The sequence below is a fragment of the Nocardia fusca NBRC 14340 genome, assembly GCF_001618425.1.
Taxonomy (GTDB): domain Bacteria; phylum Actinomycetota; class Actinomycetes; order Mycobacteriales; family Mycobacteriaceae; genus Nocardia; species Nocardia fusca.
Genome location: NZ_BDCU01000023.1, coordinates 1 through 57,671 on the forward strand (window position 1 = coordinate 1; position 57,671 = coordinate 57,671).

The 57,671-nt window shown below is 68.7% G+C and carries 40 protein-coding genes and 1 tRNA gene; 30 read left to right on the forward strand and 11 right to left on the reverse strand.

Going from position 1 to position 57,671, the window contains the following annotated elements:
- Positions 1-291: hypothetical protein (locus tag NF4_RS14145; protein WP_198165335.1), on the reverse strand; the 291-nt coding region annotated here is incomplete at its 3' end.
- A gap of 152 nt (positions 292-443) precedes the next feature.
- On the opposite strand from NF4_RS14145, the gene NF4_RS14150 reads away from it, so the two are divergent.
- From NF4_RS14150 to NF4_RS14165, 4 genes are all read left to right on the forward strand, one after another.
- Positions 444-1,622 (forward strand): helix-turn-helix domain-containing protein, encoded by a 1,179-nt coding sequence (locus NF4_RS14150; protein ID WP_063127828.1) that lies wholly within the window; start codon positions 444-446, stop codon positions 1,620-1,622.
- 172 nt (positions 1,623-1,794) lie between these two features.
- Entirely contained in the window at positions 1,795-2,955 is a 1,161-nt protein-coding gene (locus NF4_RS14155; protein ID WP_063127829.1) for a helix-turn-helix domain-containing protein, read from the forward strand.
- Between the two features lie 125 nt (positions 2,956-3,080).
- Positions 3,081-3,332 (forward strand): ribbon-helix-helix protein, CopG family, encoded by a 252-nt coding sequence (locus NF4_RS14160; protein ID WP_063127830.1) that lies wholly within the window; start codon positions 3,081-3,083, stop codon positions 3,330-3,332.
- Complete coding sequence (locus tag NF4_RS14165) at positions 3,329-3,763, forward strand: type II toxin-antitoxin system VapC family toxin (protein WP_063127831.1); 435 nt, start codon at positions 3,329-3,331, stop codon at positions 3,761-3,763. Before NF4_RS14160 ends, NF4_RS14165 begins: the two co-directional genes overlap by 4 nt.
- Positions 3,764-3,816: 53 nt before the next feature.
- On the opposite strand, the gene NF4_RS14170 is transcribed toward NF4_RS14165, so the two are convergent.
- The gene (locus NF4_RS14170) at positions 3,817-4,119 is read right to left on the reverse strand and encodes a DDE-type integrase/transposase/recombinase (RefSeq protein WP_063127832.1); all 303 of its coding nucleotides are present in this window, start codon (positions 4,117-4,119) and stop codon (positions 3,817-3,819) included.
- 592 nt (positions 4,120-4,711) lie between these two features.
- Here NF4_RS14170 and NF4_RS38620 point away from each other — a divergent pair.
- The 3 genes from NF4_RS38620 (at position 4,712) to NF4_RS14185 (ending at position 6,397) form a co-directional block, all read left to right on the forward strand.
- Positions 4,712-5,077 carry a hypothetical protein gene (locus tag NF4_RS38620; RefSeq protein ID WP_369690934.1) on the forward strand — a complete coding sequence of 122 codons (366 nt, stop codon included), beginning with the start codon at positions 4,712-4,714 and terminating at the stop codon, positions 5,075-5,077.
- Positions 5,078-5,274: 197 nt separating this feature from the next.
- On the forward strand, positions 5,275-5,895 hold the full coding sequence (locus NF4_RS14180; RefSeq protein ID WP_232330464.1) for a hemerythrin domain-containing protein: 621 nt from the start codon (positions 5,275-5,277) through the stop codon (positions 5,893-5,895).
- Between the two features lie 46 nt (positions 5,896-5,941).
- The gene (locus NF4_RS14185) at positions 5,942-6,397 is read left to right on the forward strand and encodes an SRPBCC family protein (RefSeq protein ID WP_063127833.1); all 456 of its coding nucleotides are present in this window, start codon (positions 5,942-5,944) and stop codon (positions 6,395-6,397) included.
- A gap of 43 nt (positions 6,398-6,440) precedes the next feature.
- On the opposite strand, the gene NF4_RS14190 is transcribed toward NF4_RS14185, so the two are convergent.
- Both NF4_RS14190 and NF4_RS14195 read right to left on the reverse strand, forming a co-directional pair.
- Entirely contained in the window at positions 6,441-7,502 is a 1,062-nt protein-coding gene (locus NF4_RS14190; RefSeq protein ID WP_063127834.1) for an NAD-dependent epimerase/dehydratase family protein, read from the reverse strand.
- 52 nt (positions 7,503-7,554) lie between these two features.
- Positions 7,555-8,007: a hypothetical protein gene (locus NF4_RS14195; protein WP_063127835.1), complete on the reverse strand. Its 453-nt coding sequence runs from the start codon at positions 8,005-8,007 to the stop codon at positions 7,555-7,557.
- Positions 8,008-8,581: 574 nt separating this feature from the next.
- On the opposite strand from NF4_RS14195, the gene NF4_RS14200 reads away from it, so the two are divergent.
- The 11 genes from NF4_RS14200 (at position 8,582) to NF4_RS14245 (ending at position 18,312) form a co-directional block, all read left to right on the forward strand.
- The gene (locus NF4_RS14200; RefSeq protein WP_063814583.1) at positions 8,582-9,904 is read left to right on the forward strand and encodes a glycosyltransferase; all 1,323 of its coding nucleotides are present in this window, start codon (positions 8,582-8,584) and stop codon (positions 9,902-9,904) included.
- A 48-nt stretch (positions 9,905-9,952) separates the two neighbouring features.
- Positions 9,953-10,078 carry a hypothetical protein gene (locus tag NF4_RS39790; protein ID WP_269749597.1) on the forward strand — a complete coding sequence of 42 codons (126 nt, stop codon included), beginning with the start codon at positions 9,953-9,955 and terminating at the stop codon, positions 10,076-10,078.
- Between the two features lie 12 nt (positions 10,079-10,090).
- The gene (locus NF4_RS14205; protein WP_063127836.1) at positions 10,091-10,492 is read left to right on the forward strand and encodes a polyprenyl synthetase family protein; all 402 of its coding nucleotides are present in this window, start codon (positions 10,091-10,093) and stop codon (positions 10,490-10,492) included.
- Between the two features lie 12 nt (positions 10,493-10,504).
- The gene (gene crtI, locus NF4_RS14210; RefSeq protein WP_063127837.1) at positions 10,505-12,034 is read left to right on the forward strand and encodes a phytoene desaturase family protein; all 1,530 of its coding nucleotides are present in this window, start codon (positions 10,505-10,507) and stop codon (positions 12,032-12,034) included.
- Complete coding sequence (locus tag NF4_RS14215; RefSeq protein WP_063127947.1) at positions 12,031-13,005, forward strand: phytoene/squalene synthase family protein; 975 nt, start codon at positions 12,031-12,033, stop codon at positions 13,003-13,005. Before crtI ends, NF4_RS14215 begins: the two co-directional genes overlap by 4 nt.
- Positions 13,006-13,013: 8 nt before the next feature.
- The gene (locus NF4_RS14220) at positions 13,014-13,364 is read left to right on the forward strand and encodes a lycopene cyclase domain-containing protein (RefSeq protein WP_063127838.1); all 351 of its coding nucleotides are present in this window, start codon (positions 13,014-13,016) and stop codon (positions 13,362-13,364) included.
- Positions 13,361-13,693, forward strand: coding sequence for a lycopene cyclase domain-containing protein (locus tag NF4_RS14225; RefSeq protein WP_063127839.1), 333 nt, complete (start codon positions 13,361-13,363; stop codon positions 13,691-13,693). Before NF4_RS14220 ends, NF4_RS14225 begins: the two co-directional genes overlap by 4 nt.
- Positions 13,690-15,276 (forward strand): FAD-dependent oxidoreductase, encoded by a 1,587-nt coding sequence (locus NF4_RS14230; RefSeq protein WP_063127840.1) that lies wholly within the window; start codon positions 13,690-13,692, stop codon positions 15,274-15,276. The genes NF4_RS14225 and NF4_RS14230 overlap by 4 nt, the downstream gene beginning before the upstream one ends.
- Positions 15,273-16,283, forward strand: a complete 1,011-nt coding sequence (locus tag NF4_RS14235; RefSeq protein ID WP_063127841.1) for a Rieske (2Fe-2S) protein — start codon at positions 15,273-15,275, stop codon at positions 16,281-16,283. Before NF4_RS14230 ends, NF4_RS14235 begins: the two co-directional genes overlap by 4 nt.
- A 196-nt stretch (positions 16,284-16,479) precedes the next feature.
- Positions 16,480-16,722 carry a Mur ligase family protein gene (locus NF4_RS14240; RefSeq protein ID WP_063127842.1) on the forward strand — a complete coding sequence of 81 codons (243 nt, stop codon included), beginning with the start codon at positions 16,480-16,482 and terminating at the stop codon, positions 16,720-16,722.
- Positions 16,723-16,809: 87 nt separating this feature from the next.
- Positions 16,810-18,312, forward strand: coding sequence for an SDR family oxidoreductase (locus NF4_RS14245; RefSeq protein WP_198165339.1), 1,503 nt, complete (start codon positions 16,810-16,812; stop codon positions 18,310-18,312).
- Positions 18,313-18,623: 311 nt separating this feature from the next.
- Here the strand turns inward: NF4_RS14245 and NF4_RS14250 are convergent.
- Both NF4_RS14250 and NF4_RS14255 read right to left on the reverse strand, forming a co-directional pair.
- A tRNA-Arg gene (locus NF4_RS14250) sits at positions 18,624-18,696 on the reverse strand.
- Positions 18,697-18,772: 76 nt separating this feature from the next.
- Positions 18,773-20,233, reverse strand: a complete 1,461-nt coding sequence (locus NF4_RS14255) for a flavin-containing monooxygenase (protein WP_063127843.1) — start codon at positions 20,231-20,233, stop codon at positions 18,773-18,775.
- Positions 20,234-20,803: 570 nt separating this feature from the next.
- On the opposite strand from NF4_RS14255, the gene NF4_RS14260 reads away from it, so the two are divergent.
- On the forward strand, positions 20,804-22,441 hold the full coding sequence (locus tag NF4_RS14260; protein ID WP_063127844.1) for a long-chain fatty acid--CoA ligase: 1,638 nt from the start codon (positions 20,804-20,806) through the stop codon (positions 22,439-22,441).
- Between the two features lie 88 nt (positions 22,442-22,529).
- Here the strand turns inward: NF4_RS14260 and NF4_RS14265 are convergent, their stop codons facing one another.
- The gene (locus NF4_RS14265; RefSeq protein WP_063127949.1) at positions 22,530-22,922 is read right to left on the reverse strand and encodes an SCO5389 family protein; all 393 of its coding nucleotides are present in this window, start codon (positions 22,920-22,922) and stop codon (positions 22,530-22,532) included.
- A 515-nt stretch (positions 22,923-23,437) separates the two neighbouring features.
- Between NF4_RS14265 and NF4_RS14270 the strand changes: the two genes are divergently transcribed.
- The 5 genes from NF4_RS14270 to NF4_RS14290 all read left to right on the forward strand — a co-directional run bounded on the left by NF4_RS14270 (position 23,438) and on the right by NF4_RS14290 (position 46,613).
- Positions 23,438-24,268: a M23 family metallopeptidase gene (locus NF4_RS14270; protein ID WP_063127845.1), complete on the forward strand. Its 831-nt coding sequence runs from the start codon at positions 23,438-23,440 to the stop codon at positions 24,266-24,268.
- A 74-nt stretch (positions 24,269-24,342) separates the two neighbouring features.
- Complete coding sequence (locus NF4_RS14275; RefSeq protein ID WP_063127950.1) at positions 24,343-25,326, forward strand: LuxR C-terminal-related transcriptional regulator; 984 nt, start codon at positions 24,343-24,345, stop codon at positions 25,324-25,326.
- Positions 25,327-25,579: 253 nt separating this feature from the next.
- A complete protein-coding gene (locus NF4_RS14280) occupies positions 25,580-35,797 on the forward strand; it encodes a non-ribosomal peptide synthetase (RefSeq protein WP_063127846.1) in 10,218 nt (3,405 codons plus the stop codon).
- 287 nt (positions 35,798-36,084) lie between these two features.
- Entirely contained in the window at positions 36,085-45,294 is a 9,210-nt protein-coding gene (locus tag NF4_RS14285; protein WP_084533123.1) for an AMP-binding protein, read from the forward strand.
- Between the two features lie 296 nt (positions 45,295-45,590).
- Positions 45,591-46,613 carry an alpha/beta hydrolase gene (locus tag NF4_RS14290; RefSeq protein WP_063127848.1) on the forward strand — a complete coding sequence of 341 codons (1,023 nt, stop codon included), beginning with the start codon at positions 45,591-45,593 and terminating at the stop codon, positions 46,611-46,613.
- 72 nt (positions 46,614-46,685) lie between these two features.
- Here NF4_RS14290 and NF4_RS14295 read toward each other — a convergent pair whose 3' ends face one another.
- Positions 46,686-47,495, reverse strand: coding sequence for an enoyl-CoA hydratase-related protein (locus NF4_RS14295; RefSeq protein ID WP_063127849.1), 810 nt, complete (start codon positions 47,493-47,495; stop codon positions 46,686-46,688).
- Positions 47,496-47,629: 134 nt separating this feature from the next.
- Between NF4_RS14295 and NF4_RS14300 the strand changes: the two genes are divergently transcribed.
- From NF4_RS14300 to NF4_RS14310, 3 genes are all read left to right on the forward strand, one after another.
- Complete coding sequence (locus tag NF4_RS14300; RefSeq protein ID WP_084533132.1) at positions 47,630-48,871, forward strand: TetR/AcrR family transcriptional regulator; 1,242 nt, start codon at positions 47,630-47,632, stop codon at positions 48,869-48,871.
- Between the two features lie 150 nt (positions 48,872-49,021).
- Positions 49,022-50,401 (forward strand): serine hydrolase domain-containing protein, encoded by a 1,380-nt coding sequence (locus NF4_RS14305; RefSeq protein ID WP_063127850.1) that lies wholly within the window; start codon positions 49,022-49,024, stop codon positions 50,399-50,401.
- 30 nt (positions 50,402-50,431) lie between these two features.
- On the forward strand, positions 50,432-51,154 hold the full coding sequence (locus NF4_RS14310; protein WP_063127851.1) for a MerR family transcriptional regulator: 723 nt from the start codon (positions 50,432-50,434) through the stop codon (positions 51,152-51,154).
- 138 nt (positions 51,155-51,292) lie between these two features.
- Here NF4_RS14310 and NF4_RS14315 read toward each other — a convergent pair whose 3' ends face one another.
- On the reverse strand, positions 51,293-52,810 hold the full coding sequence (locus NF4_RS14315) for an aldehyde dehydrogenase family protein (protein WP_084533124.1): 1,518 nt from the start codon (positions 52,808-52,810) through the stop codon (positions 51,293-51,295).
- Positions 52,811-53,076: 266 nt separating this feature from the next.
- Here NF4_RS14315 and NF4_RS14320 point away from each other — a divergent pair, with 266 nt between their 5' ends.
- The 3 genes from NF4_RS14320 to NF4_RS14330 are packed head-to-tail and all read left to right on the forward strand — an operon-like array spanning position 53,077 to position 55,882.
- Positions 53,077-54,201 carry an ATP-binding cassette domain-containing protein gene (locus NF4_RS14320; protein ID WP_084533125.1) on the forward strand — a complete coding sequence of 375 codons (1,125 nt, stop codon included), beginning with the start codon at positions 53,077-53,079 and terminating at the stop codon, positions 54,199-54,201.
- The gene (locus NF4_RS14325) at positions 54,198-55,013 is read left to right on the forward strand and encodes an ABC transporter permease (RefSeq protein WP_063127852.1); all 816 of its coding nucleotides are present in this window, start codon (positions 54,198-54,200) and stop codon (positions 55,011-55,013) included. The genes NF4_RS14320 and NF4_RS14325 overlap by 4 nt, the downstream gene beginning before the upstream one ends.
- Positions 55,010-55,882 carry an ABC transporter permease gene (locus NF4_RS14330; protein ID WP_063127853.1) on the forward strand — a complete coding sequence of 291 codons (873 nt, stop codon included), beginning with the start codon at positions 55,010-55,012 and terminating at the stop codon, positions 55,880-55,882. Before NF4_RS14325 ends, NF4_RS14330 begins: the two co-directional genes overlap by 4 nt.
- A 10-nt stretch (positions 55,883-55,892) precedes the next feature.
- Here the strand turns inward: NF4_RS14330 and NF4_RS14335 are convergent, their stop codons facing one another.
- Positions 55,893-57,095 (reverse strand): lycopene cyclase family protein, encoded by a 1,203-nt coding sequence (locus NF4_RS14335; RefSeq protein WP_063127954.1) that lies wholly within the window; start codon positions 57,093-57,095, stop codon positions 55,893-55,895.
- 42 nt (positions 57,096-57,137) lie between these two features.
- Complete coding sequence (locus NF4_RS14340; RefSeq protein ID WP_063127854.1) at positions 57,138-57,617, reverse strand: hotdog fold domain-containing protein; 480 nt, start codon at positions 57,615-57,617, stop codon at positions 57,138-57,140.
- Positions 57,618-57,671: the final 54 nt, after the last annotated feature.

The following is a 57,671-nucleotide window of genomic DNA, read 5'->3' on the forward strand; positions in this document are numbered from 1 at the left end:
CTCGACCACCGGCCACCGGTACCCGCGCGGATAGTGGCACATCGGGGTGACCAGCGCGGCCAGGTCGGTGACGATATGACGCACCGAATCGGCGTGCTCGAACGTCGGCACGACGACCGCGCGCACATTGTGCTCGATGATCGCCGAGGCGACGATCAGCCCGGAGGCCAGCGGCGCGGTATCGAGCCGCACCGTCCACACCACCCGGTACCCGTGCCGCTCGGCGAGCCGATGCAGATCGACTCCACCGCCGTAGATATCTCGCCGAACCAACCCCAGCGCCCTGTCCACACGCACCCCTTCCCGTCCCTTGGTATGCACTCGCCGTCGGGGCGGCTTCACCCGACGGCGAGGCGTGCCAGCAACTTTCGTGCGCGACAGGACCGCAGAAGGACAGGTAGGGGACAGGAGACAGCTCGGGGAAATCGATCTACCCTCGCTGCATGGAGGGCCATATCGGGAAGAGCGTCGCCGCCGAGCGAAAGCTCGCCGGGTTGAGCCAGGTGGGTTTGGCGAATCGGGCCGGTTATTCGCTGTCGATGGTGAAGGCGGTCGAACAGGGGCGGGAGGCGGCGTCGGCCGGTTTCGTGGCGGCGGTCGCAAAGGCGATGGGTGTCGATCCGGACCGATTGCAGGGCACTCCGTATGTGGAGACGCTGGCCGAAGACGGCCCGGTGTCCGGCCTCGAAGAGTTGCGATCGTTGCTCGCCGAGGGCAGCCATATTCGTCCTGAGCAACCGCCGGATCGACCGGTACTGCTCGCCGGCCTCGCCGCGGTCGAGAAGGCCATGCGCACCGACCGGACGCGCCACGCGCTGTCCCTTTTGCCTTCACTGATCAGGCAGTTGCACGGCGCAATCGAATCGTCCGGTGGGGAACACGACAGAGCGGAGGTGTACTCCCTGCTCTGCTCGGCATATGTTGCGGCAGAAGGCGCCTGTGTCCGTCTGGGCTATGCCGCCCTGACCGCCCTCGTCCTCGACCGCCTCGACCAGGCCGCCGCACACACCGGCAGCCCGGCATTCACCGTGCGCGCCCTGATGAAACGATCACGGCTGCTGATGTCGTGCGACTCGACCGATGCCGCGATGTCACTCGTCGGGCGTGGCCTCGACCTCGTGCCGGGCGATACGGAATCCGAACGAGTGCTGCGCGGCTACAGCCATCTGCGTGGTGCGATCGTGGCAGCGCGCGGCCGTCGGCTCGATCTCGCCCGTGAGCACATCGGACAGGCGAGTGCCATCGCCGCACCGATGCGTCACGAGAGCCGCCTGTACACAACCGACTTCGGTCCGGGGAACGTCGCCGTGCACGCGTGTGCGATCGAACTCGAGGCAGGCGACCCGGGTAAAGCAGCTCATGACGGCGCCGCTCTCCGCCTACCTCCGGATATGGCCGCGCCCCGAGCGGGTCACCACTGGCAGGACAATGCCCGGGCCTGGCTGATGGCCGGGAAACCGGACAAGGCGCTGGCCGCCCTGAACAAGGCCCGGGCAACCGCACCGCAGCAGACGAGGCTGCACCCGGCGGTGCGTGAGACGGTCCACGGGATAGCGGCTGCCCAGCGTCGGCAGAGCGAGAGCCTTGTCGGGTTCGCTTCCTGGCTGGGGGCGTCGCTCTGAAAAACGGTTTGGCGCTGTTCTTCGGGCTGCGTTGTTCGGCGGATCACGCTCATCGCCGAAATGCTCGACGAACCAGTGCCTTCCGCAGCTGAAGGGACAGAGTAGGGACAGGACTACCGGGTCGGCTGTGAGCTCGGCGGACAGCTGTACGATCCGTCCTTACTCTCGAAGTATGAGCGAGAACGTGGGCCAGCGGATCGCGGCGGAACGCAAGATCGCGGGTCTCAGCCAACAGACACTTGCCACCCGCTCGGCATACAGCCTCAGCATGATCAAAGCGGTGGAGCAAGGGCGAGAACCGGCGTCCGCCGGCTTCATCTCCGCAATCGCGCGCGCCCTGCGAGTGACACCGGAACACTTGACCGGGGCACCCTACGACGACGGCAAACCGCTGTCGGATGCGGTGAACGAACTATCGGCGCTGCTCGCCGAAGGACGTTACGCGCGAGGTGTCGACCCAGGCCCGGTCGCGCAACTCGAAGCGGATCTCACTGCGGCTCAGCAGCTCTATCGAAGCGACCGAACCCGTCAAGCAATCGAAGTAATACCCGGGATCATCCGCCGGGCGCACGGAGCGGTCAGAGATCTCACCAGTGACGCGCAAGCCCATGCGTACACACTTCTCACCTCGGCGTATGTGCTGGGCGAGTGGTGCGTCCGGCGCACCGGTCATCTCCTGCTCGCACTACCCGCACTGGACCTGGCCGATACGTACGCACCGTTGGCGGACGACGCCCACTGGGGCGCGTTATCGGTGTTGGCCCGGGCCCGGGTCCTCACGCACTACGCGGAATCAGTGGTCGCGGAGCAGCTCATCGATACCGCGATCGCAGCGGCAGACGAAACCGCGGCAGGCCTCGTGATCGGGGGCTACTCCCATCTGGCGGCGGCCGTCAACGAAGCCCGGAAACTGAACTACACGAACGCGATGAACCATATCGACGCGGCAGCCGATATCGCGCGACGAACCGGCGAAACCGATTCGTATATGACCGCTTTCGGCCCGCTCAACGTGCGGATCCACAGGCACGCGATCGAACTCGAAGCCGGCGACCCGCACCGTGCCGCACGGGAAGGCGCACAGCTCACCGCCGTGGCCGGAGCTCCGCCGACCCGCCTGGGCCATCACTGGCAGGACAATGCCAGGGCATGGTTGATGTCCGGGAAGCCGGATAAAGCCCTGATCGCGCTCAATCGGGCCCGCGTCGCCGCCCCGCAGCAGACGCGCCTGCATCCCGCGGTCCGGGAAACTCTGCACGGTATCGCTGGGGCTCAGCGTCGGCAGAGCGAGAGCCTTGTCGGGTTCGCATCCTGGCTGGGTGCCTCCTTCTGACCGGCATTCCGATCGGACAGGGGCTCGGTTGTCGAGGGCGATCTCCTCGGGCCACGCAGTGAAGGGCCGCGAGCAGGTGATATGTTGCGCTCGCCACCATGTTATGGTGGGGGTACCATAACCTTATGGGTCTGAAGAAGACGACAGTCATGGTCGACGAGGCCGACCTCGAACTGGTGAAGAAGGCCGCGGCACGCGAAGGGCGGCCGGAATCCGAATACTTTCGTGAAGCTTTTCATCTGGCCGCGATACGCACTCGCCGATGGGATGAGGAGTGGGATATCCCCGTACTCGACTACGGGCATGCGGTGTCGCCGGATGAAATCGATAGCACTGTGCGAGAAGCGATCACCGACACCGAATCCGATGCTGGATGATCGTGATCGGCGACACCTCGGGGCTGGTCGCCGCTTTCAACTCCGCGGATCCCGAGCACGTCTGCGCGCGCGCAGCGCTGCAGCAGGCGGCGCTGACCATCGTCTCTCCCCTCGTGTTGCTCGAAGTCGAACACATCACCACCCGAAATCTCAATCGTCGCGCCGCATATGCGGTGAATGATTGGATATTGGCGCAAGAGCGCACCGGACGCATCGAAGTGCCCACGGTCTCGGCGGACTTGTTGCGGGTCGCACGCAGGGTGCAGAACAGATACCTGGCCTTGCGCCTGGATCTCACAGACGCCACCAATGTTTCATTGGCGGAACGATACGAAACCGTGGCGATATTGACACTCGACCGACGTGATTTCCGCGCAATCAGCCCGCTCACCGGTGATGCCGCGTTCCGCCTGTTGCCCGATGATCTCTAGTCGGTAACGCTTATTCTCCCGTTGTGGCGCGGTGTGTAGGGCCTGGTCTTCTGTTACCGAAACTTGTTGCCAACGATCCGCCCGAAGTCGCTGGAGCGGTAACACGCGCCGTTATCGGTCACCGCGCGATTGATATGGGTGATGCCGTGGGCGGCGAACCAGATCTTCGCGCGGGCCAGGAATGCCGTAGCAGTCGCCACCTTCTCGTTGCTGAGGGGCTCGGTGTAGAAGAGCCGGGAGTAGCCGTGGGCTGCTGAGGGCAGGTAGATGTACCGGCGCTTCGCACCGGCTGATTTGGCGCGACCGACGGCCTTGGCCTGGTCGCTGTTGCGGCTATGGAGGCGCCAGCCCGCCACCGTTGTGGATCCGGCCGACCTTCGCACGTCAAGGTGGACCATGTGCTCCGGCCGGCGGGCGGTGATCTTGCCTAGCTTGCGGTTGTTGTCACCGCCTGAGTCGATGACCGACGTCTGCCGAAGCCGAGTCCGGTCAGATGCCGAGTCACTGCTCGGCGGCTGACCTCGCAGCTCAGGGCGGCAAGCTCGCCGGTTATGCGTCCGTCAGGGTGTCCGACGTGCGCGATCGGGTCGATTCGCCACAGGGCGTGATGGCTGGGCCGCTTCTTGCCCCATCAAGGGTGCTCGCGAGCTCATACCCTCCTTACGCGACACCGTCCACACCGGACAAGAGGTGAGATGAGTGAGCTCTTCAAAGTTCGGCAGTTTGTCACGAGGTGAGTGGGTGAAGCACCGAAATGACCATGCATCGAGTTCTGCGAAGAGTCGAGCGGGCGGGAGTGGCGGATCGGCTGGCCGCGGCGCTTTCCGCCGTGGCCGAGCATTTCCAGGGCGCGGCCGCATCGGGGAGTGGTTGCGGGGCTCGTGGCTGGGACATCCGGTGTACCCGCTATTGGTCACGGTGCCCATCGGAGCGTGGTCGGGCGCTGCTGTGTTTCGCCTGGCCGGTCGCTACGGTTCGGCGCACCGTCTGGTTCTTCTCGGTTTGTCCGCTGCAGTGCCCACCCTCGTCACCGGTCTGGCCGAGGTGCGCGGACTCGATACACCGCAGCAGCGCGTGGCGGTGGTTCACGCGTCGGCAAACACGGTGGGCAGTGCGTTGTTCCTGGGCGCTTGCCTGCGTAGAGCCAACGAACGTCACGCCACGATCCTCGGTGCGCTGGGGCTGGTAGCGGTCGGTGTCGGCGGTGCCCTGGGCGGTCATCTGTCCTACGCGCTCGGCGCGGGTGTATATCGGTGGCAGACGGGGCGTCGACCGGCCCTTCCGGTATTCACCCGCCAGATCTCGTACCGATGACGGAACCACGCAGAGACCGTTGAGCGCGGACCCAGGAGCCGGCCGGCAGAGGCGCGCAGAAGTGGCATGTGGACGCGCTTGTTCTCCCGTTCTCGGGGTAGGCGCTCACCGGCGCCCCGACGAGGAGGTGCGCGGACAGTGCGATCGATCGCCGACCGAAGCGAAACGGAATTAGGTGGGCCCCACACAGTGTGCTGGTGCGGCAACGTCGCGATCACCAGCATCTCGAAACACTGCTGAGGCGCGTCGCCGCAGGCACGGGCACCGATCGCCAGGACGCCCTGACAGCGCTGTGCCGGCTGGTGTTCCCCCATGCCTTCGCCGAGGAGGCGGTGCTGTGGCCGCTACTGCGCCGCGTACTGTCCGACGGCGACGAAATGACCCTGCGGGTGGAGCAGGAGCATCAACGGATCAACGAACTGTTCACCGAGCTGGAAACTTTCGATCCGAACGATGTGGAACACCATCGACTGTTCGAACAGATAGCAGTGCTGCTGCGCGAAGACGTCCGCGATGAAGAGGACGTTCTGCTGCCGAGACTTCAGGAAGCTGTCTCTCCCGAGTTACTGCGCCGGGCCGGCTGGGCATGGTGGACCGTGCGGGTCACCGCTCCGACCCGGGCGCACCCGGTCGTGGCGCGCCGCCCGCCGGGTAATGCACTGGCGGCGCTGCCGCTCTCACCGATCGATCGTTTCCGGGACCGCCTCGACCGCGCCAAACAGGAACCGGCGGTGCTGAGCGCTTCAACTACCGCGGCTGTTTGCGATTCACGCGGCGGGGTAAAGGCGTTACCGGCCGCTCTTGGGCAGAGGGGATGATCGCGCCCCGAACCGACCGCATCCAGGGCCGACGATCGGAGAAACGATGGTTGCCGAACCGAGCGTGCGTATTCCACTACCTGCCGAGGACATCTTTGCGATTTTCGCCGACGGCTGGCTTTATGCGTTGTGGGTTGTCGGCACCACCCATATCCGAGAGGTCGATGCCGATTGGCCGAGCGCTGGTACTCGTATCTACCACAGCGTCGGCGGGTGGCCGCTGGCCCGGCACGACACCACCGTCGTTCTCGCGGTGGACGCGCCACACCGGCTCGAACTCAAGGCCCGGCTGTGGCCGCTGGGTGCGGCCCGCATAGTGCTGAGCCTTGTCGAACTCCGGCCGGATCTCACCGAGGTGCGTATTGCCGAGCGCGTCTGCGAAGGGCCCGGCCGCATATTGCCGTCCGGATTCCAGGATCGCGTGCTCGCTCCACGCAATCAAGAATCATTACGGCGTCTCGCGGCATTGGCCGTCGGCCGGGCGGTTACCGGCTTCACCTGACACCGCCGATTTCCGGACCTGACACGGCGACAGCGGGCCGAGTTCAATCCAGCGGGTTCTGACTCTGATGAGTCGGCCGCCCGAACCGAACCCGAGGACGGGCGGGTGCCAGGGGATCGCTGGGCCCGGATCGGCCGCCGCGCATCGTCTTCGCGAGCTCGTCGCAAGCCGCGACGGCGTCGCAGCGCGGCACCCACCCGAGCTCGCGGCGGGCTTTTCCCGAGTCGACGAGGCAGGCGCGGTCGGCCAGGTCGAGCCAGGCCGGGTGCAGAGGTAGCAGGCCGAGTCGCCAGCCCGCCGCGGCCCCTGCTGCCAGGACCGTGCGGGAAACCGGCGCGCGGAAACCGCCGAACGTCTCCGCGAGCATTCGCGCCGACATGGTGGGGTCAGCGGCCAGGTTGAACGCTCCCGCGGCGCGCTGCTCGAGAATGGCCTGGAGGGCTGAGGCGACATCGTCGGCATGGACAAGCTGCAAGCGAAGGTGCTTCCACAGCGGGACGGGTGTCCAGCGTCGGCCGATCAGCGACCGCGGCAGCAGTGAGCCGAACAACCAGCCGCTCAACTCCGCCGCCGAGTCACCCTGAACTACGGCACACGGTCGAATTCGTGCGACCTGTGTCGCCGGTTCATTGTGTTCGAACGCATCGAGTTGCGTCTCCAGTACAACTTTTCCGCGACTGTAGGCGCTGTTCGGCAGTCCAGTCCGCGACTGGTACTCGTCGACGCGACTCCAACGCTCGGCGGGCGTGTACGCTGCCACCGACGATGCGCACACCAGGTGCGGCACCTCTGCGGCGGATACGGCTTGCAGCACATGCGCACTGCCTTCGGTATTGGTGCGATTCATCGGCGGGTCCGTCCGCCGCGGATGAATCGCCCAAGCCAGATGCACCACCGCGTCGGCCCCGGTGAAGGCATCGGACAGTACGTTGACTGCCCGGGGCTCACCGATATCGCATTCGAGCCACCGAACGCGGCTGTATGGTTCTTGGTCCTGTGGCGGGCGTCGGCGGGCGATGCCGATCAACTCCCGATTTTCCCCGCTCAGCGCACGCAGCACTGCGGTCCCTATGTTCCCGCTCGCGCCGGTGACGACGATTTTCATGCCGGCCTCCGGGCGCTTGTGCCAGCTCGTCGAGTCGACAGCTGCGCGGTACTCACTGGGGGCCTGCCTCGTGGCCGGGGCGACCGCGGGTGCGCCGTGTCTCCTTCATCTCGGCTTCGTAAACATGACGGCAACCCTGCAGAAGTTCCTCGCGGGTGTCGCGCTCGATTCTGCGAAACGACTCGTAGTATCCGTCGTCGTACTCCTCGACGATTTGAAAGGTCCAGCGTCCCTCGAGGACATTGCGACCCAGCAGCTCGGTTGTTATTCGCTCGGCGAAACGGTCATGGCCCGCCTTCCGGAGCAATTCTGCGGCTCGGCCGAGCGCGAGATCAGCGCCGCCGGTCAGTTGGTGGAACGCGTACAGATGTCCGCGGGCGCGCTCGGTGATTTCCAGCGCCTCCGACAATTTCCCAGTGGCTTCGACCGTTGTATCATCGACGCCCGCCGGTCGACGGTGCCGATCCGCAGTATTTCCGCCGTCTCCGTCGCGTATCACCGTCATCGAACAAGGTTATCGAGCCTGCGCCGAAGCGGTGACGTTCGAAGCGGCGAGTCATATACCCGACAGCGAATAGGCTGTCAGGCGGTGAGGCAGGTGCCAACGCCGCTCGCAATAAGGTGTCACTCGCACGCGGCATTATGGCCGCGTGACGGCAACGGCGAGCTCCATCAGGCAGTGACCGACGCCGGCGGCTGATCCGCAAGCTGTCCGGATGCGTGTACCGAGGCAGAATCGGCTTCCGGTGCGCGGATGACAGAGTGCCGGCATGCAACAATTGCGCTACAGGGTGAACCGTTGTGCTGTTCATCGCGGCGTTCTAAACTCGACCGCGTATCCCTGCAGGAGTCGGCAAGAGGTGTCACCGCTCGTGGCGTTCATATGAACCGGCTGGCGGCGGCGCGGAGTAATTCGTAGTCTGCTGGTATAAGCCACCGGGACCGTCGTCGTCCAGCGAGTGTGTGTTCCGAGCCTGTCCAAGCCGTTGTATGGGCGTGGAGGGCAAGCGTAAGCAGCAGGCACCGCGCGCCGGACAACTGTCAGGCGTTCCGGCGACACATCGGCAAGGAACACCTGGATGGGTCGATATCTGCTGGCCGTCAGTCCCATACCCGGTCATGTGCACCCACTGGCCACCATAGCGCGAGCGCTGAACAAGCGCGGCCACCAGGTCCGCTTGCTCACCGGCGCCGAGTTCCGGAGAACCGCCACCGAATACGAGCTACCGTTCGCGGAGCTCCCGCGGGCGACGGGTGTTCGTCCCATTGCACCGAAAACGGGGCGCGGACTCGTTCGTCGCTGGCGCATCGGCCGCGCGGAGCTGCAATCGATCGTTCTCGCGCCGCTGACGGCTCAGTACGCCGCATTGTCGGATGAGTTGAGGCGCGGAGATTTCGACGCGGTGCTGGTGGACTCGATGTTCAGTGGCGCGATACCGCTGCTGCTGTCCGGCGGCCCTCGGCCTCCGCTTGTGGTATGCGGCGTCGGACCGCTGGCCCTGTCCAGTGCCGACTGCCCGCCCTTCGGGCTGGGCTGGCAACCGCAGCCCGGTCGCGATTACACCCGAATGAATTCGTTTGTGCACCACGTGCTCTTCCGGTCCTCGCAGGCAGAGCTGAACGCCACTCTTGCCGAGCTCGGCATACCGCCTGCACCGGTTTTTCTACTCGACTGGCCGATCTTGGCGGACCGCGTTCTGCAATTCACCGTCCCAGGTTTCGAGTATCCTCGCCGCGACCTTCCGTCCTCGGTGGTGTTCACCGGCCCCGTGCAAGAAGCTGCACCGGCCCGGGACACGGAACCCGCCGACCGGGGATCGACAGCCGACCGCCCTCGAGTAGTCCACGTGACCCAGGGCACCTGGGACAACGGCGATTTCGATCAACTGGTGCGTCCGGCGCTGGCCGCGCTGGCACAGCGCCCGGATATGAACGTGGTGGTCACCACCGGCGGTACGCGCAACGACTTGGATTCATTATCCGTGCCTTCACACATCCAGGTGTGCGATTTCGTTCCCTACGCCCAGTTGTTACCCCATATCGACCTCATGATCACCAACGGTGGCTACGGCGGCGTACAACAGGCGTTGAGCCGTGGTGTCCCGGTCATCGTTGCCGGAGACACTGCGGACAAGCCGGAGGTCGCCGCGCGGGTGGCCTATACCGGCGCGGGTATCGATCTCGGTGGTATCGCACCCGCACCGGCCGCGGTGGCCTGCGCGATCGACCGTGTCTTCGCCGACCCTACGTTCCGGACTGCCGCGAAGCGGCTGGCGGACGAGATGGCCCGGTACGAGTCGTTCGACACCATCGAGTTCGTCCTTTCACAGGTGGGGAGATCGGTCCCCACAACGCCGGCGCACAACTCTGTACTGCCCACACGACCGAAGGACAACGGCTGATGAGCCCGATGTCGAAGGTGAACACGATGCGAAATTATCGCGCGCTTCGTGGACCTTTCCAATGATGTCCGCACGGCGCCCAGTGAAGAGTCGGTGCTGGCGATCGCACGCGCGAAATCGGGGAACTACACGGTGTTGCGTCCGTTGGAACTGGGCGCCCGTCTGGCAGGATGACCCGACGCGACGATGCGGGCGCTCGGTGCTTGCGGCAACCGGATCGGCGAAGCGTTCCAACTGCGTGACGACCTGCTCGGCATTTTCGGCTCGCCCACGATCACAGGCAAACCAGGGGACAGCAATTTGGGTCAGGATAAAGACACCAGCGTGGTGGTCGTCGCGCTGGCGAACGCGAACACTGCGGTCCGGGACGAATTGGCCGGCCTGCTGCAGCGGCCCACGCTCGACGCGGCCGCCGTCGCACGTTGCCGGTCGCCGATATCCCGGTCCGGTGCAGCGCAACGCCTCGAGGCCATGATCGACAGCAGGGTCGAGGCGGCGATCGAAGAACTGAGGACGGCTCCGCTGGACCGGGACCGACTGCAAGCTCTGGAACATATGGCATTGCTGTGTACCGCGCGCGATTCGTGACAGGAGGTACCGATGCGCACTGTGAGCGGGCCGACGGACCACGTAGTGGTGGTAGGCGCTGGGCTCGCGGGCTTGTCGGCGGCAATCCATCTGGCCGGTCGTGGACGAAAAGTCACTGTGCTCGAACGCGACCCCGGGCCGGGCGGGCGAATGGGTCGGCTGAATTTGCACGGGTACCGGGTCGATACCGGTCCCACCGTATTGACGATGCCGGACATACTGGACAGTGTCTTCGCCGCCGTCGGCGAGTGTACGAAAGATCGGCTCGACATACGCCCTGTCACACCCGTCTATCACGCTACTTACGCTGACGGCCGCACGCTGGAGGTGCACAGCGACGAGGACGCCATGGCGCAGGCGATCAGCGAGTTCTCCGGACCGGGGCAGGTTGCCGGCTATCGGCGCTTGCGGGGCTGGCTCACCCGGCTGTACCGCGCCGAGTCCGAGAGGTTCATCGCCGCAAACTTCGACTCGCCGCTGTCTCTACTGAACCCCTCTCTGGCCCGTTTGGCGGCACTGGGCGCGTTCCGCCGCTGGGATCGCCAGGTCGCGAAGTTCATTTCTGATCCCGACCTGCGCCGGGTGTTCACCTTTCAATCCCTGTATGCCGGAGTCGCGCCCACTCGAGCCTTGGCGGCATATGCGGTGATCGCCTACATGGACACGATTTCGGGTGTCTATTCTCCGGCAGGAGGAATGCACGCGGTGCCCGAGGCACTGGCCGCCGCAGCCGCCAGGGCCGGCGTCGATTTCCGGTACCAGACCACGGTTACGAACGCCGTCCGCATCGGTGACCGGGTGACCGAGGTGCACACCCAGCACGAAGAGCGCATCCCCTGCGACTCATTGGTGTTGACCGTCGAACGCCATCGCACCTACGAACTGCTCGGTCAACGCTCGCACCGCCCGTTCGGCGTACGAGCCGCGCCGTCCGCAGTGGTGCTGCATCTCGGGTGCGAGCGTGGCGGACCCCCGGTCGCTCAGCATCGTCTGCTGTTCGGGTCGGCGTGGCACACCGCATTCCGGGAAATCGGCAAAGGCCAGGTCATGTCCGATCCGTCGCTGCTGCTGACATGTCCCACGGTGGGTGACCCGGAACTGGCCCCGCCTGGACGGGATCTGCTGTACCTTTTGGCGCCCGTACCGAATCTGCAGCGTGGACGTAACGACTGGCCGGGCTTCCGGGAGGAGTACGCCGCACGGATACTGGATATCGCTCAGCATCGGATAGGCAGCCGGTGGCGCGACCTCGAGGTACTGCGGGTCGTGACGCCCGCCGAGTGGGCCGCCCAGGACATGTTTGCCGGTAGTCCCTTCGCGCTCGCGCACACCCTCACCCAGACGGGCCCTTTCCGGCCGCCGAACATGCTCCGCGGTATCGACAACGTCGTACTCGCGGGCGGCTCGACCGTTCCGGGAGTCGGGATCCCGCCGGTATTGATCTCCGGTCGACTTGCCGCCGATCGGGTCACCGGGCCGTGGCGCGCGAGCAACGCTGGGACATCGACGCACGTCGCCTCGTCCGGGCCGGGGGTGTTGTGATCCGCACCGAACTCGACGCAGCCGGGATCACCGATCCGCGACTACGGGGATCGTATGCTTGGTGCCGCGCCCTCAACGCCCGCCACGGCAAAACGTTCTTCCTGGCGACCAGACTGCTCGCGCCCGATCAACGTCCGGCGGTGCATGCGCTGTACGGGTTCGCCCGCCGCGCAGATGACATACTCGACGAGGTCGATCCGGCCCGGACCACCGCGCACCGCGCGGCCTGCCTGGCGAAACTGGAAGAACAGTTCAGAACGGGTCACATCGAGGGTGATCCGGTACTGGCCGCGGTATTGCATACCGCCCGCCGTTACGGTATCCGCGCGGAACTATTCGATGCGTTCCTGGCCTCGATGCGCCTCGACCTGACGGTTACCGATTACCCGGACCGGGTCGCACTCGACCGCTACGTCTATGGTTCGGCCGAGGTGATCGGCCTGCAACTGTTGCCTGTCCTGGGCACGGAAGGGCCCGCGATGATGGCCGCCCCTTACGCCGCGGCATTGGGCAAGGCTTTCCAGCTCACCAACTTCCTGCGTGACGTCGATGAAGATCTGGCACGCGGCCGAGTCTACCTACCCGCTGACGAACTGGCTGCGTACGGTGTCGACCGTGAAATGCTGATGTGGTGCCACCACCGGCAGCGCGTCGATGGCCGGGTGCGTAACGCGCTCGCCGAGCAACACGCTTCGACCAGAAGAATATATGAATACGCCCGCGAGGGAATCGATTTGCTGGCACCTCGCTCTCGTCCGTGTGTGGCGACGGCGCTCCGGCTGTATTCGGAAATTCTGAACCGTATCGAAGACGAATCCTTCGAAGTATTCGGGCAGCGCGCCACTGTGGGCACGTTCCGGCGAGCATACGTCGGCGTTACGGGCCTGGCGCAAGCGAAGTGGGCCCGCCTCCGGCGGCCGCACCGGCCGCCCGATCAGGTCCGCGTACACCGAACCAGCGAACCGGAGTAGGAGTCGGCATGGCGCAGTGGCACTACCTGCTGGTCCTTCTCGCCTGTCTGGTGTTGACCGCTCCGCTGGAAATTTTCGGCCGTGGTGTCTATCGCCGCCCGCGATTGCTTGCGGCTGCGGTGGTGCCACCCGCGCTGGTGTTCCTGGCATGGGATTTACTTGCGGTCGCCGGCGGAGTGTGGAATTTCAACAATCGCTATGTACTCGGTATCGATCTGCCGGGCGCGATACCCCTCGAGGAGGTACTGTTTTTTCTGGTCGTCCCGACCTGCGGGCTACTCACCTTCGTCGCCGTCGAGGCGATTCTGGGCAGCCGTCATCGTTTTCGCCGCACCCCTGTGGCAGGACGGCGAAAATGAGCCTCGGCATTTTCGCCTATACGGTGCCCGCGATCGCGGCCGCGGTCATGGTTTGTGTTGTCGAGTTTTCGGTGTTGCGCACCGGTTTGCTGAGGCGGCCGGCCTATTGGATCTCGATGATCATCGTGCTGGGCTTCCAAGTACCGGTCGACGGGTGGTTGACGAAACTGGACGCGCCGATCGTGCGCTACGATCCCGACCACATCCTGGGGATACGGTTCCCCTGGGACATTCCGATCGAGGATTTCTTTTTCGGATTCGCGCTGGTGACGGCGGTCCTTTTGGGCTGGGAGCGGGCACGGCAACGACAGGAGGGATCGGCCCCATGACCCGGACGGCACTGGGCGGTGCGCCGCGAGATGTCCGGCGAGTGTGCTACCCCGCCGCACCCGGACGACTGGACGTCGGCCGAGGCGAGCAGCGTCGGCCGCGTGCGGTGGTGGTCGGGGCGGGTATTGCGGGTCTTGCCGCAGCCACCGGCCTGGCAGAACGAGGGTTCCGGGTCGAGGTGATCGAACGTGAACGGTATCTCGGCGGACGGGCCGGCGGTTGGACCGAAACACTGCCCGACGGCACCGAAGCCGGTATGAACCGAGGCTTCCACGCGATCTTCGCACAATACTACAATTTGCGAAAACTGTTGTCGCGCATCGATATAGGTGCGAACCGATTATTGCGTGTCGACGACTATCCGCTGATCGACGCCGAGGGGCGCCGAGACGGTTTCCGGTATCTACCGCGTACACCACCATGGAACGCGGTGGTGTTCGCGCTACGCAGCCCGACCTTTCGTCTGCGCGATCTGGTCCGGATGGATGTGTCGGCTGCGGCGCCGCTGGCAGCGGTGTCGGTACCGCGCATCTACCGTCAACTCGACCACCTCGACGCCGACACTTTCCTGCGATGTATCAATTTTCCCGATGCCGCACGTCATTTGGCTTTCGATGTGTTTTCGCGCAGCTTTTTCATGCCCCCCGGACAGATGTCGGCAGCGGAACTGGCGACGATGTTCCACATTTATTTTCTCGGCTCCAGCGAAGGTTTGCTGTTCGACGTGGCCCGGGACAACTTCGATATCGGCCTGTGGGACCCGCTGGCCGAGTACCTCACCGCTGCGGTGGTCCCCGGCCGAGTTGTCTTCCACACCGGCACTCATGTCACCCGGATCGAACCCGACGGCGCGGGTTTCCGCCTCCACACCGACGCGGGCACCTGCCCGTCCGTCGACGCGGTCGTCCTGGCCGTAGATGTGGCAAGTTTGCGTGATCTCGTCGCCGCGTCGCCCGAATTGGGGACGGCCACATGGCGGTCTCGGGTGGCGGAACTGGCAACCGCGCCTGCCTTCGTCGTCCAACGACTCTGGCTGGATCGGCCGGTACGCCATGACCGACCCGGCTTTCTGGCCACCGGCAATCTCGATCCGGTGGACAATATCAGTGTCCTCGATCGCTACGAACGCACCGCCGCGGCATGGGCCCGGAAACGTGGCGGTAGTGTCGTCGAGCTGCACGCGTACGCGGCGAGTGAGCGGCTACCCGATGCACCGGTACGCCAGTCCGTGCAGCACCGTCTGCGCGCGCGGCTGCACGAAATCTATCCGGAATCCGCGGCGGCCCACGTCGTGGCAGAACGCATCCTGTGGCGTCAGGACTGTCCACGCTTCGCTCCTGGCGATTTCGCGCGGCGGCCCGGGGTCGCCACTCCGCACCCGCGGTTGATGCTGGCCGGTGACGGTATTCGGGTAGACCTTCCGGTCGCCCTCATGGAACGCGCGGCGACGACGGGTTGGCTCGCAGCGAACGGGCTGGCACGACAGTGGCAGGGAGCCGGACACGCACTCGAAACGGTGCCCAACCGCGGCCGCTCGGCCGTCCTGCGCACCTTTGCGATCCGTGAAAGAAACTCATCGTGAGCAGTCGGCTCCGGTTCACCGGAAAACCGGATATCCCGTTCCGGCGCTCCACCGGCGGCAAATGGTGGCGGCAACAACCCACCTTCCCCGATGCCGATCCCGCGCTGATCGATGCGGCGTTGAACTGGTCGCAGCAATTGCCCAGCGGGAACTGGTACGCGTTCGCGGCCAGTCGCGCCGTTCGCAGTGGCCGGCCGTTCGGCACGACTGTGCACGGGATCGAGATCGTCGCATGGCGAGACCGCGACGGTGCGCTGCGGGTCGGGCCGGGCGCTTGTCCGCACCTCGGCGCGCCCCTGGCCACCGGGCACGTCGAGAACGGCACACTGATCTGCCGCTGGCACGGCCTCCGTATCCGCGCCGACGGCACCCCGCACTGGTGCCCGTTCCCCAGCTACGACGACGGAGTGCTGGCCTGGGTGCGCTTGGATGCGGTGGGCGGGCAGACTCCCACCGAGACACCTGTTATCGGCGCCCGGCCCGAGGACACCAGATTGCACGGGGTAACCCGGGTCGTAGGCATCTGCGAACCCGTGGACATCATCGCCAACCGACTCGATCCATGGCACGGTGCGTGGTTCCACCCGTACTCCTTCACCCACCTCACTGTCACCCGAACACCGCCACGCGAGGGAATCGACGAGGACAACCACCGCTTCGGGCTCTCCGTCACCTTTCGCCTGACCCGCGACTTCGGTGTTCCGGTCGAAGCGGAATTCACCTGCCCCGACCCTCGAACGATCGTCATGCGCATCATCGCGGGCGAAGGTGCGGGCAGCGTCGTGGAAACCCATGCGACGGCGCTGGGACAGGGACCAGATGGCCGGCCCCGAACCGCGGTAATCGAAGCCGTCATCGCGTATTCGGATCGTCCCGGCTTCCGTCATACGCACCGCGCTGTTCCGCTGCTGCGACCACTGATCAACCGTGCCTCGGCCCGCCTCTGGCGCGATGATCTGGCCTACGCCGAACGCCGCTACCGGCTCCGCACCCGCGGGAGCGTCTGAGCAGGTCGGTCACCTCCGCAACCGTCGGGCGTTTCGCGGAAAACGACACCGTACGGGTCCGCGAGTGAAAGCGCTCGAGCTGGTTGTCTTGTGTGCGGCGACCACGAAAGCCACCGATCACAGGGATAAAATAAGGACTCGCGCCTGATAACCGCCGGGGAGGTATACGCGGCGCTGCCCGCGTCGAACTTCCACGGTGCTGTCTTCGCCGCGGTGGCGGGATTCACGCTTACGGGACCTGCGCGGTCGCGATGGAAGTATCAGCCACGCACTCGCACTGCACCGGGTCACCGGCGTCCGATTCCGTGACGCAATCTTCACCAACCTCGGCCCGGACCCTCTAGATTTCCATGGCGACCTCGAAGATTACTATACGGCGAAGACGGAGGTGGCCTCTCCGGAACGCAGCGAATCCGCCGTGCTTTCACTGGATACTTGAGGTTGGCGCACTCGCCGGTGGATCATTCCGGTGAGGGCGGCCGGCCGGTTCGTGAGCTTGGGCATCATCACCCCGGACCGAGAGGATATGGCGGGCATGCGCTGTGTAGTACTCGGAGCCACCGGATACATCGGCGGCCGATTGGTGCCGGATCTGATTCGAGCCGGTCACCGAGTCCGTGTGATGGCTCGCACACCGGCCAAAGTGGCGGAGGCTCCGTGGCTCGATCATGTCGAGGTTGTCCGCGGGGATGTCACCGTCGCCGACGATGTACGGGCCGCGCTTGCCGGCCAGGAGTGTGTCTTCTACCTGATCCACTCCTTGACACGTCGCGATTTCGCTCGAATCGATCAGCACGCCGCGCGAACGGTGGCTACGGCGGCGCGGTCGGCCGGGGCTCGGCGCATCGTCTACCTCGGGGGCATCATTCCGGAACGGACCCCGCTGTCCCGCCACCTCGCCTCCCGTGCCGACGTGGGAGCGATTTTGCGGGGGTCCGGAGTTCCTACCGCGGAACTACGCGCAGCAGTGATCATCGGCTCCGGCTCGGCGAGTTTCGAGATTTTGCGCTATCTGTCCGAACGGCTGCCTGCCATAGTCGCCCCACGATGGGTCCACAACCGTATTCAGCCGATCGCTGTACGCGATGTGCTGTATTACCTGGAGCGGGCCGCCTGGCTGCCGGCCGATGTCAATCGTGCATTCGATATCGGCGGGCCGGACGTACTCACGTACTTGACGATGATGCAGAAGTACGCCGCAGTGGCCGGGCTGCCTCGCCGGTTGGTGCTGCCTGTTCCAGCACTCACTCCGTGGCTGTCGGCCCAGTGGGTCAATGCGATCACCCCGGTGCCGCGGGCACTGGCGATCCCGCTGATCGAATCACTCGTACACGAAGTCGTATGCCACGACAACGACATCGCCACATACATACCCGAGCCCGAAGGTGGAGCGACCCACTACGAGCAAGCTGTCGAACTCGCACTGGCTCGGATCCGCAACGCCGATGTGCCGACCCGATGGTCGGACGCCGATATCGCGGGCGTGCCGTCGAATCCACTACCGAGCGACCCGGACTGGTCAGGAGGTTCCCTCTACGAAGATGTACGCGAACGACACACCGATGCCTCGCCCAGCGTTCTGTGGTCGGTGATCGAATCGATCGGTGGGCAGAACGGATGGTATTCCTTCCCGCTGGCGTGGTCGTTGCGTGGATGGATCGATCGTGTGACCGGCGGAGTAGGACTGCGGCGCGGCCGCAAACATCCGCATCACCTGCATCCCGGCGAAGCGCTCGACTGGTGGCGTGTGGAACACATCGATCGTCCGCGACTGCTGCGTCTCCGTGCCGAAATGCGAGTTCCCGGACTGGCCTGGCTTGAACTCGGTGTCGAGCCTCGGGCCGACGGCGGAGCTTGCTATCGGCAACGTGCGATTTTCCAACCGCACGGAATGGCCGGTCATCTCTACTGGAAAGCGATAACACCGTTTCACGACATAGTGTTCGGCGGCATGGTCCGAAACATCATAGGAACCGCTGAACACGCCACGGCCGACGACGAGCCTTCGGCCGACGCCGGCGAGACGTAGACTGACGTTCACGACTTTTATCTCGGGTAACGGTTTGGTGGTCGGGGTAGCTACCCGTAGCCCGCCGCAGCGGGCCGGGCGGTCTGACTTCTGAGGGTTCCTGTTGCCGAGACATTCTCGGCTGGCTCTGCGGGGGTATGTCGCGCCATCCGGTCAGCGATTCAGGACCCGGGTTGCCCATGTTTTGCGTTTCCTGGACGGCTGGTACGGGGAGACCGCTTGACCTGCACGTTTCTGTTGGGTCTGGCTGGGTCTGAAGGAGTGAAGGGCCAGGTTGATCCAATGACCGGCGGAAATATGTCGCAGGTTTGTGCCCTCGGCAGGATTCGAACCTGCGACACCCGCTTTAGGAGAGCGGTGCTCTATCCCCTGAGCTACGAGGGCCCGGGCCGTGCCGGTGGGCAGAGTCTACCGGGTCACCCGCTTCGGGGCCGCATCGTGGGGAGCGGTCCCGGTGGGATCAGGCCGCGCGGCTGGTCTCGTAGTCGGCGGGGTCGAAGCGGCGGGTCTTCCAGCGGTAGAGGACCGTGGCGCCCGGCCAGTTGTTGGTGATGCGGCCCGAGGCGTTGCGGTACCAGCTGGAGCAGAAGTTCCAGGGGGTGTCCTTCAGGCGTTTCTGGAGCCAATCGTCCCAGCGCTGTTCGGTTTCCGGGCGGGCGGCGAGGCCGCGGCCGGGGTGGTCGCGCAGGTATTCGACGGCCTGACGGATGTAGCGGGCCTGCGCTTCCAGCATGTAGACGATGGAGCCGGAGCCGACGTTGGTGTTCGGGCCGTACATCATGAACAGGTTGGGGAATTTCGGTACCGAGACGCCGAGGTAGGCGCGGGCGCCTTCGGCGGCCCAGGTGTCGGCGAGTTTGCGGCCGCCCGTGCCGTAGATGTTCATGGGGGCGAGGAATTCGGTGCCCTTGAAGCCGGTGCCGTAGATGATGACGTCGACTTCGTGGTGGATACCGTCGGCGGTGCGCACGCCGGTGGGGGTGATCTCGGTGATGGGGTTGGTCTCCACGGTGACGTTCGGCCGGCTCAGGGCGGGGAAGTAGTCGTTGGAGAAGAGGGCGCGTTTGCAGCCGGGGGCGTAGTCGGGGGTGAGTTTCTCGCGCAGGATCGGGTCGGGGACCTGGCGGGCGCGGTGGCCATCGGCGACCTTCACCACGGGGGCCTGGATGCCCTGGAGGTCGGTGAGGGCCAGGGCCATGACCTCGAAGAACATCCACCAGCCGAAGCGTTCGGCCCAGCGGACCGGCGGAAGGTACTTGAAGACGGCGTGATGGCGGGGGGCGTAGGCAGCGTCGGCCTTGGGCAGGACCCAGGCGGCGGAGCGCTGGAAGAGCGTGAGGTGTTCGGTGATCGGCTGGATACGGGGGATGTATTGGATGGCGCTGGCGCCGGTGCCGATACAGGCGACGCGTTTACCGGTGAGGTCGATCGCGTGGTCCCATTCGGCGGAGTGGAAGGCGGGGCCGGTGAAGGTGTCGATACCGGGGATGTTCGGCATGGCGGGGCGGGAGAGCTGGCCGACGGCGGAGATCAGGACGTCGGCGGTGAGTTGTTCGCCCTCGGTGGTGCGGATCTGCCACTTCGCGGTGGTCTCGTCGTATTCGGCGTCGCTGATCTCGGTGCCGAAGCGGATGTGCCGTCGGAGATCGTATTTACCGACCACGCGGCGCATGTAGTCGTGGATATCGGCCTGCTCGGAGAAGCGGCGGGGCCAATCGGAGCGCGGTTCGAAGGACCAGGAGTACAGCGGGGACGGCACATCGCAGGCCGCGCCGGGGTAGGTGTTCTCGCGCCAGACGCCGCCGAAGTCCTGGGCGCGTTCGAGGATGGCGAAATCTTTCACGCCGGAACGCAGAAGCTCCAGTCCCATACCGAGCCCACCGAACCCGGCCCCGATGATGATGATCGACGGCGATGTCATGTTCTCAGAGTAGGTCGGGCGACGGTGGCGCCGAAGAGAACGACGGTCAGTGAATCGACATTTTCGGCCACCGAATCGGGCTCGCGGGGGCGATGCGCGTGCATATGTAAGCGAGCGCTCGCCAGGTCCGGCGTTATCGGCGTTAGTGAGTAAAACCGGTGGTCTACGGGGCTTCCGAGCTGCGAATATTCGTCCTATCAATGGGTCATGAACTGGGTTCGTGTCTCGTTTGGATGTCATTCCGTTATCTGACTTGGCAGTGGGCCGGAATCCCCGTTATCACAGTGGAGTGCTCGGCGGCGATGGCGCAGTGCCGGTGGCCCGCAGGGGGCGTCGCGGGCATTGCGTTCCATCCCGTCGTCCGGCGCCGATCATCGGTTCGCCTCTTCTCCGCGCTGACCAGCGCCCCCGGTGAATCCCACCCGGTTTCGGTCTACCTTCACCACGCCCGGCTACTCCACGGTAGTGTTCGGCGGTGTGTGATGTGAGTCATTCCCGTTCCTGTGTCTCACAGGGGCGTGGGCTCACCGCGCGACCGTTCGCCGCCCAGATGAGTTAGGGGTATTTCCGATGTTGAGCACCATGATGGACGACCAGCTGTCATTGGCCACGCTGCTGCGCTACGCGTCCACCTTCGTCGGCGATTCCACGGTGTCCACCTGGACCGGGGACGGAGTGCGCACCATGACCTATCGCGAGGTCGGGGCCGACTCGGCCCGGCTGGCCAACGCGCTCACCGATCTGGGTATCGGCGAGGGCGACCGGGTCGGCACGTTCATGTGGAACAACAACGAGCATTTCCTGGCCTATATCGCCATCCCGGCCATGGGGGCGGTGCTGCACGCGCTGAACATCCGACTCTCGGCCGAACAGCTCATTTTCGTGGCCAACCACGCCGAGGACCAGGTGGTACTCGTCGATGCCAGCCTGGTGCCGCTGTTCGCCCAGTACCTGCCGCATCTGAAAACAGTCCGGCATGTGATCGTGGTGAACGGTGACGCGGCGTCGCTGGCCGCGCCCGAGGGCGTGACCGTGCACGATTACACCGAACTGCTGGCGAAATACCCGGCCGAGTTCGACTTTCCGGTGCTGGACGAGCGCTCGCCGTCCTCGATGTGCTACACCTCCGGCACCACCGGTGACCCGAAAGGCGTCGTCTACTCCCATCGCTCCAACTGGCTGCACGCCATGCAGGCGACCACACCCTCGTCGATGGGAACGCGCAACGACGACACCATGCTCGCGATCGTGCCGCTGTTCCACGCCAATGCCTGGGGGCTGCCCTACACGGCACTGCTGACCGGAGCGAATCTGCTGATGCCGGACCGGTTCCTGCAGCCGGCGCCGCTGCTGGAGATGATGGCCGCGGTGAAACCCACCTTCGCGGCGGCGGTGCCGACCATCTGGGGCGGAGTGCTCGCCGCGCTGGAGGCGCATCCGCAGGACATCACGCATCTGCGTTCGGTGATCGTGGGTGGTGCGGCCGCGCCGCCGTCGATGATGAAGGCGTTCGAGCAGAAGCACGGGGTGCGGGTGGTCCACGCGTGGGGCATGACCGAGACCTCGCCGCTGGGCAGTGTGGCGCAGCCGCCGCAGGGGGTGACCGAGGAGGAGGCCTGGGCCTACCGGGTCACCCAGGGACGCTTCCCGGCCGGGGTACAGGCCCGGCTGGTCGGTGACGACGGGAACGTGGTGCCCAACGACGGGAACTCACTCGGCGAGGTCGAGGTCCGCGGGCCGTGGATCACCGGCTCCTACTATTCGCCGGACGGGGTGGAAGTGGACCCCGGCAAATTCGACGACGGGTGGCTGCGCACCGGCGATGTGGGCAAGATCAGCCCGGACGGCTACCTGACGCTGGTGGACCGGTCCAAGGATGTGATCAAGTCCGGCGGTGAGTGGATCTCCTCGGTGGATCTGGAGAACGCCGTGATGGGTCATCCCGCGGTGGCCGAGGCGGCGGTGATCGGTATCCCGGACGAGAAGTGGGACGAGCGCCCGCTGGTGGCGATCGTGCCGGCCGAGGGCGCGTCGGTGGAACCGGCGGAGCTGCGCGAATTCCTCGCGGATCGTTTCGCGAAATGGCAGCTGCCGGAGTACTGGACCTTCATCGCGGAGGTGCCCAAGACCAGTGTCGGCAAGTTCGACAAGAAGCGGCTGCGGGCCCAGCACGCGGACGGCGAGCTGATCGTCACGACCGTGCACTGAGAATCGGCGGACCGGGACGGTATCCGCGGCCGGGTTGCCGGCCGGATGCGCGGTCCCCGGCGCGAATTCGCGCCGGGGACCTGCCGGGTCAGCAGTTACGCAGTTCCGGGCTCTGGTTGAGCAACTGGTTGCGCGGGCTGATGAAGCGGCTGTAGGTCTCACCGCCGACCGCCGAGAGCGGGAACGCCGCCACCCGGTGGCAGTTCTGGAACGCCAGTTTGACGCCGAAGTGCCGTTCCAGGCCGCCCCGGATGGCATCCGAGGCCAGCGCGCGCAGCAGCTGACCGCGCGCCGTCTCGTCCGGCGGGGGCACTTCGTTGTCGGCGAATTCCGCGGTGCCCGAACCGAGTTCGCCGGCCACGCGACTGACGACCTCCCACGCGTAGGGCAGCGAGTTGCGGACGCATTCGACGAATTCGGCATCGGTGACATCACCGCGTTCAGCGCGTTCCAGCAGAGCGGTGGGGACATCTAGGGACACGGCGACCTCCTGGGTCAACTGGTCTTGCAACTGATGGTGCGGAAACCCGCGTGCAGATCTGCCGGACCGAGTCTAATCGAAATTGGTTGTCAATAGCAGCCGATTGGTCGTGAAAGTCGTTCGCGGCGCGCGGCTTTGGTGGTAGCGGGTTCATTGCTGTCCCGGTGACCGCTGCGTGTGGCGTGCAAGACGGCCGCTGTCGGGGGTCGGTGTGCGGGATTTGCCGGGGGGTGACCGTGTCGCCCGGGGTCGGCTGAGAAGCTCGCAAATATTACGAAAAAGACAGTGTTCACAACCGGGGGCGCGGACTGTATTACCCATCTGAACTGGCCTTTTTCCGAAAAGGTTGCGATTCGATCACGGGCCGGTAGAGTTACCGTCACAACGGATGCCGAAACGTTACGTTCACCCCGGCTCGAGTAGCTGGATCCGTGCACGGCGTTCGACCCTGATGACCGGATAGCGAGGACGGACCTTTGGCGCACCATCGATTAGGCCCCAGCTCCATCACCGTTATGAGCCTTGTCGGTGACGATGTGCAGGTCCGCCCCCGCCGCCACCGTGCCGCCGCCACCGCAGCCGAAAAAGTCCGCGCCGCAGCCGGAGCCGCTGTCGCGGCCGGCGCGCTGATCGGGACCGCTTCCCAGATCGCTCCCGCCCTCGCCTACGCGACGCCGCTGCTGCCCGGCGGCGGCGACGAGGAGGCCGTGAAGGCCGAACCGGTCACGCCCGCCGCGGAGGCCTCGCCCGCCTCCGCCGAGCGGATGGCGCAGGCCGCGCCGGTCGCCGATACACAGCCCGCGCCGGTTCAGGCCGCTCCGATCGCCGCACCCGCGCCGGTGGCCGCACCGTTCGGCCTGCAGAATCTGCCGCCCGAGGTCGCGGCCCCGCTGACCCAGGCCGAGCAGACACTGAAGCAGCTGCATCAGCAGCTCGCCCCCGCCGCCGCGGTCCGGCCGGTCGCCGGCGTCGTCAGCTCTACCTATGGCAGCCGGTGGGGCGCCATGCACTACGGTATCGACTTCGCCGATACACTCGGCGCGCCGATCAAATCGGTTGCCTCCGGCACGGTGGTCGAGGCCGGTCCGGCCTCCGGATTCGGAATGTGGGTCCGGGTCCTGCACGACGACGGCACCACCGGCGTCTACGGGCACGTCAACGATATCTACGTCAGCGAAGGACAGCGGGTGAACGCGGGTGATGTGATCGCCACCGTGGGCAACCGCGGGCAATCCACCGGCCCCCACCTGCATCTGGAGATCTGGGACCAAGGTGGTAACAAAATCGATCCGATGAACTGGATGATGTCCAAGGGGGTGCCACTGGAGTGGGGACCCTCGCACTGAGATCGACAGAACCGCTCGACCGCCCGATCCTTGCCAACCCCGCGGGATTGCAGACAGAACTGCGGACGCCCGGCGTGACCGAACTGGCCGATATCTTCGAACCCGACTCGATCCACGGTCGGGTGTACGCGGCGCTGGTACAGCGGCCCCGTTCGGGGCTCGCCGATATCGCCCGGCACACCGCACTGTCGGAGACCGTGGTCGAGAACGCACTCGACGATTTGTGCGGGCTGCGTGCCGTCATCCGGCTCACCGAGCCCGACGGCACCCCGCGCTGGGACGCCCAAGCGCCGGAATCGCTGTCCGAAGCCGAGGCTCGGCGGCGGCGCCAGGAGATCAGCACCATGCACGCGGCCGCGGCCCGGCTCAGCGAGACCTTTCGTTCCGTACGGCGCTCGCAGGGCTGGAACGGGGTGATCTCGCCGGTCTTCGAACGGGCCGAACTGCTCGCCGACTTCGAGTCGCTGCACGCCAACGCCGACAGCTCGGTGAAAATGGTCGAGCGCAGCCCGCATATCAGCGACCCCGAACGTGACAGCCGGATCGCCGAACTCAAACAGACCCGGATGGCCGAGGGCGTGCGGTACCGGATCCTCTACCAGGACACGATCTACCAGGACGCGGACCGGCTACGGCACACCCTGGCCACCAATGCGCGGGGCGCGCAGGCACGTACCCTGCCCGATCCGCCGTTCAAGCTGATCATCGCCGACGACGAACGCGCCAGCCTGGTGCTGCACACCGACGAACGCCGCCCCGACCCGATGGCGCTGCGGATCAACGGATCACCACTGCTGGATATGTTGATCCGCAGTTTCGATGTGCTGTGGACCCTGTCCGCGCCGATCTCGGTGCAGCCGGAAGCCGACGAACTCGACGAACGCGACCGCGCGATCCTCACCATGATGGGGATGGGGGCGACCGACGATACGATCGCCCGCCGACTCGGTATGTCGCGGCGCACCGTGGTCCGGCGCACCGCCCGGCTGCTGGAGCGGCTCGGCGCCAGCACCCGTTTCCAGGCCGGCGTCCAAGCGATCCGGCGCGGCTGGTTGTGAACTCACGCATCGGCCGGGTACGGGCGGCGACGTCCGGGCCTGTGCCTCCGGGGTAGCCACGGACCCCGAGCGGCGGAACCTCCCGGCGGGGCGTGACGGCCCCCCGGTGGTGGCTCGTTCCCCGGGCGGCGACCCGGGGCGCCCCCGAATATGATGGCCACACCGCGCCGGCCCCGGTCCATATGCCCTTCCACCCCCGCAGGGTATGTAGGGGGCCGGGACCTGGCTCGATGCGAGAGGTGAACGCACCCGAATGCACACTGCCCGCCGTCCTTTTCTCGGTAGTCGACGGCGTCGTTCGGGAAGCCCGCTGTTCGCCCAGCTGCTGACCGCCGCCGTCGAATCCGCCGCCACCGAGGTGGCGATCCGCTTCAACCCGACGGGCGACCCCGCCCACCAGCGCGAGATCACCTACCAGGAGCTGGACGAAGGGTCCTCACAGCTGGCCCGGGAACTGATCGAACGCGGAATCGGACCGGGCGACGCGGTGGCGATCGGGCTCGCGCGCAGCCCCGAATCGGTGCTCGCGATATGGGCGATCGCGAAAACCGGCGCCGCTCATGTACCGATCGACCCGAATCTCCCCGGCGACCGGATCGACCGGATGGCCGCCGGTTCGGGCGCCGTTCTCGGTCTGACGACTTCACGCTACCGATCCGCGCTCGGCCGGTCCCTGTACTGGATGGAACTGGACGATCCGGTGCAGGCCGAACGGATCACGCGACGGGCGCGGCATCCGATCTCCTACGCCGACCGGGTCCGGATGCTCGACGCGCGCCATCCCGCCTATATCGCCTACACATCCGCTCCGGGCGGGGAACACACCGGTGTGGTGGTCCCGCACAGCGGACTGGCCCCGGTGGTCGCGGCGGCCACCGACCACTACGGCATCACCAGCGATTCCCGGGTGGCCCATATGTGCTCCCCGGATATCGACGTCTCGGTGCTGGAACTGTTGCTGACCTTCAGCTCCGGCGCCACACTGGTGCTCGTCCCTGCCGGGACGTCCGACGGCCGGCACCTCACCGATCTACTGGCGCGGGAACAAGTGACCCATGTGCTCACCACCCCGGCGGCACTGGCCTCCGTGGACCCGGCGGGGCTCACCGGCCTCCACGTGGTCGCCGCCATCGGTGGCGCATGCGGTTTCGAGCCGATCGGCCGCTGGGCGCACGAGCGGAACTTCTTCACCGGCTACGGCCGCACCGAGGCCGGTGTCATCGCGACCGGACCCGGTACGACAGCGCCCGGGGCACCGATCACGGTCGGTGCCGCCCTGAACGGGGCCGGTGTCTTCGTTCTCGACGCCCGGTTGCGGCCGGTACCCACCGGTGTGGTGGGTGAGCTCTACCTTTCCGGGCCGGCGCTGGCGCACGGGTACCTCGGGCGGCGCGGGCTCACCGCGCAGTATTTCGTCGCCGCGCCCTTCGGCGCCGAACTCGGCCGGCCCGGTGCCCGGATGTACCGCACCGGCGATCTGGTGCGGTGGATCGTCACACCGCGCGGCGAAGAGCTCGAGTATGTGGGCCGCAGCGGTTCTCCGGCGGAGGGGCGCGGGGCCGGGGGTGAGGTTCCGCAGATCCCGAGCGGTGAGTTCGGCCGGGGTGCGCTGCCGCAACGTTCACGCGGATTCGCGGGGGGAACGGTCTCGCCGAATCCGGCGGACCGGGCGGAGCCCGAAGCTCTGTCCGCGAGTGTGCGCGAGCCGGCGCCGACTCCCGTCCACCACTCCGGTCACGGTGGCCCCCGGGAAGGCAGGCGCGCGGCCGGGCCGGCGGGGGGCTCTCCGGCTTCGGGTCGTGAGGGCGAGCGCAGCGTCCTGCCGGAACGCGGGGTCGGGATCGGGCGCGAAGAGCCGTCGGCCGGCGAGTTCGATGGGGCTGGGCTGCCGGGATCTTCGCGTGGGCTCGGAAGCGGTGCGGTGCCGGCGGCTTCGGCCGACAAAATCGAACATGTCGCGCTACCGGTGCGTTCGCGTGGGCTCCGAGGAGAGGCGCTGCCGGGATCTTCGCGTGAGCGCGAGGGCGGTGCGGTGCCGGTGGGTTCGGCCGGCGAGATCGAACGAGTTGCGCTACCGCAACGTTCGCGTGGGCCGGGGGGAGAGGTGCCGCCGGTTCCGGGTCGTGAGGTCGGTCGAGGTGTGCTGCCGGGGCCTTCGCGTGAGAGCGCGGGCGGTGCGGTGCCGGCGGGTTCGGCCGGCGAGATCGAACGAGTTGCGCTGCCGCAACGTTCGCGTGGGCCGGGGGGAGAGGCGCCGGCGGTTCCGGGTCCTGAGGTCGGTCGAGGTGTGCTGCCGGGATCTTCGCGTGTGCTTGGGGGTGGTGCGGTGCCGGTGGGTTCGGCCGGTGAGGTCGAACATGTTGCGCTGCCGCGTCGTTCGCGTGTACCTGCAGAAGAGGTGCCGCCGACTTCTGGCCGTGAGGTCGGTCGAGGTGTGCTGCCGGGATCTGCGCCTGGGCTCGCGGGCGGTGCGGTACCGGCGGATTCGGCCGATGACTTCGACCGTGTCGCGCTGCCGGAGCGTGCGCGTGGGCTCGGAGGGGAGGTGTTGCGGGGATCTTCGCGGGCGCGCGAGGGTGGTGCGGTGCCGCCGGATCGGTCCGGCGAGTTCGCGCCCGGAGCACTACCTCGAAACGGGAGGTCGGGGCTCGGAGAGGTTCCGCGGCATCGAGACACCGCGCTGGATCGGAGTGCGCTGCCGCAACGTTCGCGCGGGTCCGCGGGAGAAGCGGTAACGCCTGCCGCGACAGACGCGGCGGCGGGCGATGCGCGGACCGGACCCGGGCCGGGGGAGGGCCTGTCGTCTTCGATCCGACCGTTCGAGCACGGGGGGCCGGCGGAGAACTGGCGCCGTTTCCGAGGGGAGGCGGTCTCGCCGGCTCCGGCGGGACCGCCCGAACACCTGACCCGGCGTGGGTACGCGCGCGGGCTCGGGCAGCAGGAGACCCGGCCGAGCCCGGCCGACGGTATCGGTGTCGTGCCGCCGACCCCGATCCTGGCCGAGTACCTGGCGGGGGGTGTGCATCCCGGTTTCGCGCAGACCGCGGTGCTGGCGTTGCCGGAGGGGATCGACCGGGCCTGGACGGCGGCGGTCCTCGGTGCCGTGGTCGAGCGCCACGATATGTTGCGGGCGCGGCTGGTGGCCGAGGACGGGCAGTACCGGTGGGAGGTTCCCGACAGCGGGCCGGTCGGGGAGAGCTGGCTGCTCGCCGAGGTCGGGGTGCCAGCGGGGACTCGTCCGGCCGAGGTCGCCGCGATCGCCGGTTCGGCGATGGAAACGACTGTGGCGCGGTTGGATCCGCTCGGTGGCCGGATGGTCGCCGCGACCCGGCTGTGCCGTCCGGGCGCTCGTGACGCGCTGCTGCTCGCCGTGCACCACTATGTGGTCGACAGTGTGTCCTGGCAGATCCTGCTGGCGGATCTGGCTCGGGCCTGGGCGCAGGTGGCCGGCCGGCGGCGTCCCGAACTGCCCCCTGTCATCACTTCGTTCCGGCGCTGGGCGCAGGCGGCGGCCGGACCCGTCGCGCCACCGGAACGCGACACCGCACGCGCCGAGTGGCGGAAGGTGCTGTCCACCCCGGACCCGCTACTCGGTACGCGGGCGATCGACCCCACCATCGATACCCACGCGTCGGTACACCGGTTCGCGGTGGAGGTGCCGGCGGATATCGCCGAGGTGGTGCTGACCGAGGTACCGGCGCTGTACCGGACGAACTCCGAAGGTCCGCTGCTGGCCGCGCTCGCCCTGGCGGTGCGGAACTGGCGGTCCCGGCGCGGGGTGGACTGCGCGACCACCCGGGTCCGGCTGTACGGCGAAGGACGCGCGGAACCGCTACTGCCCGGGGCGGATCTCACCCGTACCGTCGGCTGGTTCGATACGGCATACCCGGTGGCCCTGGATCTCGGCGATATCGATCCCCGGGCCGCACTGGCCGCGGGCCCGGTGACCGCCGCGCTGCTGCGTTCGGTGAAGGAACAGCTGGTGGCCCTCCCGCGGCCGCTCGGTTTCGGCCTGCTGCGCCGGTCGGCCCCCGGCGAATTCGACGGGCCCCTGGCACAGATCGGTTTCGCCTGTGCGGGCCGGTTCGCGGTACCCGGTGACGACGAGACGGCCTGGCGGCCCCTCGGTGAACTCGGCGGATTCGAGACCGCCTTCGACCGGGATATGCCCGCGGAGACGGTGATCGATATCGAAGCCGTCGTCGGCGGCGACGGCCGGATCGTGGCCTCGTTCGCCTACGCCGCCGAAATCGTCGACGAGCCGGCGGTCCGGGAGCTGGCCGACGAATGGTTGGCCGCGGTCAACGCCATCGCCCGGCATATCGCCGATCCGGCGGCCGGCGGCCTGACTCCCTCGGATCTGCCGCTGGTCCGTGTCGGGCAGCGGGAGCTCGATACCTGGCGCGCGGAGCACCCCGGCCTGATCGATGTGCTGCCGCTCGCGCCGCTGGGCGCGGGGCTGTTCTTCCGTGCCCAGTTCACGGTGGGTGCTCCCGACGACTACGTCATGTTGTTCGCCGTCGAACTCGGGGGCGTCATAGATCTGGACCGGTTGCACCGGGCCGCGCAGGGGCTCCTCGACCGGCATCCGGTACTGCGCACCGCGTTCGTGACGGCCGCCGACGGGTCGCCGGTGCAACTGGTGGCCGCGGCCGTCACGGTGCCGTGGCTGGTGGCCGACGATGTCGGCGACTACGAGATCCCGGAACTGCTGGAGACCGAACGGCTCACCCGGTTCGCCCTGGATACCGCGCCGTTGCTGCGGTTCACGGTGTATCGCACGGTCTCCGGCCGCACCCATCTCGTGCTGGCCGCGCATCAGCTGCTCTTCGACGGCCGGTCGGCGCAGATCCTGCTCGCGGATCTGCTGACCCTCTATGCCCGCCACGGTGACCCGGCGGCGCTGCCGCCGCCCCCGGCCTACCGCGACTATCTGGGGTGGCTGGCGCGGCAGGACACCGCGGCCGGCCGGGCCCACTGGGCGGAGGTGCTGCGGGGTGCCCGGCCGACCGAACTCGCTCCGGTGCTCGCCCCGCCCACTCGACCGGAAACCGGGATCGGGAAGGTCGATCTCGCGCTCGGCGACGCCGAGACAGCCGCCATGGCGGCGTACGCGGCCGAGGCCGGGGTGACGGTCGAGACCGTGGTGCAGGCGCTGTGGGCGCTGCTGCTGGCGGGTCTGACCGGGCGCCGGGACATCGTGTTCGGGGCCGTGGTCGCCGGTCGTCCGTCCGGGCTGAGCGGCGTCGACGAGATGGCCGGTCTGTTCGCCAACACCATCCCGATGCGGGTGCGTTTCGAACCCGGGTGGACCGTCCGGGATCTGCTGGCCCGCATCCGGTCCGAACAGCATGCCCTGCGCGACCATCACCATCTGAGCGCCGCCGATACGGCGCCGGGTGCGGCGGGCCTCTTCGACACCCTGCTGGCCTACGACCCACACCCGATCGGCGCGGCACGCCCGGCCACTGCCGGTGGCCTCGACGGGCTCGAGGTGCTGGAGCCGACCTCTCGTGTCCTCACCCACTATCCGGTGACCCTGGTGGCGGAGTCGGCGGACCGGCTGCTGCTGCGCCTGTGGTACCGCCGGGAGCTCATCGACGAATCCGCGGCCGCCGCCCTCTCCGTATTGCTGCACGCACTCGTGGGCCAGTTGCTGGCAGTGCCGGCGGAACTCGGATCGACCCCGGCCGCGGACTGGTGGCGGGCCCCCGGCACGCTCGTCGGCCGCGCCGAGCTGCCCGCCGATCGGCCGCGCCCGGCCGCCCCATCCGGACGCTGCGGTCAGGTGACGCGGGAGCTGGATATCGACCTGCTCGATGCGCTGAACGATATCGCGACGCATCAGGACACGACCGCGTTCACCGTGATACAGGCGGCGCTGGCCATTCTGCTGGCCCGGCTGTCGGGGCATCGGGATATCGCGGTCGGGGCGTTCGGCACCCAGCACGCCGCGGCCGGATTGTCGGTACTGCACACCGATCTGGATCCGGCGCTGCGTTTCGACGAACTTCTCGACACCGCCCGGATCGCCGGGAGTGCGCTCTTCGGTACCGGGGGCCGCGGCACCGAACGGCTGGGCCAGCTGATCGATACGGTGCGCACCGCCGCCGGGCAGCCGCCCTTCCGGGTCCTGCTGGCCACCACGGACGCGCCCGCCCGCCTGCCGGACATGCTCGACCTGCGGGTGGACCTGCTGGATACCGGCGCCGAAGCGCGGCTGACCTTCACCTACACCAGCGACCTGTTCGACGCGCCCACGCTCGGCGACCACGCGGACCGGCTGCTGCGGATCCTGCACGCCGTGGCCGCCGATCCGCACCGGATCGTGGGCGATATCGATCTGCTCGCCCCCGGCGAACGCGATCTGGTACTGCGGGAATGGAACAGCGGCGGGGTCCGGGTGCCGGCGGTGACGCTGGTCGACCTCATCGAGGCCCAGGCCCGCCTGCGGCCGCGGTCTCCGGCGGTGCGCTCCGGTGGGACCGTGCTGAGTTTCGCGGAACTGCTGAGCCGGTCGTATCAGGTGGCACGCGCTCTGATCGCCGCCGGGGCGGCCCCGGAAACCCTGGTGGCCGTGGCCGTGCCGCGGACCGAGGAGTTGCCGGTCGCGCTGCTCGGTGTGCTGCTGTCCGGTGCCGGTTATCTGCCGATCGACACCACCTTCCCGCGGCAGCGACTGGACGTCGTTCTCGCCGAGGCCCGCCCTGTCGCCGTCCTCACGACCGCCGCCGAACGTGACGCGGTCCCGGCCGTGGCCGCGCCGGTGATCCTGCTCGCCGACACCGTGAAGCGTTCCACCGAACCGGTCACCGATACCGAGCGCCGGGCCCCGCTGCGCCCGGACAACCTGGCCTATGTCGTGCACACCTCCGGTTCCACCGGGATGCCCAGGGCCGTGGCCGTGGCGCACCGCAACGTGGTGGAACTCTTCGCCAACACCCAGCTGCTGTTCGAATTCGACGACGCCGATGTGTGGACCCTGTTCCATTCGATCGCCTTCGACTTCTCGGTATGGGAACTGTGGTGCGCCCTGGCCAGTGGCGGATCGGTGGTGGTGGTCGACCCGCCGGCCACCCGGTCACCCGAAAAGTTCCGGGAGCTGCTCATCCGCGAACGGGTGACCGTGCTCAACCAGACACCGTCGGCGTTCTATCGACTCGCGGAGGCCGACCGGCTCGCCCACGGCGACGGCACCGGCGCACTCGCCCTGCGCTATGTGGTGTTCGGCGGCGAGGCCCTGGATCTACGCCGGCTGCGGAGCTGGTACGAACGGCACGGCGGCCCCGAGACGGGCGGTCCGTGGCTGGTGAACATGTACGGCCTCACCGAGACCACCGTGCACGCCTCGTTCCTGGCACTCGACGAAAAGCTGGTGGACAACCCGGCCGGCGTGATCGGCCGGGCGCTGCCCGGTCTGGACGCGTTCGTGCTCGACGAGCGCCTGCACCCGGCGCCGGTCGGGGTACCGGGCGAAATCTATGTATCGGGGCGGCAGCTGACCCGCGGCTATCCGGACAGTCCGGGTGTCACCGCCACCCGATACGTAGCCGACCCGTTCGGTGCGCCGGGATCACGGATGTACCGCAGCGGTGATATCGGGCGCTGGGCCGCTTTCGGTGGCCGCGCCGATCTGGAGTATGCCGGTCGCGTGGACGCACAGGTGCAGTTGCGGGGGTTCCGGATCGAACTCGGCGAAGTCGAGTCGGCCCTGCTGCGCTGCCCGGGGGTGGGCCGGGCGGTCGCGCTGGTGCGTACCGACGAGGTGGCCGGGGACCGGCTGCTCGGCTATGCGGTGCCCGCCGCGGAGCAGGAGGTCGTGCTCGATCCGGCGCTGCTGCGCGAGCAGGTGGCCGAATTCCTGCCCGAGTACATGGTTCCCGAGGCACTGGTCGTCGTCGAGGAACTCCCGCTGACCCCACACGGGAAACTCGACCGGGACGCGCTACCGGTTCCGGCGGTGGCCGGCCGGGCGCCCTACACCGCCCCGGCGGACCGGGTGGAAACGGTGGTGGCAGGTGTATTCGCCGACCTGCTGGGCGTCGAACGCGTCGGTGCCGCGGACGATTTCTTCGCTCTCGGGGGTAATTCGCTGACCGCCACCCGGGCGGTGGCCCGGATCAACGAGGCGCTGTCGGCCGAGCTCGTGGTACGCGTTCTGTTCGAGGCGCCGACGGTGGCCGCGCTGGCCGCGCGGGTGGTTCCCGGGGTCGTCCCGCAGGTGGAGCGACCGGCGCTGGCGCGGGTCGATCGGCCCGAACGGATCCCGTTGTCTCCGCGGCAGTACCGGCTGTGGCCGGGCGACCGGCTCGCCCCGGATTCGGCGGCCCACAATATTCCGCTCGCCATCGGACTCGACGGTGCGCTCGATACGTCCGCGCTGCGCTACGCCCTGTCCGACGTACTGGAACGGCACGAGGTGCTGCGCACCCGCTATCCCGGTGGCCCGGACGGACTGCCGTACCAGGAGATCCTGCCGGTGGCCCAAGCGCTGCGCGGCGGTCTGGAGTCGGAGACCACCGAGGACGCGCTCGGCCGGATCGGCGAATTGCTCGCGGCCGGTTTCGATGTGACCGCGCAGGTGCCGGTGCGCGGGCTGCTGCTCACCACCGGCCCCGACCGGCATGTGCTGGCGCTGGTCGTGCACCGTATCGCCGTCGACCCGGCCTCGCTCGCACCGCTGGTGCGTGACCTGATGACCGCGTACCTGGCCCGCGTCGGCGGGGAATCGCCGCGCTGGTCGCCGCTGTCGGTGCAGTACGCCGACTACGCGATCTGGCAGGGTGCGGTGCTCGGGGAGGATGCCGACGAGAACTCCGTCGCGGCAGCACAATCGGCGTACTGGCGCGATCGGTTGCGCGGCGCCTCGGGGACACCGGAGCTGCCGCTGGACCGGCCACGTCCGGCGATGCCCTCGATGCGGGGCGGCACCACGGGTTTCGCGGTGCCCGCCGAAGTCCACGAGGGACTGGACCGGCTCGCCCGCGACCGCGGCGCTACGCTGTTCATGGTGTTGCACGCCGCGGTGAGCGTGCTGCTGCACCAGCTGACCGGCGCGGAAGACATCGCGGTGGGCACCCTGGTCGCCGGCCGGGGAGAGCGGGCGCTCGACGAACTCGTCGGTATGTTCGCCAATACGCTCGCGTTGCGCACGCGCGTCGACGCCACCCGGCCCTTCGCCGAACTGCTCGACGAGACACGGGAAACCGGTCTGGCGGCGTTCGACAATGCCGATATCCCGCTCGAACAGGTGGTGGAGGTCGTGGCTCCGGAGCGGGCCACCGCGCGCAATCCGCTGTTCTCCGTGCTGCTGACGGTGGGCCACGGCGAGCAGGTCGCGCTGAAACTGCCGGGCCTGTCCGTATGGTCGCTGGATTGCCGGGAGCTCACCGCCACCTTCGATCTGCGGATAGATATCGACCCCGGCCACGACACCGACGGTGCGCCCGGTGAGCTGCACGCCGTGCTGACCTATCCCACGGATCTCTTCGACGAGGAGACGGTGCGGTCGTTCGGCCGCCGGCTACGGCGGACTCTCACCGCGGTCGCCGCCGATCCACTGATTCCGGTAGGCGATATCGACTACTCGGACGCCCCCGAGCCGCCCCGCGCACTCCCGCCCGCCGAGCAGTTGGTGCCGGCCGCGACAGCGGGAACCGCGCTGGCCCAGACCCTGAGCGCCTCGGTGGAGGACGATCCGGAGGGCCCCGCGGTGGTGTGTGGCGAGGCGGTGGTGAGCTATCGCGAGCTCGACGCGCGGTCGTCGCGACTGGCGCGGGTGCTGATCGCGCGCGGATACGGTCCGGGTACCGGCGTGGTGAGTGCGCTGGAACGCGGGGTGGACGCGGTGGTGGCGACCTGGGCGGTACTGAAGGCGGGCGCCACGCTCGTGCCCGCCGACGCCCTGGCGGTCGCGGCGGCCGCGGATCTGGCGGTCGCGGCCGGACTGGCCGCGGGCCGGACACCGGCCGCGCCCCACCTCGAATGGCTGCTGCTCGACGATCCGGCGCTCGCCGCCGAGATCGCCGCCGAATCGCCGCGGCCGGTCACCTACGCGCACCGGGCGCAGCCACTGCGCGGCAGTGATCTGGTCGTGGTGGACGATACCGGCCGGCAGGTGAGCTACGACCAGCTGGCCGCCGCGGTGACCCGGGTGCACACCGGCACCGGTCTGACCTACGAGTCCAGGACCTACCGCGCCGGCCGCGGCGACAGTCCGGCTGCGGTACTGGAAACCGTGGCCGCCGGTGCCGCGGGCGCCTCGGTGGTGCTGCTCCCGGCAGAGCTGCCGGACGCGACCCCGGCGGGTGAGTGGATCACGCATCTGTGGTCCGACAGCGCCGGTCTGGCGGCACTCGACCCCGGCGCACTGGAGGATCTGACCACGCTCGTCCTCGACGAGCAGGACGAGCCGGGCGCGGCCTGGTCCGGCGTCGGCACGGTGCTGGACCTGCCCACGCTACTGGGCTGACAGTGGGAAAGGGCGACTTCCCGGAGGCCGCGGACTGTTTCGGCGCGGCCGGGTCCGGCCGCGCCGCCGTGGCCGGACCCGGGGCCGGGCTCCGCGGGGTGTAGCTGTGCGCGGCCCCGACCGGTAACCTGCCGGGTGCCATACCGGGTACCGGCGCATTGTGGCAGGCTGCTGTCCAAGCTGCGGCACGGTAGGGCGCGGCGGTGAAGTGCGATAGGCAGGCGAGGCGGACAGATGGATGCGGTAGTCGGTCAGCGGTGTGACCACCTCCGGAGGGCGAAAACGGTATGACGCGGCCAGTCCGGACCCGGCCCCACCGAACCCGGCGGCCCCGCGTGACCACCCTTCCGCAGCTGATCGCGAACGCTGTCGAGACCAATCCCGACGGTGCCGCGCTCGTCCTCGCCGACGGCACCGGCCCGCTGGAGCAGGTCAGCTACGCCGATCTGGATGCCTGGTCGAGCCGGTTGGCGCGGTCGCTCATGGCGCGCGGTATCGGTCCGGAGGATTTGGTGGCCGTGGCCATCCCGCGTTCGCTGGACGCGGTGCTGGCGGTCTGGGCGGTGGCCAAAACGGGTGCGGGTTTCGTGCCGATCGATCCCGCCTATCCGCCGAACTGGATCGCGCATCTGCTGGTCGATGTCGGTGCCGTCTACGGTCTGGCGGTCTCCTGGGTTCGCAACGAACTCCCCGACGAGATCGAATGGTTGCAGGTCGACACGGTCGGCGCCGCCCGCGCGCTGGAGCAGTTCTCCTCCGAGCCGGTCACCTACGCCGACCGGATCCGCCCGCTGCGGGCCGAGCATCCCGCCTATGTCAGCTACGTCAGCGACGGCGAGGCCGCACCGGACGGGGTGGTGGTCACCCAGGCCGGGCTGTCCGGTCTGTGCTCCGAACAGCAGGGCCGCTTCCGGGTCGAACCCGAGGACCGCACGCTGAACTTCGCGCCGCTTCCCTCGGATTCGGCGGTACTGGAACTGCTGCTCGCGCTCGGCGGCGCCGCGACAATGGTGGTCGTCTCCCCGCTGGTGACCACGGCGGACGAACTGACCGAACTGCTGCGCCGCACCGGTGTCACCCATGCCTACCTGACGCCGGAAGCGCTGGAGGTGATGGATCCGACGGGGCTCGACGAATTGGGCGTGGTGGTCGCCGGGCGCCGGCCGTGCCTGCCCGAAACGGTGGCACGCTGGGCGATTCCCGTCGCCGGCGGGGCGACCCGGGTGCTGTATCAGGGTTATGGGCCGGCCGAGGCCACGATCATGACCAGCATCAGCACCGCGCTGACCCCCGGCCGGGCGCCGACCGTGGGCGCCCCGATCCGCGGTGTGACGGCCCATATCCTGGACGGACAGCTCGCGCAGGTGCCCGACGGTGCGGTGGGCGAGCTGTATCTCGGCGGTCCGCAACTGGCCCGCGGCTATCACCGCCGGCCCGGGCGGACCGCGCAACTGCTGGTCGCCGACCCGTACGCCGACGACGGTTCCCGGCTCTTCCGCACCGGTGACCTGGTGCGCCGCACCGGTGACGGCGAGATGGAATTCATGGGCCGGGTCGAACTACCGGCATTCCAACCGGCGCTCTCGGAGGTCACAGGGCCGAGTGACCCGGAGATACCGCCGCTCGCCATCGTCGAGGCCGTCGCGGAGCCGGAGGCAGCGCTCCCCGAATCGCCGGCCGACTTCGAGCAGAGCCTGCCGATCCGGGAAACCGCGGCTGCGCCCGAGCAGCCCGGCCTTGCGCACGCCGAACCCGAGCAGCCGGCCGAGGAGAACACCTTCGCCGGATACGGCTTCGGCCTGGCCCGTCAGGAACCCGACGCTCCCGACCCGGCTCCCGCGCGCGGACTGCCGGGGGAGGACAGCAGGCTCGCCTCCGAGCGGCGTGATATGGAATTGCCCGGTCGCGGTTACCTGGAAATGCCCGACCGCTCACATCCGCTGGGCGCGCGCGGTGCCCGGGCCGCGGAGCCCGCGCCCACCGGAACCGAGGTGAACGACCTGGCGGATCCGGATGCCGACAGCTGGCCGATCGGCGGCCGGCAACTGCCGGCGCCGAGCGATGCGCAGCCCTCCCGCGCGAGTTCGTTCCGGGCGGCCGGTGACGCGCTGGCGTTCTACGAGAACATGCCGGACAGTGCGGCCGCGCCGGGTAACCGGGGGCCGAGCCCGGCGGTGCTACCCGCCACCCGCCCGGAGTCCGGGGCCTCGGATTTCCCGTTCGGCGCCCGGGACAGCAATGCTCCGAGCCCGCTGTGGCCCGACGCCGCGCTACGTGCGGAGCAACCTCCGGCGCCGCAACCGGCTGCGCCATCGGACGACCGACCGGCCGCGGCGCAACGGCCGGAATCCATTCCGCTCTCGCCGGGGCAGCTGCGCCTGTGGGAGCGCAACCGGTTCACTCCCGAAGAAGGCGCCGATACCTTCACCGCCGCGATGACCCTGACCGGCACCCTGGACGCGGCGGCCATGCAGGCCGCCGTCGCCGATGTGGTCGACCGGCACGAAACGCTGCGCACCGTCTACCCGGAGGTCGGCGGCACACCCCATCAGGTGGTGCTGCCGCGGGAACGGGCGGTACCGGAGGTGGTCGCCGAACCGGTCGCGCCCGCCGAACTGGCCGGGTGGCTGCAGGCGTTGTCGCGGACCGATTTCGATGTCGCCGATCCCGAGCAGGTGCCGGTGCGGTTCGCGCTGGCCGAGACCGGCCCGCGGGAGCATGTGGTCGCGGTGGTCGTACACCGCATCCTCGCCGACGAGGTGTCGGCCGGTCTGCTGCTGCGGGACCTGCTGCGGGCGTTCCTGGGCCGGCGCAACCGGTCGCGGCCGCTGTGGCAGCCGCTGTCGGTGCAGTATCTGGACTATTTCCTGAACCGGCAGGCCGTCCTCGGCGACAGCACCGATCCGGGATCGCTCGCCGCGGCGCGGCTGGCGTTCTGGCGCGAATACCTGGCGGGGTTGCCGCCGCGGCTGGAGATTCCGGCCGCCACCGGCAGTTCCGGCGTCACGGGCTACGGCGTGCACGGTTTCGAGATCGGCACCCGCACCCATCGCCGGATCGCCGATATCGCCCGCCGGGGTGAGGTCTCCGAGTTCATCGTGGTGCGCGCGGCGTTCGCGGTGTTGCTGGCCCGTTCGGCCGCCGTCACCGATATCGTGCTCGGCAGCTCGGTGCGCGGGCACGACGAACGCGAACTCGACGACGCGATCGGCCCCTACGCCAACACCGTCGTCCTGCGCACCCGCATCGATCCGGCGGAGTCCTTCCTCGACCTGGTCGTGCGGGTCGCCGAATCCGATCGCGCGGCGTTCGCCCACGCGGATCTGCCTTTCGAGATCCTGGACGCGGCGATCGGCGTCGGTGCGCCACTGTTCGACATGGCGATCTCGTTGCGGCACAACGATGTTCCGCGACTGGAGATGCCGAGCCTGTCCACCGAGCCGATCGAGATCGCGAACTCCTCCGCCGAGTGCGGGTTGCGGCTGGTGATCGACCCGCACCGCGCGCCCGACGGTTCGCCGGACGGGATCGCGGCCGCGTTGCACTACGCCGCCGACCGGTACGACCCCGCCACCGTCACCGAATTCGCGCGCCGGTTGCAGCGCGTACTCACCGTTGCCGGTGGTGATCCGGACGGTCCGGTCGGTGATATCGACCTGCTGTCCCGGGCCGACCTCGATCGGTTGCTGGTGGTCTGGAACGACACCCGGTACCCCGTCGCCCCGGATCTGCTGCTCGACGGTTATCGCCGCACCGTCGCCACGCGCCCCGATACCGTGGCGGTGGCCGACGCGGAAGCCGAACTGACCTATCAGGAATTCGACGTCCGGGTGAACCGGCTGGCGCGGCGGCTGATCGAGGCCGGAGTCGGCACCGAGACGCCGGTGGGCGTGGCGCTGCGGAACTCCACCGAGCTGCTGGTCGCGATCTACGCGGTACTGACCGCCGGTGGTGCCTGCCTGCCGCTGGACCCCGACGATCCGGCCGGCTGGAACGCGCGGGTCATCGATATCGCCGGACCGGCCTGTTTGCTGGTGGCCCCGGCCGACGAAGCGCGGCTGGCGGCGGCGGTGGAAACGACCACGGGGCCGCGGCCACCGATCCTGGTGACCGGTACCGAAGACCTCGCCCGCCACTCCGCCGAGCCGGTGCGCCCGGAGGAACTGATCCGGCAGGTACGCCCGGGTAACGCGGCCTACCTGCTGTGCGCCTCGGTGTCGCCGGACGGGCCGGAGCTGACGGTGCTCTCGCACAGCGCGATCAACAACCAGATCACGCTGATGCTCGCCCAGTATCCGATGGGTTTCACCGACGTCTACCTCCAGCAGAATCCGCCGACCCGCGACACCTCGCTCTGGGGTACTTTCCTGCCGCTGCGCGCCGGCGCGGAACTGGCCCTGGCCCCGGCCGGGGCGCAGGATCCGGAGCGTATCGCCGCGACGATCGCCGCGCGGGCGGTGACGGTGACCGATTTCGGTCCCGACGAACTCGCCGCCTTCGCCGAGTACGCCGATCCGGGACCGGTACGCAGTCTGCGCGAGGTATTCGTGACCGGTGGTCCGCTGGCACCGGAAACGGCCCGGGCCGTGCGGGAACGCTGCGGTGCCCGGGCGCAGAACCTGTACGGGACGGCCGAAACCGCGGTGTCGGCGACCTCCTGGCCCGCCGCGGGGTCGGCGGATCGGTCGGTGCCTATCGGTCTGCCGCAGTGGAACACCCGGGTATACGTGCTGGATTCGCGGCTGCGGCCGGTTCCGCCCGGGGTGCCCGGTGAGCTGTACCTGGCCGGGGACCAGCTCGCGCGCGGATATCTCGGTCGGCGCGGCGTCACCGCGGACCGGTTCGTCGCCAACCCTTTCGGTTACGGCCAGCGCATGTACCGGACCGGTGACATGGTGCGATGGCGCGACGCCACCGCCACCACCCCACAGCGACTCGACTATGTGGGCCGTACCGATGACCAGTTCGGTTACCGCGGCCACCGGGTCCGCCCCGCCGCGCTGGCGGCCGCGCTGCGCGCCCTGCCCGGTATCGCCGCCGCCGCGGTACTCACCCGGGGCACCGGTCCGGCCGTATCGTCGGCCGCGCGCCCCGGCGCCCGCCTGGTCGCCTACGTCGTTCCCGAGCAGGCCGGGACCGAACCCGACCTCGCCCGAATCCGCGCCGCGCTCGCGCAGACCGTGCCCGTGGCCCTGGTGCCGTCGGCTTTCGCGGCCGTCGAGCAGATCCCGCTGACCGGCACCGGCGAACCCGATCGGACCGGGCTCCCGGACCCCGACGAGATCGCGCCGCTGCCACCCGACCCGGGGCCATGGGCCGCGGACGAGCGCGTCGAACCCACCGCCGCGAGCGATGTCGCGGAGACCGCACCGGCGGAACCGCAACCGCCGGCGGCCGAACCCGCCTCGATCGGTGCCGCCGCCGATGCCCCGCCGGTCTCGTTCACCGGCGCCGCGCCGGAGACCACCGGTGAACTGCCCGCGACCCCCACCGCCGCCCGGCTGCTGGACAATCCCGTCCCCGGTGTCGAGGTCCGGTCGGTGGTGCTCGAGCTACCGGCCGACCGGCCGCTGAGCCGGACCGAGACCGCGGTGCGGTCGCTGATGGCCCGGCATCCGATGCTGTCGGCCCGGCTCGGCACCGGCGACCGGCCGCCCGTCCTGTGGATTCCGCCGCGCGAGCAGCGGGGCGAGCGCCAGTACTGGTGGCTCGGGCCGGAATCCGGTGAGAACACCCTGGCCACCGACGATGTGGTGCAGGCGGCGGCCGACGCGCTCGACCCCGCGACCGGCCGCAATATCCATTTTGTCGTCACCGGTACCGAACCGGATCGGCGGCTCGTGGTGGTGGCCAACGGCCTGGCCGTCGACGACCGCTCGTGGCGGATCATCATCGACGAGCTGATCGCCGGCTGGGACGACGCCGAACTCCCCGCGGCCGCACCCGAGACCAAACTGCCGCAGCTGGTGCACGCCCTGGACGCGCGCGCCCGCTCCATCGAACTACTGGACGAGTCCGGATGGTGGCGGCGCAACCTGGCCGGCGCGCAGATCGCGGCCCCCCTCGGGTCCGCCGATCTCCGGGTCCGCCGCCGGGTCTCGCTGGCCATCACCGCCGAGGGCACCGCCGCGGTGACCGCGGCGGCCGGCGTCTACGGGGCCACCGTGCCCGAGGTACTGCTGACCGCCGTCGCCGTCGCCCTGCACACCGGTGCACAGGGCAAAGTCGCCCGCGCGATCGGGTCCCTGGTGCGCTGTGAGGCCGACGCCCGGTCGTTCGCGAACGGAACCGAGGATCTCGTCGGCGGTTTCGCCACGGAATTCCCGCTGTCGGTCCGGATCGTCGATATCGATACCACCGAGGCACTGGTCGGTGGGCCCGCCGCGGGAAGCGCGCTGGTCCAGATCCGTGACCTGTACCGGTCGGTACCCGACGGCGGCGCCGGCTACGCGCTGCTGCGTCACCTGAACCCGGAAACCACCGCCGAGTTCGCCGCCGCCGAATCCGGTCGGCTCACCCTGCGCTACCGGGACCTGCGCCCGGCTCGGGTCCACACCGACGGCCCGACCGACGGAGTTCCGCTGGCGCTGACCGTCGACGCCACCGACGACGGCCTGCTGTGCCGGTTCGACTACGCGACCGACGTTTTCGCCGGCGAAGATGTGAAAACCTTCGCCGAGCACTGGGTTCGCGCGCTCGGCGGCCTCGCCGAACACGGGTTGCGGCCGGATGCCGGGCACGTCGAACCGGCGCCCGCGCCCGAACCTTTGCCCGCGCCCGTGTCCGGGCCGCAGCCCGGATCCGAGCCGCAGCCCGCGTATATGTCCGAACCGTTACCGGATTCGGAGGTCACCTCACTGCTGCGCCCGGTCACCGACATGCCGGGTGCCGCGGCGCCCGAGCCGGGCCGCGGCGCGCTACCGCGGCGTCACGCGCAACCCGCGGCCGCCGCCGATCCACTTCCGGACACGGCCGGCGGACCGGCCCCGGACGGGCTGCCGCGGCGCCGGACTCCAGGCGCCGGGACACTCGCGACGGCCGCACCGGGTATGGATGCCGATGCGGCCGGAGCCGGGCTCCCGCAACGCCGGCCGGCCGGCACGCCCGCCCAACCAGAGGCGACCACGACCCCGCAGCGCGACACCACGCCTCCCATGGAGCCCGAAACCGTTGCGAGCCCGACCGATTCGGCCGCGACGGCATCACCGGCCGCTTTGCCGCAGCGCCGTTCGCGATCGGATGCGGATTCTGCTGCGACGGTGGATTCGGGTTCGGTTTCGCTGCCGCAGCCTCCTTCGCGACCCGATACGGACCCCGCGGCGGTGGCGGACCCAGGCCCGGCCTCGCTGCCGCAACGCCGCCCGGGACCGTCGCATTCCGCCCCCGGCGCCGCCGGTCCGGAACCGGCCGCCCGAACCGGCGCCCTGCCACAGCGCCGGTCCCGGCACGACAACGGGCCTGCGGGTGAGCCGGTATCGGAGCAGGCCGCCGACCCCTCGGCGGCGGCGCAGGGCGGGCCCCGGTACGGCGGCGGAGATGTCGCCGAGCCGGTGGATGCCGTCGAGCCCCCGCCGCCGGCGCTGCCCCGCCGCCGGTCGGGATCCGCGGGCCAACCGGAACGCCCCGGCACCGAGACGGAGTCGCCCGAAGCCGCGGCGGCTCCCGGGTTGCCCCAGCGCCGACCGCGGCACGACAGCGGCTCGCTCGCGGAACCGGAACGGGCCGGGGCGTCCGAACCGGCATCGGTGCCGTTGCCGCAGCGCCGGTCCCTGCGCGGCGCGCAGTCCGACGCCGATTCGGCGGTAGCCCCGTCCGAGCCCGTGTCCACCGAGAGCGGACTCGTACCGGATCCGCTGCCGGCGCGCGGCCCGGCCGCCGAGACGCGACCCACGCCCGCCGGCGCCGAGTCCGAATCGGTGAGTGCGCCGGCGCTGCCGCAGCGCGGAGCCCGCTCCGCGGCGGAATCGGACGGCCTCGCTGCCGGAACCGCGGCCGACCCGGGTCCGGCCGCGCTGCCGCGGCGCGAACCCCGCGATGAGGTGGAATCGGCGCCGGTCGAGCTCCCGCCGGCCCTGCCGCGGCGCCGGCCGCAACCCCTCCGGGACGAGACGGCGTCGTCGGAGCCCCGCGACTGGACCCTGAAGCGTTCGAAGCCCGCGACCCCCGCACCCGGGCCCGAACTCACCACCGACCCCGAACTCACCGCCGACCCGGAGCCCACCACCTTCCTGCGGCCGATCCCCGATGTGGAGACGACCGCCTACATGTCTCCGATCGTCGATCTGGCCGCGCGGGACGACCAGAGCACCCTGCTGTCGCTGTTCGACGAACAGGTGAGCCGGACCCCCACCGTCCCGGCCGTGCGGCAGGGGGCGCGGGTGCTCAGTTACAGCGAACTGGACCGCAAGTCCCGGGCGCTGGCCGTGGAACTGATCCGTTTCGGCGTCGGCGACCGGACCCTGGTGGCCGTGGCCATGCGACCCGGTATCGACCTGGTGGTCGCGGTCTGCGCGGTACTGCGCGCGGGCGGCGGATACGTGCCGGTCGATCCCGGCCGCCCGGCCGCGGAAGTCGACGAGTTGCTGGCCACGGCGGCCCCGATCTGTGTGCTGAGCACCTCGGACGAGGGCGTCACCACCGGCACCGGTATCTCGGTGGTCGCCATCGACCTGCTGTACCTGGACCTGCCCGCCGACCCGGCCGCCTTCCCGTCCGTCGCCGCCGACGACCTTGCCGATATCCGGTACGTCCCCGGCGGCACGGCCGGTGTCATGAGCACACACCGGCAGCTGGTCGAGCGACTGCGGCGGGCGCAGCGCAGTCATCCCTACGATTCGTCCGATCTGGTGCTGCACGCCGCGCCGACTGTGACCGACATCACGATGTGGGAGTTGTTCCGGCCGTTGCACCACGGTGCCCAGATCCTGATGCCCGACCATCCGGGCCGGGCCGCCGACCTGTCCCGTTCGATCGCCGCCCACAAGGTGACGATCGTGCACGTGGTCCCGTCCCTGCTGGACCGGTTCCTCGATTCGGTGACCGACGGCGGTGGCCGCGCCGCGCATCCGAGCCTGCGCCGGGTCGTCGTGGACGGCGCGGCGCTCCCGCCCGGCGGCGTCGAACGGTTCACCACGCTGCTGCCCGGCGCGGAACTGGTGATCTGGTACGGCCACAACGAGACGGGTGTGATCACCGTGGGGTCGGTCGGCGGGCGGCCGGTCACCAACGACCGGGTCTATCTCCTGGACGAGCAGTTGCGCCCGGTACCGCCGGGCACCGTCGGCGAGATGTACATCGGCGGCCCGCAGCTGGCCCGGGGTTACTACGCCGCCGCCGCGGAGACGGCCTCGAGGTTCGTCGCCACCGGTGGTGGGAAACGGCTGTACCGGACGGGGGACCTGGTCCGCCGCCGGGACGGTGTGCTGGAATATGTCGGGCGTGTCGAACGCGTCGGCGGGTCGCTCATCAGCGGTTCCCGGCGGGGCGGGCATGATTGATGCCGCTCCGCGGTGTCCCGAATCACCGAGCCGGCCGGGCGTCGCTATCGAATTCCCGATCCGGTCGCCCGGAACAAGATATTCGGGCAACGCTACGGTAACGATATGTCCGCAAGGTACGACTACAGGGACAGAACCCCCGGGGTGTACGAATCATGCCCCGCTACTGTGAGGCGTTCGGGTCCCGGAGCCGGTTGTTGCGGTGCGGAAAGAGCCCGGATGAAAATTCGAGACGAAGCGAAGGTGCGAAATTGATACGTCGACTCACCCGGCGTGGCGGTAGGCGCGCCGCGGCGATGGTCGCGGCCACGGCAGTTCTGACCGGTGTGATGACCGGCCTCGGGGGTAGCACCGCCGGGGCGGATCCGATCATCGAATCCAAGACGCTGCTCGCCGACCCCACCGCGCCCGACGGGTCACGCATCGTCAAGGCCGAGTACAAGGACGACCGCCATCTGCGGCTGTACGTGAACTCGGTGGCCATGGACAAGGACATCGTCGTCGACGTCCAGCGCCCGGCCGACGCCTCGGTGGCCCGGCCCACCCTCTACCTGCTCAACGGCGCCGGCGGCGGTGAGGACTCGGCGTCCTGGCAGGCCCAGACCAACACCCTCGAATTCCTGTCCGACAAGAACGTCAATGTGATCCAGCCAATCGGTGGCGCCTGGAGTTACTACACCGACTGGATCAAGGACGACCCGGCGCTGGGCCGCAACAAATGGAAGACCTTCTTCACCGAAGAGCTCCCGCCGCTGATCGACGGCGCGCTGGGCACCAACGGTGTGAACGCCATCGCCGGTCTGTCCACCTCGGGCACCACCGTGCTGGCCCTGCCGATCGCCAAGCCCGGTCTCTACAAGGCGGCCGCCGCCTACAGCGGTTGCGCCCAGACCAGCGACCCGGTCGGTTCGGAGTTCGTGAAGCTCACCGTGAACACGTGGGGCGGCGGCAACACCGACAACATGTGGGGTCCGCAGGGCTCGCCGGAATGGGTCGCGAACGATCCGTATGTGCACGCCGAAGGGCTGCGCGGTCTCGAACTCTACGTCTCCACCGGTAACGGTCTGCCCGGCCGCTGGGACACCCTGAACGGCCCGCACACGCTGCCCGGCTCCTACGGGCTGGCCAACCAGATCCTGGTCGGCGGCGTCATCGAGGCGGGTACCAACTTCTGCACCCACAACCTGAAGACGCGGCTGGATTCCCTCGGTATCCCGGCCACCTTCAACTTCCGTGACTCGGGTACCCACTCGTGGGGTTACTGGGAGGACGAGTTCAAGGTTTCCTGGCCGGTCCTGGCCCGCGGCCTGGGCCTCTAGTCCCACCGCTGTTTCTCACGAAAACACCCGCCCTGCCACCGGCAGGGCGGGTGTTCGTCGTCGGGGTCGTGCCTACTCCGCGAAGACCGCTTTGCGTTTGCCGAGCATGGCGCCGGCGCCCTCGAAGAAGTCGGGGGACTGCAGCAGTTCCACCTGGCCGGCCTTCTCGTCTGCCAGGGCCGAGTCCAGAGCGCCGAGTGTGGCGCGGTTGAGTGCCTTCTTGGTGAGTTCGAGCGCGCGCCGCGGGCCGTGGGAGATCTTCTCGGCGGCGGCCTCGACGGCGGCGTCCAGTTCCTCGGTGGTGGCCAGGACCTCCGTGAGCAGGCCTTCGGCGCGGGCCGCGGCGGCGGGCAGGCGCTCGCCGAGCAGCGCCATCCGCGCGGCCAGCGGGCGGCCGGCGGCGGCGGCCACCAGCGCCGCGGCGCCACCGTCGGGCATCAGGCCGATATTGATGAACGCCAGCAGCAGGTAGGAGTCGGCTTCGGCGTAGACCAGATCGGCGGCCAGCGCGATACCGACCCCGACGCCGGCGGTCGCGCCCCGGAGGCGGACGATAACCGGTACCGGTAGGTCGACGATGGCGCGGACGAGCCGGTTGGCGGCGTCCATCACCTGGTCGGGAGTGATGCCGCGGGCGCCCTCTTCGGCGCTGGCGGCCAGGTCGGCGCCGGTGCAGAAGTCGCCCCCGTCACCGGTGAGCACGACCACCCGCACGGCGTTGTCCTGCGCGGCGGCGAGGAAGGTGTCACCCAGGGCGACCAGCGAGTCGTAGTCGAGCGCATTCTTGCGCTTGGGCTTGGTGAGGGTGACCCGCAGTACCCGGCCATCCTGCACGGCGGAGAAACCCGCCGGCTGCGTGGTGGGGGAATCTGTGTTGACCATGCGCGCTCCATCGAGAGCCCTCCGGTGCCGACCGGGTGGCGAATAGCGGTTAACGTTGCGAATTGTGGTTAACTTAGGTTGACTTGTCGGGCGCTGTCAACACCGGCGGCGCCGCCGAGGCGAACGGAGAATGCATGGTCGCGGATAGCAGCCGGGTGGACCCGGTACGCGTGCGTCCGGCCGACCGTGGCAACGGCAACGGCCAGGGCGGGCGACGCCGGCCCAAGGACCGCAAGGTGCAGATCATGCGCGCCGCGGCCCGGGCCTTCAGCGAACGCGGCTACTACCCCGTCGGCGTGGACGAGATCGCGGCCGAGGTCGGGATCTCCGGCCCCGCACTGTACCGCCATTTCGCCAATAAATACGCCCTGTTGGTCGCCGCCGCGGAGGAAGGCGCCCGGCAACTGCTCGAGGCCGCCCGGGCCGCGGACGAGCCGGGAGCGAAGCCGGACGAACGTCTCGACGCCCTCATCCGGGCGGTCGCCGAGCACACCATCGAGATCCGGCGCGAGGCCGGTCTGTACCGGTGGGAGGGCCGCTATCTGGAGCAGCCCGACCGTGCCCGCATCCGCACTCTCTACAACGGGATCAACGACACGCTGGCCGCGCCGATCGCGCAGCTCCGCCCGGACGCCCCACCGGAGGACATCGCCCTGCTCGCCGCCGCCGTGCTCAGTGTGATCGGCAGTATCTCGGCCCATCGGACGGCTCTGTCCAGTGCCAAACTGCTGCCGCTGCTGCACGATATGGCCTGGTCGATCGTGCGTACCGAACTTCCGCCCGCACCCGGGGCCGGCGAACCCGACAACACCCCGCGCGGTCTGCCGGTGACCTCCAAGCGGGAGCAGTTGCTCACCGAGGCGATCCGGATCTTCGGCCGCCGCGGCTACCACGAGGCCAGTATCGAGGAGATCGGCGCGGCGGTCGGTATCAATGCCTCCAGCGTCTACCGGTACTTCAGCAGTAAATCCGATCTGCTGGCGGCGGCCTTCCACCGCACCGGCGACCGGCTGGCCTTCGCCATCACCGAGGCGCTCGCCGAGGCGAGCGGCCGCGCCGACGCGGTGGACAAGATCGCCGACCGCTACGTCCGGCTCAGTTTCGCCATGCCGGAGATCATGCCGGTGTACTACGCGGAATTCCCGAATCTGCCGCCGGCCGAACAGCACAAACTGCGGGCCATCCAGCGGCAGAACGTGCACGAATGGGCGAATCTGCTCGACGGCGATCCGATCGAGGCGCGCTTCCGGGTGCATTCGGCGATCGGCCAGGTCATCGATGTGGGCCGGTTGATCCGTTTCGATTCCCGGCCTCAGCACATGGCCCGGGTGCACGCCCTCATGATGGCGGCCATGCTCGGTTCTCCGACGGAATGATCGGCGTCGCGCGCGGGTGTGGCATGAGGCGCGGCGTGGCGAACTCGGCACCGGTCATCTCCCCGGGGTCGCGTGCCCGCTCGCTCCCGCGGAGGAGATTCAGGGGAAGGGCTTGACCTTGCCCCTGGGGCAAGGTTCGAGCATCATTCCATGAGCGAAATGGAACAGGAATTGGCCGTATTCGTCGCGGCAGCGGCGACCGAGCTGGGGGTGCCGGGGGTCGCGGTGGGGGTCTCGACGGCGGGCCGGGAGTACTTCGCCTGCCACGGGGTGACCAGTGTGGACAACCCGCTTCCGGTGGATCGCGACACCGGATTCGTCATCGGATCGGTCAGCAAGACGTTCACCGCGACCGCGCTGCTGCGACTCGTAGATCAGGGGCTGGTGGAGCTGGATGCGCCGGTGCGGCGGTATGTGCCGGAATTCGCGGGGCCGGGTGTCGCGGCGCGTGCGGTCACCGTGGCGCAACTGCTCAACCACACCGCCGGATTGGAGTGGAAGCTGAGTGCCGATACCGGGGAAGGCGAGGATGCCCTGGCCCGGCACGCGCGACTGCTCGCGGCGGCGCCGCTGGTCGGCGAACCGGGCACTCGGGCGTCCTACAGCCAAGCCGGCTTCAACCTGGCGGGCCGGATCATCGAGAACGTCACCGGGCAGACCTTCGAGCGGGCCGTCGCGACCCTGCTGCTCGCGCCCCTCGGTCTGACGCACAGCGGCTACCTGCACAACGAGGTGATGACCCGGCGGTTCGCGGTCGGCCACAACACCGGGGACAACGGCGATCTCTCGGTGGCCGCGCAGTGGAAGGACAGCCGTGCCAACAATCCCGGCGGCGGGCTGGTGTCCTCGGTCGGCGATCTGCTCCGCTGGGCGCGCTTCCATCTCGGTGACGGCCGGACGGCCGGCGGCGACCGGATCATCACCGCCGACCGGCTGCACCGGATGCGGGAGCAGACGGTGGAACTACGCGGCAGCACACTGGGTGAGGCGTTCGGCACCTGCTGGTTCCTGCGCGAGGTCGACGGTGTCGCGACCATCGGGCACGGCGGATCGGGCAACGGGCAGTTCGCCGAGCTGCTGCTCGTGCCGGAGCGGGACTTCGCCGTGGCCGTGATGTCCAATGCGGGGCCGGACGCGGGCCTCGAGTTCGATCGTGCGGCGGTGCGGTGGGCGCTGGAGCACTTTCTCGGGCTGGTAGAACACGACCCGGAACCGCTGCCCTACGCCCCGGCGCGGGCAGCCGAGATCACCGGGACCTACGAGAACGAGATGATGCGGCTGACGCTGGAAACCGACGGCGCGGCGCTGACGATCGGCTGCGCCATCAAACCCGAGGTCCGGGCGGCCGCGGATACCGAACTACCGCCCGACCTGCCGCCCGCGGCCCTCGGCCTGCTGCCCGGTGACGCCGACGAGTACATCGTGACGGCCGGTGGCCTGGTCGGACAGCGCGGGTACTTCACCCGGGACGAGTCCGGTGCCGTGGTGGGCATCGACCTCGCCGGCCGGTTCTTCGGCCGAGCCCGGTGACGGAGCGGATCGCGTCGGAAGGGAACAACCGTGATCACCATCGGACAGCTCGCGCGGTACGCGGGCGTGACGACCAAGGCCGTGCGCGTCTACCACGAACGCGGCCTGCTTCCCGAACCGCCGCGCGACTCCTCCGGCTATCGGCGCTACCGCGCCGAGGATGCCGTCGAACTGGTCAGGATCAGGACGCTGGCGCAGGCGGGAGTACCGCTGGCGCGTATCAAGGAGTTGCTGGCCGCCGGTCCCGGCGAGTTCGCGGCGGCGCTGACCGAGATCGATGCCGGGCTCGCCGAACGCGCTGCGGAGATCCGGCGCACCCGGGCCCGGCTCACCCAACTGGGCAGGGGCGACCGGCTTTTCGTCTCGGCGGAGGTCGCCGGGTACCTCGATCGGCTGCGACAGTTGGGCGTGAGCGAACGCGCCGTGCGGATGGAGCGCGATATCTGGATCCTGCTGCATTCGGTGGCGCCGGCGCAGGCGGCGGACTGGGTCGCCGACAAGCTGGATGCCCTCGACGATCCCGATTTCGGCGCCCTGTATCTCGAGCACGATGCCGCGTTCGACTGGTCGCCCGGCGACCCGCGGCTGCCGGACCTGGCGAGGCGTACCGCGCGCTGGCTGGCGAGCCGGGACGGCGAGCCGGGCCGTACGATCCCCGCTCTGGATACGGAGCTGCTCCGACTGGTGGCCGGGTCGGTCGGCAGCACCTCGCCCGCATGGGATCGGCTCGCCTCTCTGGCGCGCGACGGGTGAAAGGCGGGCTACCGCGGTGCGGCGACGGAGTCCGACGGCCCGTCCGCCGGACACGTCGATTACCACGACGGCGACACCGTTCTCCTCGACCGGTCGGGCGCCGCCCGGCCGACCCGGACACGGCCCGGAAGCCGTCGGTCAGCCGTGGCGGAAACGGAACAGCGTGCGCGCCAACCGCAGTCGCCGCACATTGCGGTGGAAGCTGGACAGGCCCAGCGGTTCTCCGTACCGGTTGCGGGCGATGGACAGGGTCCGGCTGAATTCGCGGAGCCCGTGTACGCCGTGGCTGTGCCCCTGCCCGTATTCGCCGATCCCGCCGAAGGGCAACGCCGGGATACTGGCGTAGGTGGTGGCGGTATTGACCGTCACCACCCCGACCCGTAGCCGTTCGGCGTAGACCTCGACCTCGGCGATATCGCGGGTGAACACCGAGACCGCGATACCGCGGCCGGCATCGTTGATCCGGTCCACTGCGTCGTCCAGATCGCGCACCTTGTTCACGATGAGGACCGGGCCGATGCCCTCCTCGGTGATGGCGACACTCTCCTCCGGTACATCGGCCAGCACGATGGGCTCGACGTAGGGCTCGCGGATGGAATCCAGGCCGCCGACCACCGCGCGTCCGCCGCGCGCCAGGGCGTCACGGACCTGTTTGCGCACCACCTCGGTCTGCGATTCCAGGATCATCGGCCCGTAGGACGACCGCCGGTCCGCGCCGGGCTTCAGGGCGCGGGCCCGCGCGACCACCAGCGCGAGGAACTGGTCGTAGACCGAGGCCGCGACATAGGCCCGCTGGACGCCGGTCGCGTTCTGGCCCGCATTGGCCATGGCCCCGAACACCGCGGCATCGGCGGCGTCGTCGAGCTTCGCGTCGACGTGCACGATCATCGCGCCCTTGCCGGAGTTCTCGACCACCACCGGGGTCATGGTCTGGGCGCACAACGAGATCACTTCGCGGCCTTCGGCTTCCGGCCCCGCGTACGCGATCTTGTCGACCCCGGCACGGCACAGTGCGGCCGCGGTCGAATCGTCGCCGGTGACCGCCGCCAGAACGGGCCTGTCGGGGGCGACCTCACGCCAGGTCTCGGCCAGCCACAGGCCGGTGCCGCTGGTCACCGCGTGCGGTTTGAAAACCACCGCGTTGCCCGCGGCCATGGCGTAGGCGATCGAACCCATCGGCGTGAAAACCGGGTTCTGCCAGGGGCCGAGGACGCCGATCACGCCCAGCGGCAGATAGCCGACCGACGCCCGCTGATTGCGGGTGAGCCAGTTGGAGGCCAGCGGTTTCCGGCTCAGCGCGCGACCGGCATTGCGCGCCGCCCAGTCCAGATTCTCCACGGCGAGCATGACTTCGATCGCCGCGTCGGCCTCGGGTTTGCCGGTTTCCTCGCGCAGGATCTCCACCAGTTGCGCGGCCCGGCGCGCGATAACTCGTTTCCACTCCAGCAGGAGTCGTTTGCGAGTTCCGAAACCCGCTGTCGACCACCAGTCCTCGACCGTGCGCGCGGCATGGACCGCGCGTTCGAGTTCGCTGGGGCCGGCAACGGCATAACTGCCCACCACCTCGCCGGTGCGGGGGTCGTGGGATGTGAGCACGCTCGGTCGGCCGGGTCCTCCCGAACGCGCCGCCACCTCGGGCTGCGCGGTATCGGCCATGGCACTCAGATTATGGTGGTGGCGTAGCGCCGACAAGGTACGAGCACTGCCCATGGACTGTCCCTGCGCCGCCGACCAGGGTGGACGACCGGCCGCGACGTCGCTGTGAGCAAAGGCACATTTTGTTCGACCCGGTATGGGGTAAGGGCGGCGCTCCGGCGCCCGATTCCTCAGCCGGTAACATCGCGCCCGGCGCCAGGGATCATCCAGGGGGTACCGATGCGCCGGTCACCCCGCCCGCCGATCTGGCCGATAGTGGAGAGTTGATGCCGATTTCGAACGAAGCCGTGACACCCGCCGGCGAGAATGCCCCACCGCTTCGATCGGTGCATTCCCACACCCCCGCCGCCGAGACATCGGAGTACGGGAACGGCCGTGCCGCGCCGGCGCTCGCACCTCGCCCCAACGGCGCGGGGCCTGCCTGGGCGGACGCCGTCCGCGTCGAGGGCATCACCAAATCCTTCGATCAAGTGCACGCATTGCGCGGGGTGAGCTTCTCGGCCGCCCGCGGCACCGTGCTCGGCATCCTGGGGCCCAACGGCGCGGGCAAGACCACCACCGTGAAAATCCTGTCCACCCTGCTGCGTCCCGACTCCGGGAGCGCGGTGGTGGCCGGTCACGATATCCGCAAGGATCCGGCCGCGGTGCGCCGCTCGATCATGATGACCGGCCAGTACGCCGCCCTCGACGAAAACCTCTCGGGCCGGGAGAACCTGGAACTTTTCGGGCGGCTGATGGGCTTGAGCAAATCGGCGGCGCGTAAGCGCGCGGACGCGTTGCTCGAAGAATTCGACCTGGTCGCTTCCGGACGCCGCCCGGTCCGCCAGTACTCCGGCGGGATGCGGCGGCGGGTCGATATCGCCTGCGGTCTGGTGGTCCGGCCCGAAGTGGTGTTCCTCGACGAACCGACCACCGGTCTCGACCCACGCAGCCGGCAAGGTGTCTGGGATCTGGTGAGCGCGCTGAAAGAGCAGGGCATCACCGTGCTGCTCACCACCCAGTACCTGGAAGAAGCCGATGTCCTCTCGGACAACATCATCGTGATCGACAAGGGCACGGTGATCGCGGAGGGCACCGCCGACGAACTCAAGGAGAAGACCGGCGGCAGCTACTGCGAGATCGTCCCGCTGGACCCGACCCAGGTGGCCCGGGCCGCCACCGCGCTGGGGGACCTGGTTCCGCCGGCCGTCGCCGCCGACCTCGCCGGATCCGAACGCCTCTCCATCCCGGCGCCCGACGGTGCCGCGACGCTGGCCGAGGCGCTGCGCCGGTTGGACGCCGCCGGCATCACCCTGGCCGATATCGGGCTGCGCCGTCCCTCCCTCGACGATGTGTTCCTGTCCATCACCGGGCACTCGGGTGGTACCGACCGGCCGGGTGGCACGGCATGAGCACGAGCGCTTCCGCGGTTTCCCGCCCCGACCTGTTCGGTGACCTCCCACGGCCGCGGGTGTCCATGTTCGCGCAGTGGCGGGCGTTGACCGGACGCGTCGTCCGGACCATGGTCACCAAAGGCGAAATGATCGCCGCGATCGTGATGCCGCTGGTCTTCACTCTCGGTTTCTATCTCCCGCTGCGCTATGTGATGCAGTTCCAGGGCATCGACTACGCGCAGTTCGTCATGCCGATCGTGGTGCTGCAGACCATGGCGTTCACCATGATGTCCAATGCGCAACTGGCCGCCGTCGAGGCGCTCACCGGGTTCAGCACCCGGTTGCAGACCATGCCGATCGGCATGTTGGTGCCGCTGGGTTCGCGGATCGCGGCCGGGCTGTTCCGCTCGGTCGTATCGTTGGCCGCGGCCCTGATCTACGGCCACCTCATCGGGTTCGAGTTCACCGCCGGCTGGGGTCAGACCATCGGATTCTGTGTTTTCGCGATCGCCGTCGGGACCGTGCTGGCGGTCGGCGCGGACGGGCTGGGCAGCCTGACCAAGAGCCCCGCCTCGCTGAGCCAGGCGCTCACCCTGCCCACGCTGATCTTCGGCATGATGTCGTGCGGTTTCGTGCCCGAGACCGGTTTCCCCGAATGGGTGCGGCCGTTCGTGCGCAATCAGCCGATCACCCAGTTCTCCTACGCACTGCGCGATATGGCTGGTGACGGGGTGACCTGGGAGGTACTGCGAGTGGGAGTGTTCTGGCTGGTCGGTGCGGCGGCGGTGTTCACCCCGTTCGCTGTCTGGGCGAGTGTGAGGCGATCATGAGCGTTATCGAAGGACCCACGGCGACCGGAACCGAAGAGTTGCCGGTCCATATCGCCGCGCTCGAACTGCCCCGGGTCGAGCCGCGGTCCGAGCGATCGCTGGTGGTCTGGGCGGTGCACAGTTCCATCCAGTGCAAACGACTGCTGACGGCCTGGCTGCGCGATCCGGCCACCACCATCCAGACGATCGTGTACCCGGCGCTGACCCTGGTGATGTTCTGGATCGTGCTCGACGATTCCATCTCCGGTTTCACCGGTAAGCCCGCCATCTACGGCACCGTCCCGATGATCACCCTCGTCGCGGCGATGACGGGCGCGGTGGTCAGCGCGCTGGGCTTCAAGGTCGAGAAGGCCACCGGGCTGCTGGGCCGGTTCTGGACCATGCCGATCCATCGCGCGGCGGGCCTGACCGGCAGGCTGTTCGCCGAGGTGATCCGGATCTCGCTCACCACGGTCATCATCATCGCCGTCGGTTTCGCCCTCGGATTCCGCTTCGACCAGGGGCCGTGGGCCGCACTCGGGCTCATGGGGATCCCGATCCTGTTCGGGCTCGCGTTCGCCGTCTTCATCACCGCGCTCGCGGCCTCCACCGAGGGCCCGCTGCTGGTCCAGCTGGTCGCGATCTTCATGAACCTGCTGCTGTTCTTCAATTCCGGTTTCGTCCCGGTGTTCGCCTACCCGAGCTGGCTGCGGTCGACGGTGGAGAATCAGCCGATGAGCTGCGCCATCGAAGCGATGAAGGGGCTGTCCTTCGGCGGTCCGGTCGCCGAACCGCTCATCGACACCCTGCTGTGGGTGGTCGGCGCCATCCTGGTGTTCGGCTATCCCGCGGTCCGCGGCTACCGCAAATCCGCCGAGCGCAGCGGCTGATCGCGGCCGGCTACTTCCGGGATTCCGACGACCGCGTCCCGGAAGTGGCCGGTGCGAACGGGTAGTCGACCCAGCGGTCGCGGTTGGTCCAGCCGACCAGGTCGTAGCGCCAGCGGAACGGCCAGGTGTGCGAGACGGTGTTGAACAGCACCGCCCCCAGCGCCGCGTAATCGTCGTGGGCCGAGAGAAGGGCACGCTGTCCCCGCGGCGAGGCGGAGAAAAAGGAATCGAACATGGCGATCGACTGCTCGGTGGTCAACCGGCCCAACCCCCACAGGCCGCGCATCCGCATCCAGTAGGTGAGCCGGGCCCGCCACGGCCACAGCGCGGCGATCGGGTCCTCGCCGGCCAGGATCGCGGTGACCGCGGTATCGGCCAGCGCGAACGAATCGGCGACGCTGTAGCCGGTGCAGGGGTGCATCATCCCGCCGCGCGACCCGTAGGGCACCACCTTTCCCACCCCGTTCTTCGGAGGCGGGGTGTCCAGCGGATAGTGCGCGGCCTCGCTCGGCTCCGCACCGGTCAGTTCGATACCGTGCGCGGCCAGCCGCGCGAGGGTACGTCTGCGCAGCTCGTGCTGGGGCATCCCGCCGCGCAGCCCGAGGCTGGTCTCCTCGAAGATCACGGTGCCGTCGCCGAGGGGCACCGAATACAGGAACGACGGCGGCTCGTCGGGTCCGGCACCGTTCTCCGGCCGCCAGTCCAGCAGCAGGCCCTCACCCGCGCCGACCATCGGCGCCGCGGTTTCGGCGTTCACGAAGATGCCGTGCGCGCTGGCCGCGCGCCGGTCGCCGAGCGGCGGCATCCCGCGCGCATCCACCACCACCGCCGCGCGGATCACCGTGCCGTCGGCCAGCTCGACCTCGTGCGCGTCCACCCGGGTCGCCCGCCCCGCGTACACCTGGGCGTCGTCGAGTGATAGCGCGTCGCGCAGCAGCGGCTTGGACAGTACGCAGTAGGGCCGCTCGATCTTGATCTCGGAGGTCGTCCAGACCACCGGTGCCGGAATCCGGCTCGCGATCACGCTGTGCGGCAACCAGTCCGGGAGCTCGTCGATCCAGCAGGAGAAAGTCGGCGGCCACAGGCGATCCGGGCGGGGATCGACGGCGGCGACCCGAAGACCGGCCACGACGGCCCGGTTGGCCAGCGCCCGCCCGGCCGGGCCGAGCCCGACCACACAGATATCGAACTCACGGACCACGCTGTCTGCCATGTAGTGCATTCAACGGGGTGGAGAAAGGCAGGGCAACACAGCTCAGTTCTTCGGGGTGACCCAGGTGGTGATGTCGGCGTGGACGACTTCTCTGCCGGTCTTGTCGTAGATCGAGACCGGCACCGTGAGGTCTCGGCCCTCGGTGATCGCGGTGAAATCCGGGACCTCCGTCAGTTCCGCGACCGCACGCAGGCCGGTGGTGGCTTTGGTCAGGTACTGGACCTGCATCGCCTTGGGGATCCAGCGGTGGGTGGTGGGGACCGTGGCCTCGCTCAACATGCCCATCGCGATTTCCGCGAGGTTGCAGGCGGCGATGGCGTGGAAGGTGCCGAGATGGTTGTGCACGCCGAACCATTTGGGGGCTTTGACCTCGCAGCGGCCGGGTTCGAGCCGGACCACCCGGGGCAGCACCGTGGCGAAGTACGGCACCCGGGCCACCATCGAGAGGGAGAACAGGCCGTGGCCGAAGGGATTGTCCGGCAGTTTGCGCCAGCCGCGGTAGGTACCGGTCTCGTTCGTCATACCGCTATCTTACTCATCGGTAATATAGCGGCGGCGCGGTATGGTGGCCGCAGT

Excerpts from the sequence above, each read along its gene's own strand:
- NF4_RS14200 (WP_063814583.1), top strand. The coding sequence starts at position 8,582 with ATGGGTCGATATCTGCTGGCCGTCAGTCCCATACCCGGTCATGTGCAC.
- NF4_RS14320 (WP_084533125.1), top strand. The coding sequence starts at position 53,077 with ATGCCGATTTCGAACGAAGCCGTGACACCCGCCGGCGAGAATGCCCCA.
- NF4_RS14190 (WP_063127834.1), bottom strand. The coding sequence starts at position 7,502 with ATGAAAATCGTCGTCACCGGCGCGAGCGGGAACATAGGGACCGCAGTG.
- NF4_RS14315 (WP_084533124.1), bottom strand. The coding sequence starts at position 52,810 with ATGGCCGATACCGCGCAGCCCGAGGTGGCGGCGCGTTCGGGAGGACCC.
- NF4_RS14165 (WP_063127831.1), top strand. The coding sequence starts at position 3,329 with ATGATCGTGATCGGCGACACCTCGGGGCTGGTCGCCGCTTTCAACTCC.
- NF4_RS14260 (WP_063127844.1), top strand. The coding sequence starts at position 20,804 with ATGTTGAGCACCATGATGGACGACCAGCTGTCATTGGCCACGCTGCTG.
- NF4_RS14335 (WP_063127954.1), bottom strand. The coding sequence starts at position 57,095 with ATGGCAGACAGCGTGGTCCGTGAGTTCGATATCTGTGTGGTCGGGCTC.
- crtI (WP_063127837.1), top strand. The coding sequence starts at position 10,505 with ATGCGCACTGTGAGCGGGCCGACGGACCACGTAGTGGTGGTAGGCGCT.
- NF4_RS14225 (WP_063127839.1), top strand. The coding sequence starts at position 13,361 with ATGAGCCTCGGCATTTTCGCCTATACGGTGCCCGCGATCGCGGCCGCG.
- NF4_RS14300 (WP_084533132.1), top strand. The coding sequence starts at position 47,630 with ATGGTCGCGGATAGCAGCCGGGTGGACCCGGTACGCGTGCGTCCGGCC.
- NF4_RS14220 (WP_063127838.1), top strand. The coding sequence starts at position 13,014 with ATGGCGCAGTGGCACTACCTGCTGGTCCTTCTCGCCTGTCTGGTGTTG.
- NF4_RS14255 (WP_063127843.1), bottom strand. The coding sequence starts at position 20,233 with ATGACATCGCCGTCGATCATCATCATCGGGGCCGGGTTCGGTGGGCTC.
- NF4_RS14185 (WP_063127833.1), top strand. The coding sequence starts at position 5,942 with ATGGTTGCCGAACCGAGCGTGCGTATTCCACTACCTGCCGAGGACATC.
- NF4_RS14195 (WP_063127835.1), bottom strand. The coding sequence starts at position 8,007 with ATGACGGTGATACGCGACGGAGACGGCGGAAATACTGCGGATCGGCAC.
- NF4_RS14160 (WP_063127830.1), top strand. The coding sequence starts at position 3,081 with ATGGGTCTGAAGAAGACGACAGTCATGGTCGACGAGGCCGACCTCGAA.
- NF4_RS14285 (WP_084533123.1), top strand. The coding sequence starts at position 36,085 with ATGACGCGGCCAGTCCGGACCCGGCCCCACCGAACCCGGCGGCCCCGC.
- NF4_RS14295 (WP_063127849.1), bottom strand. The coding sequence starts at position 47,495 with ATGGTCAACACAGATTCCCCCACCACGCAGCCGGCGGGTTTCTCCGCC.
- NF4_RS14305 (WP_063127850.1), top strand. The coding sequence starts at position 49,022 with ATGAGCGAAATGGAACAGGAATTGGCCGTATTCGTCGCGGCAGCGGCG.
- NF4_RS14270 (WP_063127845.1), top strand. The coding sequence starts at position 23,438 with ATGAGCCTTGTCGGTGACGATGTGCAGGTCCGCCCCCGCCGCCACCGT.
- NF4_RS14325 (WP_063127852.1), top strand. The coding sequence starts at position 54,198 with ATGAGCACGAGCGCTTCCGCGGTTTCCCGCCCCGACCTGTTCGGTGAC.
- NF4_RS14205 (WP_063127836.1), top strand. The coding sequence starts at position 10,091 with ATGCGGGCGCTCGGTGCTTGCGGCAACCGGATCGGCGAAGCGTTCCAA.
- NF4_RS14230 (WP_063127840.1), top strand. The coding sequence starts at position 13,690 with ATGACCCGGACGGCACTGGGCGGTGCGCCGCGAGATGTCCGGCGAGTG.
- NF4_RS14155 (WP_063127829.1), top strand. The coding sequence starts at position 1,795 with ATGAGCGAGAACGTGGGCCAGCGGATCGCGGCGGAACGCAAGATCGCG.
- NF4_RS14150 (WP_063127828.1), top strand. The coding sequence starts at position 444 with ATGGAGGGCCATATCGGGAAGAGCGTCGCCGCCGAGCGAAAGCTCGCC.
- NF4_RS14280 (WP_063127846.1), top strand. The coding sequence starts at position 25,580 with ATGCACACTGCCCGCCGTCCTTTTCTCGGTAGTCGACGGCGTCGTTCG.
- NF4_RS14340 (WP_063127854.1), bottom strand. The coding sequence starts at position 57,617 with ATGACGAACGAGACCGGTACCTACCGCGGCTGGCGCAAACTGCCGGAC.
- NF4_RS14330 (WP_063127853.1), top strand. The coding sequence starts at position 55,010 with ATGAGCGTTATCGAAGGACCCACGGCGACCGGAACCGAAGAGTTGCCG.
- NF4_RS14290 (WP_063127848.1), top strand. The coding sequence starts at position 45,591 with ATGGTCGCGGCCACGGCAGTTCTGACCGGTGTGATGACCGGCCTCGGG.
- NF4_RS14245 (WP_198165339.1), top strand. The coding sequence starts at position 16,810 with ATGGCGGGCATGCGCTGTGTAGTACTCGGAGCCACCGGATACATCGGC.